The organism is Leucobacter sp. CX87 (assembly GCF_018682295.1).
Taxonomy (GTDB): domain Bacteria; phylum Actinomycetota; class Actinomycetes; order Actinomycetales; family Microbacteriaceae; genus Cx-87.
Window position 1 is genome coordinate 171134 of record NZ_JAFIRI010000006.1, and the last position, 57671, is coordinate 228804.

General features: G+C 66.9%; 42 protein-coding genes, 1 tRNA gene and 1 pseudogene (2 of these 44 running past the window's edge). 21 read left to right on the plus strand and 23 right to left on the minus strand.

Translation table 11 applies throughout. The features are described 5' to 3' along the window. The 10 genes and pseudogenes from KOE53_RS10050 to deoC all read right to left on the minus strand — a co-directional run. Positions 1-5346, minus strand: partial view of a DEAD/DEAH box helicase family protein gene (locus KOE53_RS10050; RefSeq protein WP_188058368.1) — the 5' portion only. 204 nt of this gene lie to the left of the window's left edge; the window shows 5346 of its 5550 coding nt (coding positions 1-5346); it begins with the start codon at positions 5344-5346; its stop codon lies off the left edge, out of view. After that, positions 5343-6209: a hypothetical protein gene (locus KOE53_RS10055; protein ID WP_188058369.1), complete on the minus strand. Its 867-nt coding sequence runs from the start codon at positions 6207-6209 to the stop codon at positions 5343-5345. Before KOE53_RS10055 ends, KOE53_RS10050 begins: the two co-directional genes overlap by 4 nt. 221 nt (positions 6210-6430) lie before the next feature. Next, entirely contained in the window at positions 6431-9283 is a 2853-nt protein-coding gene (locus KOE53_RS10060) for a hypothetical protein (RefSeq protein ID WP_188058370.1), read from the minus strand. A 640-nt stretch (positions 9284-9923) separates the two neighbouring features. Then, positions 9924-10886 (minus strand): annotated as a pseudogene (locus KOE53_RS13925) (IS30 family transposase). Between the two features lie 410 nt (positions 10887-11296). Then, positions 11297-12535 carry a hypothetical protein gene (locus KOE53_RS13735; RefSeq protein WP_188058372.1) on the minus strand — a complete coding sequence of 413 codons (1239 nt, stop codon included), beginning with the start codon at positions 12533-12535 and terminating at the stop codon, positions 11297-11299. A 177-nt stretch (positions 12536-12712) separates the two neighbouring features. Beyond that, positions 12713-14419 carry an Ig-like domain repeat protein gene (locus KOE53_RS10075; RefSeq protein ID WP_188058373.1) on the minus strand — a complete coding sequence of 569 codons (1707 nt, stop codon included), beginning with the start codon at positions 14417-14419 and terminating at the stop codon, positions 12713-12715. A gap of 208 nt (positions 14420-14627) precedes the next feature. Continuing rightward, positions 14628-14699, minus strand: a tRNA-Gln gene (locus KOE53_RS10080). Between the two features lie 108 nt (positions 14700-14807). Then, on the minus strand, positions 14808-15227 hold the full coding sequence (locus KOE53_RS10085) for a phage holin family protein (RefSeq protein ID WP_188058374.1): 420 nt from the start codon (positions 15225-15227) through the stop codon (positions 14808-14810). After that, the gene (locus KOE53_RS10090; RefSeq protein ID WP_188058375.1) at positions 15224-16204 is read right to left on the minus strand and encodes a Ppx/GppA phosphatase family protein; all 981 of its coding nucleotides are present in this window, start codon (positions 16202-16204) and stop codon (positions 15224-15226) included. The genes KOE53_RS10085 and KOE53_RS10090 overlap by 4 nt, the downstream gene beginning before the upstream one ends. A gap of 4 nt (positions 16205-16208) precedes the next feature. Beyond that, positions 16209-16997 carry a deoxyribose-phosphate aldolase gene (gene deoC, locus KOE53_RS10095; RefSeq protein WP_188058376.1) on the minus strand — a complete coding sequence of 263 codons (789 nt, stop codon included), beginning with the start codon at positions 16995-16997 and terminating at the stop codon, positions 16209-16211. 268 nt (positions 16998-17265) lie between these two features. Here deoC and KOE53_RS10100 point away from each other — a divergent pair, with 268 nt between their 5' ends. Together KOE53_RS10100 and KOE53_RS10105 are read left to right on the plus strand one after the other, a co-directional pair. Continuing rightward, entirely contained in the window at positions 17266-18855 is a 1590-nt protein-coding gene (locus KOE53_RS10100; protein ID WP_188058377.1) for an HNH endonuclease signature motif containing protein, read from the plus strand. A 106-nt stretch (positions 18856-18961) separates the two neighbouring features. Then, positions 18962-19831: a GNAT family N-acetyltransferase gene (locus tag KOE53_RS10105; RefSeq protein WP_188058378.1), complete on the plus strand. Its 870-nt coding sequence runs from the start codon at positions 18962-18964 to the stop codon at positions 19829-19831. Between the two features lie 262 nt (positions 19832-20093). Here the strand turns inward: KOE53_RS10105 and KOE53_RS10110 are convergent, their stop codons facing one another. The 3 genes from KOE53_RS10110 to KOE53_RS10120 are packed head-to-tail and all read right to left on the minus strand — an operon-like array spanning position 20094 to position 27008. Then, positions 20094-22673: a DEAD/DEAH box helicase gene (locus KOE53_RS10110; RefSeq protein ID WP_188058379.1), complete on the minus strand. Its 2580-nt coding sequence runs from the start codon at positions 22671-22673 to the stop codon at positions 20094-20096. Next, entirely contained in the window at positions 22670-25798 is a 3129-nt protein-coding gene (locus tag KOE53_RS10115) for an AAA family ATPase (RefSeq protein WP_188058380.1), read from the minus strand. The genes KOE53_RS10110 and KOE53_RS10115 overlap by 4 nt, the downstream gene beginning before the upstream one ends. A gap of 1 nt (position 25799) precedes the next feature. Then, positions 25800-27008: an exonuclease SbcCD subunit D gene (locus KOE53_RS10120; protein ID WP_188058381.1), complete on the minus strand. Its 1209-nt coding sequence runs from the start codon at positions 27006-27008 to the stop codon at positions 25800-25802. A 133-nt stretch (positions 27009-27141) separates the two neighbouring features. On the opposite strand from KOE53_RS10120, the gene KOE53_RS10125 reads away from it, so the two are divergent. The 4 genes from KOE53_RS10125 to rraA all read left to right on the plus strand — a co-directional run bounded on the left by KOE53_RS10125 (position 27142) and on the right by rraA (position 31822). Further along, a complete protein-coding gene (locus KOE53_RS10125; RefSeq protein ID WP_188044565.1) occupies positions 27142-28230 on the plus strand; it encodes an NADH:flavin oxidoreductase/NADH oxidase in 1089 nt (362 codons plus the stop codon). Then, on the plus strand, positions 28230-29447 hold the full coding sequence (locus tag KOE53_RS10130; protein WP_188058382.1) for a winged helix DNA-binding domain-containing protein: 1218 nt from the start codon (positions 28230-28232) through the stop codon (positions 29445-29447). The genes KOE53_RS10125 and KOE53_RS10130 overlap by 1 nt, the downstream gene beginning before the upstream one ends. Before the next feature lie 30 nt (positions 29448-29477). Further along, positions 29478-31241 carry a cation:proton antiporter gene (locus KOE53_RS10135; RefSeq protein ID WP_188058383.1) on the plus strand — a complete coding sequence of 588 codons (1764 nt, stop codon included), beginning with the start codon at positions 29478-29480 and terminating at the stop codon, positions 31239-31241. A 104-nt stretch (positions 31242-31345) separates the two neighbouring features. Beyond that, entirely contained in the window at positions 31346-31822 is a 477-nt protein-coding gene (gene rraA, locus KOE53_RS10140) for a ribonuclease E activity regulator RraA (RefSeq protein WP_188058384.1), read from the plus strand. Here rraA and KOE53_RS10145 read toward each other — a convergent pair. Beyond that, the gene (locus KOE53_RS10145; protein WP_188058385.1) at positions 31819-32367 is read right to left on the minus strand and encodes a nuclear transport factor 2 family protein; all 549 of its coding nucleotides are present in this window, start codon (positions 32365-32367) and stop codon (positions 31819-31821) included. The genes rraA and KOE53_RS10145 overlap by 4 nt on opposite strands. Before the next feature lie 43 nt (positions 32368-32410). After that, positions 32411-33034, minus strand: coding sequence for a TetR/AcrR family transcriptional regulator (locus tag KOE53_RS10150; RefSeq protein WP_188044569.1), 624 nt, complete (start codon positions 33032-33034; stop codon positions 32411-32413). A 231-nt stretch (positions 33035-33265) separates the two neighbouring features. Between KOE53_RS10150 and KOE53_RS10155 the strand changes: the two genes are divergently transcribed. Genes KOE53_RS10155 through KOE53_RS10170 form a run of 4 tightly spaced genes read left to right on the plus strand, consistent with a single transcriptional unit; the run spans position 33266 to position 37299 of the window. Next, positions 33266-34417: an ABC transporter ATP-binding protein gene (locus tag KOE53_RS10155; RefSeq protein ID WP_188058386.1), complete on the plus strand. Its 1152-nt coding sequence runs from the start codon at positions 33266-33268 to the stop codon at positions 34415-34417. Continuing rightward, on the plus strand, positions 34414-35340 hold the full coding sequence (locus tag KOE53_RS10160; RefSeq protein WP_188044571.1) for an ABC transporter permease: 927 nt from the start codon (positions 34414-34416) through the stop codon (positions 35338-35340). The genes KOE53_RS10155 and KOE53_RS10160 overlap by 4 nt, the downstream gene beginning before the upstream one ends. Next, positions 35337-36194 carry an ABC transporter permease gene (locus KOE53_RS10165; protein WP_188058387.1) on the plus strand — a complete coding sequence of 286 codons (858 nt, stop codon included), beginning with the start codon at positions 35337-35339 and terminating at the stop codon, positions 36192-36194. Before KOE53_RS10160 ends, KOE53_RS10165 begins: the two co-directional genes overlap by 4 nt. Continuing rightward, complete coding sequence (locus KOE53_RS10170; RefSeq protein ID WP_188058388.1) at positions 36184-37299, plus strand: extracellular solute-binding protein; 1116 nt, start codon at positions 36184-36186, stop codon at positions 37297-37299. Before KOE53_RS10165 ends, KOE53_RS10170 begins: the two co-directional genes overlap by 11 nt. 98 nt (positions 37300-37397) lie before the next feature. On the opposite strand, the gene KOE53_RS10175 is transcribed toward KOE53_RS10170, so the two are convergent. Beyond that, complete coding sequence (locus KOE53_RS10175) at positions 37398-37970, minus strand: nicotinamidase (RefSeq protein ID WP_188058389.1); 573 nt, start codon at positions 37968-37970, stop codon at positions 37398-37400. 10 nt (positions 37971-37980) lie between these two features. Then, positions 37981-38469 (minus strand): Lrp/AsnC family transcriptional regulator, encoded by a 489-nt coding sequence (locus tag KOE53_RS10180; RefSeq protein WP_188044575.1) that lies wholly within the window; start codon positions 38467-38469, stop codon positions 37981-37983. Between the two features lie 169 nt (positions 38470-38638). Between KOE53_RS10180 and ald the strand changes: the two genes are divergently transcribed. Together ald and KOE53_RS10190 are read left to right on the plus strand one after the other, a co-directional pair. Continuing rightward, positions 38639-39766: an alanine dehydrogenase gene (gene ald, locus KOE53_RS10185; protein ID WP_188044576.1), complete on the plus strand. Its 1128-nt coding sequence runs from the start codon at positions 38639-38641 to the stop codon at positions 39764-39766. Between the two features lie 115 nt (positions 39767-39881). Further along, on the plus strand, positions 39882-40361 hold the full coding sequence (locus tag KOE53_RS10190) for a hypothetical protein (RefSeq protein WP_188044577.1): 480 nt from the start codon (positions 39882-39884) through the stop codon (positions 40359-40361). Between the two features lie 13 nt (positions 40362-40374). Here KOE53_RS10190 and KOE53_RS10195 read toward each other — a convergent pair whose 3' ends face one another. After that, positions 40375-40662, minus strand: a complete 288-nt coding sequence (locus KOE53_RS10195) for a metal-sensitive transcriptional regulator (RefSeq protein ID WP_188044578.1) — start codon at positions 40660-40662, stop codon at positions 40375-40377. Positions 40663-40773: 111 nt separating this feature from the next. On the opposite strand from KOE53_RS10195, the gene KOE53_RS13615 reads away from it, so the two are divergent. The 4 genes from KOE53_RS13615 to KOE53_RS10205 all read left to right on the plus strand — a co-directional run bounded on the left by KOE53_RS13615 (position 40774) and on the right by KOE53_RS10205 (position 43506). Further along, positions 40774-40959 carry a DUF8730 family Cys-rich protein gene (locus KOE53_RS13615; RefSeq protein ID WP_241095552.1) on the plus strand — a complete coding sequence of 62 codons (186 nt, stop codon included), beginning with the start codon at positions 40774-40776 and terminating at the stop codon, positions 40957-40959. A gap of 11 nt (positions 40960-40970) precedes the next feature. Then, a complete protein-coding gene (gene trxA / locus KOE53_RS10200) occupies positions 40971-41342 on the plus strand; it encodes a thioredoxin (protein WP_188044579.1) in 372 nt (123 codons plus the stop codon). Positions 41343-41387: 45 nt separating this feature from the next. Next, complete coding sequence (locus KOE53_RS13930) at positions 41388-41501, plus strand: DUF8730 family Cys-rich protein (RefSeq protein ID WP_502825453.1); 114 nt, start codon at positions 41388-41390, stop codon at positions 41499-41501. A 244-nt stretch (positions 41502-41745) separates the two neighbouring features. Then, positions 41746-43506 carry a VCBS repeat-containing protein gene (locus KOE53_RS10205; protein WP_188058390.1) on the plus strand — a complete coding sequence of 587 codons (1761 nt, stop codon included), beginning with the start codon at positions 41746-41748 and terminating at the stop codon, positions 43504-43506. Between the two features lie 104 nt (positions 43507-43610). Here KOE53_RS10205 and KOE53_RS10210 read toward each other — a convergent pair whose 3' ends face one another. The 4 genes from KOE53_RS10210 to KOE53_RS10225 are packed head-to-tail and all read right to left on the minus strand — an operon-like array spanning position 43611 to position 47241. Beyond that, positions 43611-44867 (minus strand): pyridoxal phosphate-dependent aminotransferase, encoded by a 1257-nt coding sequence (locus KOE53_RS10210; RefSeq protein WP_188058391.1) that lies wholly within the window; start codon positions 44865-44867, stop codon positions 43611-43613. A 40-nt stretch (positions 44868-44907) separates the two neighbouring features. Then, positions 44908-45888 (minus strand): SRPBCC family protein, encoded by a 981-nt coding sequence (locus KOE53_RS10215; protein ID WP_188058392.1) that lies wholly within the window; start codon positions 45886-45888, stop codon positions 44908-44910. A 1-nt stretch (position 45889) separates the two neighbouring features. Continuing rightward, positions 45890-46255 (minus strand): ArsR/SmtB family transcription factor, encoded by a 366-nt coding sequence (locus KOE53_RS10220; protein ID WP_188058393.1) that lies wholly within the window; start codon positions 46253-46255, stop codon positions 45890-45892. 56 nt (positions 46256-46311) lie between these two features. Further along, positions 46312-47241: a pseudouridine synthase gene (locus KOE53_RS10225; RefSeq protein WP_215401694.1), complete on the minus strand. Its 930-nt coding sequence runs from the start codon at positions 47239-47241 to the stop codon at positions 46312-46314. 67 nt (positions 47242-47308) lie between these two features. On the opposite strand from KOE53_RS10225, the gene KOE53_RS10230 reads away from it, so the two are divergent. From KOE53_RS10230 to KOE53_RS10245, 4 genes are all read left to right on the plus strand, one after another. Continuing rightward, a complete protein-coding gene (locus tag KOE53_RS10230) occupies positions 47309-48922 on the plus strand; it encodes a helix-turn-helix domain-containing protein (RefSeq protein WP_188058394.1) in 1614 nt (537 codons plus the stop codon). A 181-nt stretch (positions 48923-49103) separates the two neighbouring features. Beyond that, positions 49104-50567 carry an APC family permease gene (locus KOE53_RS10235; RefSeq protein ID WP_188058395.1) on the plus strand — a complete coding sequence of 488 codons (1464 nt, stop codon included), beginning with the start codon at positions 49104-49106 and terminating at the stop codon, positions 50565-50567. Further along, positions 50564-51160, plus strand: coding sequence for a DUF3156 family protein (locus tag KOE53_RS10240; protein ID WP_188058396.1), 597 nt, complete (start codon positions 50564-50566; stop codon positions 51158-51160). Before KOE53_RS10235 ends, KOE53_RS10240 begins: the two co-directional genes overlap by 4 nt. A 34-nt stretch (positions 51161-51194) precedes the next feature. Beyond that, positions 51195-52307, plus strand: coding sequence for a Zn-dependent alcohol dehydrogenase (locus KOE53_RS10245; RefSeq protein ID WP_188044587.1), 1113 nt, complete (start codon positions 51195-51197; stop codon positions 52305-52307). A 73-nt stretch (positions 52308-52380) separates the two neighbouring features. Here KOE53_RS10245 and KOE53_RS10250 read toward each other — a convergent pair whose 3' ends face one another. Next, positions 52381-56061 (minus strand): TM0106 family RecB-like putative nuclease, encoded by a 3681-nt coding sequence (locus KOE53_RS10250; RefSeq protein ID WP_188058397.1) that lies wholly within the window; start codon positions 56059-56061, stop codon positions 52381-52383. A 319-nt stretch (positions 56062-56380) separates the two neighbouring features. Between KOE53_RS10250 and KOE53_RS10255 the strand changes: the two genes are divergently transcribed. After that, on the plus strand, positions 56381-57671 hold the 5' portion of the coding sequence (locus KOE53_RS10255) for a DEAD/DEAH box helicase (protein WP_188058497.1). 305 nt of this gene lie beyond the right edge of the window; the window shows 1291 of its 1596 coding nt (coding positions 1-1291); the start codon lies at positions 56381-56383; the stop codon falls past the right edge of the window.

A 57671-nucleotide genomic window follows, 5' to 3' on the forward strand; every position in this document is an offset into this window, starting at 1 on the left:
GGGGCCGAGCCCCGGGACCTCTACGATTTCGTTTCGTTGGAACAGGGTGCCCGGAATATCTCGGCTCCTCAAATCCGCGAAGAGCTTGTCCGCTGACGATTCCAGTCTTATTTGGTCGAGGATTGGCACTTCGCCAAACAAGAGATATCGCAGCAGGCTTGCTCCTACCTTCCTGTCCATCAAGCCATGCTCGAATCGGTTCCGAAAGCTGCGCAGGCACTGGTAACAAGATTCATCACAGCCGGCAGGACAGTGTTCCAGCCGCTTAAGCGCGTCCTCGAAAATTTCCATCCCAAACTCCTGCACACGTCGAGTGAAGCCGGCCCCTCCCGCGAGCGTGTCATATAGGTATATCTCTGCCTCTTCGCCTTTATGCCCAAGCGGAGTCAACGCTGGCCGGTACTCGGCTTGTATTTCAGATGCCTCAATGCCCAGTTTCTGTGTCGCTGCGATCGTGAGCGCCTCAGCGATCGTACGCAAGGCGACGTGAGTTGATAGCCATTCCGGGCGAAGCCGAACCGGAGCATCGACTCGTAACCGAACGAGCAGCACGTCCGATTTAAAGTCAGTGCCTAGCACCAGCCCACGAGAGGAACGGGACCCGGGGCAGTCTTGGTTCTTATCGTCTGGGAACGGCTTCTTATGCGAACCGAAGACTTCGCCGCTGGCGTTCTTGACAGGCTCAATGAGGCCGCACATGGTGCAATAGTTATAGCCCTCATTGCCCGGCCCAGTGTTGGTGACAAGTAGCGTGGAGCGCTGATACACCTGCGACACTCGCTTACCTACATCCTGCCATTTACTCTCTTCGCCGGGGCCTTCAGCGACGAGCTTTGCCCTCGTGGCAAAGCTCACAGCGGGCGCGTCATCCGGGCTTGTGCCGGGATCGTTCGTCGATCGATGCGCGAATCCCGGTGGCCGCATCCAGTTCATCGCTTTTCCAAACGACTCTGGGGTTCCACACGCTGGGCATTCGCGTTCTTCGCCACGCTCTGCTTCAGTTGGCTCCACATGCATGGCATAGTGACAGACCGAGCATTCGAAGTAGAGCCAACGTTCTTGCCAGGCCTTGAAACGATCAGCCTGCATCGGCGAATAGATCGCGCCTGATGTCCATTCTTTGTTGTCGATCCAGACAACCTTGCCGGGGGCGTACTGACTCAACGCGACGTTCAGGCCCTGGCTCGGAGTGTACTGATAAGCCACATTGAATCGCTCAGACTTGTTGACGTCGAAGACATGGAAAGAGACGACATCGGTCGGGAATGCGTATCGTGGAAGGACGCCTTCGTAGAGCAGCCGATCGAGCAAGTTTGTCTGGCGTCGCTCCTGCCCAGGCAATTCGGCTCCGTCCTCCGCTGGTCCAATTACTTCGGCTCCTTTTTCCAGCCGGGCAAGGTCCTCCGATTCGGAGCCAAGCGCGTCACCGTCTGCGCCGATCTTTAGCGCTCGGTCGAGTTCCATAAGGGTAGTTGCAACAAAAGTATCGAGGATATCGTCTCGGACGGCAAGGAGTTCAGACGGGAGCCAGCCATCGATCTCTGATTGAAGCGCGGTCTCGTTTTTTCTCAGCCATTCCTCGAAATCAGTTCGGTTGAGGGCCGAGCTCGTTCCCACAAAGCCACGAACGCTGCCGAGAACCTCGAACAATTGTTTCTGATCTTCAGGATCAATGTTGGGGAGACGATCTTGGTGGTACCGCTGCAACAGATACGCCGTGACGTGCCTGCGAGCAATCTCGTCATTATCCAGCGTCAAGCGAGGATCCTCGACCCTGCCGCGGATCATTGCGGCCGGATTGCGGAAGTACTGGTCGTCGTGTGTATCAGCGCTTCCGAACGCGACGACAGTCGCAACGGCATTGCCACGCCGTCCCGCACGGCCAGCCCGCTGCTGGTAGTTTGCGCGCGACGGTGGCATATTGCGAAGGGCGACGCCACTCAGGCTGCCGATATCGATGCCCACCTCCATCGTCGTCGTGCATGAGAGCACATCTACAGCCGGTTGTTGCTCGTCATCCTGTCCCGGCAGAGCGACGTCGATATCCTGGAAGAGAAGCTCATACTGTTCCGCCCGAGAGAAGACTTCGTCCGACTGGGCAGCATTCAACTGGGCGGTGTGCTCTCGCGCGATGATTCCCATCGGTGTCTCAGGCGGTTCCTGTAGTGCGCGGGCGGCACTCGCGCGGTAGTAGCCTTTGCGTGCTTGGAAGGTCGAGTCCGTATTGGGATCCAGGGTCCGAACCCCGTTCTTTCGGCAGTTGACGCACTTCGACGACCCAGGGAACGGACGCTGCGTATAGCGGCAGTGCTCGCAGTATCCCCATTCATCTGAGATGTCGAACGCAATGTTTCCTGCAAGCAGCCGATATTTGCCGCCGATCGGCTCGCAAAAGGTGCTGAGCAAATTCGGAAGCCACCCGTCGTTGAACTGCTTTCTGATCGGCCTTGTGTCGAGCCATTTGGCGAAATTGTCAAACTTTCCGGCGTGTGGGTGAACGCCGCCTTTGGCTTTCCACCATTCTCCTTCCTGCATCGACGGGAACCAGATGCCTTTACTTGACCAGAACCCTAGCCACATTCGGGCAAGTGCAAGCTTCTCGTCGTCCGTTGTGGCTAGGCCATCGATGTCGGGAAGCTTAGCGAGAAGGCCATCGCGCTTGTCGCCCTTCTCACGAAGCGATGCCAATCCAAGCGAAGAGAGCCCGTAGTACTTATCGGTGAGTGTCGTGTACATCGCGCGAAGTAGCGATATTGGGGGCACAGGCTGAAGCATCATTAGCTTCATTAGTTCCGAAGTCTTACCAGTGAGAGCACCAGCGGCGATCTTCGTCGCCACATCTTCCATGGACTTCATTGACTCAGTGGCCCTCAATTCCGGGCGCAATCGAGCTTTCAACCTGATAGCCCCGACCATCGTGGCGAGGAACATATGCTGTAAATTGAGCTCGTCCCGGATCGGCGCCTGCGCATCAAGATCAGCCCATCCGCGAAGGATGAGTGGTCGGATCACATCACGCATCGAGTAGTCCTGCAGGTTAGGCGCGAGCCGGGCCGCTACTTGCCGCGAATCCGAGAACGCGAGAACCTTTCGACCGCGAAGTGGTGCGAACTCACTGTATTCGCGGCTGGGAGGCTGCACCTGGATCTGCCTGGTGACCAGCGCCTGAAACGGCTGGTCGCCTTTCGTCTGATGGTCTTGCACTGAAGAGCGTCCGTATCCTGCTGAACGCTCGCAAACGCCACAGGGCTTGAACTCACCATTAGCGGTTGCTTGCTCGTGCTCGTCATCATCTCCTTCAGTGGTAATTGACTGACCCCCTCGAAGCTCGGGCAGATAGACGGAGCGTACTCGTTCGCCAAGCTTCTTCGGGTTCAGCGCCCCAGTGACGAGATCAAGATCGGCAAGCGTCGACACGATCGCGGGGCGCTCAAGCAAAAGGTCGAGTGCGAATAGCTCGGGGATGGAGCCTGCCGCAGCTTGGAACGCGCCGCCCTGCTCATGCCATAAATACATTGGCTCAATCAGATCGTCGGTATAAGCACGTGCGTAAGAAGAGCCGCAGTGACGACAGGTGAAATATTCAAAGACGCGAGCACCGCATGCGCAAGTGGAACGCGGCTGGTGGTAAAGCTTTCCGATTGGTCCGGTGCCGCGAACGTCGGCCTCCAGAGCGTTGCAGTCTGTGTCCAGACACGCCCATAGTCCAGCTAGCCCGCGAAAGAACCCATGTACACGACATGGCAACAGACCGGGCTCATCGGGCCGTTGCCGGGCGGCGCTGCTAAGTGCCAGCAAGGTTGATACAGCCTTGTCCGCAGTGGGCCCATCGACATCAGGGAATATCTGTATTCCCAACTCGCTGACTGGCTGGGCTTTCTGCATCGTCTCATTGACGAGAAGCGCCAATGGCTCGAAATCGTGCAGCGCGTCATATAGCAGTTCTCCAACGGGCCGGTCGGTTCGTTCCACTTCGCGATATTCAAGCAAGTCGCTTATTGCGAGTGTTTTGTCCGCCTCTGAATCCGCGTCGTAGTAGTCACCGATTGGTAGCGCCGCGAGCAGTGCAGCGTCTGCGTTCGTTCCCTTCCCGGCGGGTTCACGGAGCTTGAGCTCACCTTCAACAGTGCGAAAGTCAGCTATGTCTTTGCCGCTGAGTTGGGCCGCGAACTCGCGCGCGTACTCGGCGCTCGCAAAACTCGCACTTGTTGTAATGATCTGAAGACGATCCGGCTCAATACCAAGGCGTGCACGTAGTCGACGCAGCAGAAGCGCGACTTCGGCACCAGCAGCGCCTCGGTACAGGTGTGCTTCGTCGACAATGAGCATAAAACGCTCACCCGGGTTGTCCGCCAACCACTTGCGAGTCTCGTCGAAGACGGGACGTTCGAGCGGCCGCATGAGCATGTACTCCAACATTGAATAGTTGGTGATGATCACATCTGGCGGCGATGCCAGCACCTCGTGCCGGGTAAGAAGTTCTGGGTCATTGGGCTGCATGACCGCCCGAATGAAGTTGCCGGACGGGTCTTGCCAGCGGCTTTGCTTCTCCCCATACCAACTCTTGATATCGGGCTTGGCAGGCCACTTTCCTCTGGTTTTGAGCTTGTCGATCAGTTCGATGGCCTCCAAATGGAACTTCGCTTTCGGATTTTCGGCGCGGTCTTGGAGCAGCACATAGAAATCTTCGATTGAGCCCAGGCGACGCTGATCACGTTCACGTGTCCGAACCCCGGGATACAGTGTCCGGCTCGTGTATCGTGCGAATCGCGCCGGCCGTCCAGCCCAAGCGTTGAACTGTGTCGTCACTCGAGGGTCCCCGAGTAGACGTCGGAGACGACCCAACTGATCGTTGACGAGCGCGTTCATCGGGTAGAGAATCATCGCCCGGACGGCAGGCGCCGCAAATGATTGGGGGCTGTGAGCTGCCTCAGTGGCAAGTTTCGCCAGCATCGGAAGCAAAAATGACTCCGTCTTGCCGGAACCAGTACCAGTCGTGACTGCCAGGCTCGAGCCATCGCGGCACGCCCACTCAAGGGCATTCGCTTGATGCGTGTAGGGCGGATCGAAGAGAAGTGGATCGAGAGTACCGACCTGTTGTGTAAGTGCCGCAAAGAGTTGTTGCACGCTAGCATCAAGTTGAAGGTCCGCAAACTTTCGTTCGGTTCTATACCGCGGAGTGCTCTCGATGAATGGTTCGCGGAAGATCACGCCTTCCTCTTCGAGGAGTTGGCGACGCTGGTTGATGACCATGGGATGCCCGACGTGGTAAGTCGCCTCGATGTAGTCTCGCAGAGCTTTTTGGATGTGCTCAATCGTCTCGGCAATTGTGAGTGCTTCGGTCATCTCGACGTTCCTTCCAAGGACAGTGTTTCCATCCAGAGCATGTCGGTGAGTAGCTGTTTCAAATCAGGCAGTGCGCCAGCCGGAACCCGGTATGCAAACAGTGCACCCTGCGTTTCAAGCGCTAGCCCCACCAATTGGAGATAGCGCTCGGCGAATCCTGGGACTGGGGAGAAGAATTTCACGATTACCGCATTCCCTGAGCCGATAGTTTCGATAGCGAAGCGCTGGGGTGCGCCTCGCACCGCGTCGATCGCCAGCTGAAGGCGCCAGGCTTCATCCCGACCGGGAACCACCGGATTGTCAACTGGGAATTCGACCAACTTTGTAGGAGACCCTTCTACGAGACGCACGGCGCACCAGAGATCTGCGCCATAGGCCTGCGGGCGACGTGCCACGAAATCTCCTGTATCGCCAGGCTTCGGTGCTCGCCAGCGGCCTCGGTAGTAGCGCACTTTGGTACGCGGATCGAGGACTTGCAGCCCCTCGATATTGCCAGAAGCCGAAGCCGCTCCTATGCGATCTTTGATCCGCGCGAGCAACGATTCAGGACCTTCGGCGCGCGGCTTCGACACCCACCGATCTCTGTCCACTCGACCTAACCCTGCATCCGCCAACCGACCCGGTGCATCTACGTCGTCAAGGTGAATTGTCCGAGTGTGGCGCTCGCGTTCCACAAGCGGCGCCAGATCGAAATCAACCAATGCCACACCGTATGGACGCACTCCAAAGATTAAGTAGGTTCCGGGTTCCTTCTCGATGTAGCTCGGCGGCCCGAGATATAGTAGTCGAAATGACCGGTCCTCTTCGCGGCGTAACTCGATAAGATCTCCAGCACCCACCAGACGGTCGAGTAGGTCGACCAAGTCTTCTCGAGTAATTTTGTCCTCACTGGCAAACGGACGTACAGCTCCCAGAACCGCGCCTACAATTCGGCTGGGGCTGGCTGGGCACAAGAATGACGCAGCGCGTCTCAGCGACGCAGAAAGCCCTTCGTTGCTGGTTAGGCCAACCGACTCCGAGTCGAGACCTAGAATTCGAACGGACAATGCTGACGCTTCTGCAGCGCTCAAACTTGAGATTTCCATCAGAACCCCCTTCCGATCGATTCAGAGTTGTTGAGTGCACGGGTCCCGAGCACCGCGAACCGTGCTGCTCGAAAAAGCACCGGAGAGTCGATGATGCGACCAAGCAGAAGGCTGCGAACTCCCTCCGACCAGGTAACGACCTGACCGGGTCGTCCGGCGAATGTGAGCAGGAAGCGAGCGGCTGAGGGTTTGTCCCTGATCCCGTTCTCAACCAAATTCGGAGCGATTAATTCATCGAACCCTTGAATAAGTGAGAGCGGATCCGACCACCGGTAGAGATTTCGACCGATTTCTGTCGCTAGCAACCTATGCTCAGTTGAGATGCCAAGTGAGTCGCGCATCTCTTCTAGATAGTCCGCGGGCTCGTCTGCGCGGGCAATCTTGCGCTCAAGGGCGGCCCAGTGGGAACCGCCAATCAGACTGGAGTTCGCACGGGCAATTGCCTCTAGAACTTCGAGTTGCTCGTGTGCGGCAAATACGTCTGCCGGTAATTCCGCGCTTGCCCACATGTGATGCGCCTGAACGTATTTCATAACACCAAGCGTTGACTTTTCAACTACAGGTACGAAGGGCCGTGATCCGCCCATCGAGAGAACGGCGCTTGGGTCGGTCGGACCAACGACGCTGAGCTCGAAGTCGCCGGATACTGTGCGCAATAATCCGCCACGAGCTTTGAGTGCCACAGCCTCTGTAGGCGGGCAGTCAATCCCTTGAAGAGGGGCTTCGGCTGGGAAGTAGGTAACACTTGTGTTGCCTCCATCAGTTCTGTCATGAAGTCTTGCAGCCCATGCGTGGTCACGGTCCGGCTTGACGAACTGCCATCGAAGCGCCTGGAATCCTCGTTCAAAGGTCAACGAGGCCAGGCCAACTCCGTCGCGGTGGACTTCGACGAGGCATGACTCTGCGTTGTCATAAGCTCCGCCGAAAGCGCGCTCGGCTCGAATGTCCTTCGCGAGCGTTGCCCATTCGTCAGGCCCGATCGGAAGCACGACCCTTCGGCGAACAACCGCAAGCTCACTGCCTTGGTCGCTTCGGAGCCTTACAACTATCGCTGCCTGAACTCCCGGAGCACATTCGACAGTGATCGTAGCTCGACGATCCCAGAGCTCGGCCAGTGTCGGTCGGGCGGGCGATGCCAACATGCGGATGCCCTCACCGATCGTCGCATTTTCGGGGCGAACTTGCGGATCTCGTATCGTTATTGAAAGGGCACCCTTTGACAGCTCACGATCATCAGCACCAATCACAGTAACGAGAGCCTCGTGCGCTCCAACCGCCAGTCCGTCAAGGGAAAAGATCGCGTCAGAGAGGCCGTCTGGCCAGGCAAGAAATTTCGCGCTTCCGTCGACGTTTACGAGGTAACGTGCTGGAATTTGATCGGATCGAATTCCGATGATTGCTGGTTCTCCTGCGAGCCATTCTGCGGCACCTTCACCGTCCCACGCGCTTGCGACAATGCCGACCGGCCGAACGGTAACTGTAGATAGCGTTGACAAGCCGAGCGGCACGAGGGCAATTGCATCATCCGCGGTTATCTGTTCAGGTACATCGAGTCGATAAGCGCTTGCTCCAAGGACGCGTATCGTTGCGGGCTCACCCCACGTTATCGTGGGCGACAACTTGTCGACGGCACTGACGAGAATGTAGCTATGGCCGGGGCGGATGAATCGCCCCTTAACTTCGATAGCAAGACCCGATTCTTGGATACGATACAGCCACGAGGGCCCGTTCGTCATGATGCTTTGGTCTGTGAGAATAGCGTTAACTGCGCTTGAGCCACCCTCGAGTTGCACAAAAGGTCCCAGAGGGTCCGGCCAAGATTCGAACTGCACTTTCTGCCCGGAGAAGACCAATGCCCCTCTAGGAAGCGGGCCTTTCCCGCCTGACACGATTGGGCGGAGCATCCGGAGTTCGTCATAAACATATGGGAGACGCTCGCTCAGTGATGTCATGTCGGGGAGCTCCGCGTAGGCATTCCATGCGCCATCGAGCTGACGCAAGAAGAACTTGGGGTCAGCGGGTGACGGCTTCCGCGCCGCTAGCTGCGCAACTCTGTTCAACGGCTCATTAGTTGTAAAGCCACTCGCACGAACCCTACTCGCAGCATGCCTCGCTGAAGTGAGCCACTGACGAGATTCGCGTTCTAGTGAGAGCCCTTCAACCAATCGATCGAGCGTCGACTTCACAAGGTACGGCGACTCTTCATCCTCGCCGGAGAGCAGCGCAGCAGCAACTCTGCCTAGAAGTGCGGTGTTCTGGCAGAAGATTCTAAATCGGTCACTATATAGATGGGAGCGGACAGCCAAACGCTCGCCGAACTCGTCGAGATCATCGAGAAGCGCCGAAGTAAGCCCCGCCCGAAATTCATAAAGCAGTTGAGCGAGTTGACGTTGCAGGTAGGTGGGCAATACTGCGTGACTGATGGGCCATGCAATTATTGTGAAGGCTTTCGCAAAGGCACCTTTGGGTACGACTCCACCATATTCTTCCGCAAACTTCGTAAACCACTGTTTTATCCAATGGCGCTGATCAGGCCGCCAGCCCGGCGTGGACCTTTCAAAGCTGGTCCAATATTCGTCGCCGACGTAGTCGTAGCCCGACTCGGCAGCGTAAACGACAAACGGTAACCAGGAAGCCCGATGCTGAGCGGTAAAGCCGCCACTGACTGCCGCAAGTACGCTAGCCTCGAGCAATTCATAGTCCGCCTGATCAAGATCATGTTCAAGGGCGAATACTGGAGACGTTGTCTCTAGGGCTTTGCGGCGCTCACTGAGCTCAGCGAATTGCCTGTGCAGCTTGCCCTGCAGGTAAGCCAAAACTTCGACCAAGCCGCTGGGCTGCGCGACCGACATCAACTAATCACCGTCCTAGCGGGTCGAAGCGGCCGGAAATTGCAATGTATCTCATCATCGAGCAGACCTGCGACATCCTGAAATAATTGCCGCACCCCGGAAACGGGCCAAAGTCTAGCGAGCCCTGACGCGCAGTACACCCTACAGAACTGCTGGCTCCCCAATTGAGGCAAAATCGTGTGAGAAAAATACGGACCAAGTCTGCGACGCACGAGATCGTCCTGATCCGGTTGCACGCCGAGGCGCGCCCCACTCGCGTGCAACCTCGCCCGAAACCTGCTGAGGGCGGTAGAAGCCAGATCGCACGGGCAGCCAACGTAGCGGCGCAGTCTCCTCTGCGCTAGGACCAACCCGTCGGTCAATGACCACTGGTTCAACATATTCCTCCTCGGAGCTGAACCCAAAGCTCAGTGACTGAGCTAACACTTTTCTCCTCTAGGCCACATATGTGACCACGTTTGCAACTCTATCGAAGAGCTATCAAGAAGCATCCGGTTTGGCCCTATCGTTTTGAGACAGAGGATGCCTGTCATATCGAAAAGGGCAGCCACCGATTCACATGCCTTTAAGCCGGCAAGCCATGAAATCGAGGGGAGGCCGCCGCCCATACTGTTGAATTCAGGCGAGCGAGGGGGCAGTGTCAATCTGTGGAAGTAACAAGGAGCCGGTCGAGAGCCGGTCGCGGTGCGAGGAACCTGAGGTTCGCTCTTGGCCAATCGTTCATCTCGTCCGTGATCGCGGTCAAATACGGCTGATGCCCAGCGATTGGTGTTCTCGTTCGTTCCGCACTCCCCCGGGCTTCCAGGATGCGCGAAGTAGACCGGCATACGTGTCGCGAGCGTGAGCGCTGCATGCCCGGCCATGTCGGTTCCCTGGTTCCACTTAATCGATCCACACATCGTCTCGAGCAACCCGACCCCGTGCTCGATCACGGTGTCCGTCACACAAGCATTTCCTTTGCCCTCGGGTAGGGCCAGGAGCATCAGGAATATGGTCGTGCGCTCCACGAGCGTGACCGCGGCGGACTGCCCGCGTGCCCCGAGAAAGAGATCGCCTTCCCAGTTCCCGGGAACCCGTCGGTCATCGACACTAGCCGGCCGGTCATCAATTGACTCCATGCCCACGATCGGCGCGCCCCACTCCCCCGCGGGTTTCCGTGCTTTGCGGTGGGTGCGCTTGGAACGCAACATGATGCCGTGCTGAGCGAGCTCGCCCTCGGGAAGTGAGTAAACGTATTGAAAGATCGCTTCTTTTGACACGGTACGACCTTCACGTCAGGGGAACCGCTCTTAGTGTCCTCCGCGGCCTCGCGCCGCAACCGGCCGGCGATCTGACGCGGAGTATGCGAGCGCGAAAGGTCCGCAAGCACCCGGGTCATGAGCACGGGGTCGGTGGCAAGCTTGCGTGGGTGGGGTCTGCTTCTGCGACGTTCAGCGTTGCAGCCAGCGGTCAGGATCTTGTAGCCGCGCGTCTTCGTTTGGTTCCGGCGGATCTCACGCGACACGACTGATGGTGACCTGCCGATTCCTTCCGCGATCTTCCATACCGTCAGTTTGGCTATCAAGCCCGCACTGATCTCGACACGGTCGTGTTTGGTGAGCATGCGACGTTGCAACGTGATTCTTTAGGAGGTGGGTGTTGCTACGACGCTATGACAGCGCCGGCCCATGAAGTCAAAGCGTTGGCGTCAGCTGCCAAGTCAAGGGAGTAGCCCGGACGATGATCTATGGCCAACAAAACATCGGCCTAGCGAGGCCTCATTCGGAACAACAAGAAACCCAGCCTGCGCAGTGGTTTTTCTGAAGGCAAGGGAATTGGATTCGCGCCAAGAACGACTGACGGGCAACCAAACTGCACAACCGTAAGTGCGCTATGCATAGGCATCGCGATCACTCCGAAGATGAAATCTAAGTGCGCGAGTGCTGCATGTGGTTTCTCAAGGTACCCCCAAAGTGGACACTGAAAACGACGCAAGAATTATCAGGCTGCGCGATAGAATGGACAGCTCAACAATCATCGCCCCGACGAAAGCGCCCAATCGAGAAATTCCTCCGCGGCGAGCACCGGTTTGCCCCACAGGGCGGCCTTCTTGGCCTTCCCAGACTGGGTGCCACGCTGAGCTACCACCAAGACGTCAGTCTTCGTCTTGGTCATGTTCTCCGAGATCGTCAGGCCACGATCCTCAGCGAGTCTGCGCATGTCATCGCAGTCAAAGAAACCGTGCGTCTGAGACACGACCTCGCCGGTGAAACACACTCGCGCGCCCGGCACCAAATGAGCGTCGGCCGCGGCAGGTTCTTCGGGTGTGAAATCCGTGGGCAACATCTGCACCCTGAAGTGGCGCTCGACGCTGCGCAACCGTTCGACCGCCGCCGCGTCACGATCGACCACGCGATGCCACGCCGCGGCGAGGTAGTCGGCCAGCACCTGAGCCGCGTCGTCCTCGGCAGAGAGGTTTCCGCCATTGGTAAATGCGTCGGGTCCGAGGCGCCCGTGTGGACCGGTCGTGCGCTGCAACAGGTAGCCTTGGCCGACCAACTGCACCGGGAACGGGCTGCCCGACCTGGCGTCCATCAGCCCCGACTGCTCAGCCCCCAACCGCTGCGCGTTCGCGTGCATCGCCCGGGCCCGCTCGAGGGCGGTGGTTGCGTTGAGGTCGCGATGATCCTGTGCTGACAAAAGATCATCTGGCAGCTCGGCGCCCAGCGGCATGCGCGTGACGACCTCGCCCCGCTTGAGCTCAGAATCGATCAGGCTCAACGCGATATCGATGCCCACCCCGGTCGGCACGCGGCCCGCGAGCAGCGGCGAGAGCGCAGCCCAGGCTTCCGTAAGCACCGGGGACAGCGCGACATCTCGCGTGGTGAGGCCAAAATCACTCTGCGTGGAGTACAGGTTGACCACCGTCGTGGCATCATCGCCGTCATCGGTGACGACGGTGATCTCGATCGGCCGCGGGCGATACCAGTCGCCCTCGTTGCCGACGTGCAAGATGGCGATGAACGCCCGCCCGAGCTCGGCCGCGCCAGCGGCGCCGCCGTCGAGACAAAGGCGCACCAGAATGTCGGTCTTGAGGTCGCGCGGTAAGACGTCGCGCTTCAACACGAGCCCCTCGAGGCTGGTGCGCCGACTGAGGGCGACGTAGAGCTGGCCATTGGCGAAGGTGCCGCCGGTCAGGTCCACCACGACGCGGTCGAGCGTTTGCCCCTGGCTCTTGTGAATTGTGATGGCCCAGGCCAGCTTCATGGACATCTGGGCAAAGAAGCCGATGACCTAGGGCTCGAACGGATCGTTGTTCAGCATCACGACCTGCACGCCGACACCTATGCCTCAAGTGCGCTAAGCCGGACCACCGGCACAAAAGAACGCGCGCGCTGCATCCTGTTCGGGAGGCAACGCGCGCGTTCGTTGTTCTACGTGCGCTCGCGCCTAGGCGGAGCGGCGGCGCCTCGCGAGTGTCAGCAGCAAGCCTGCGCTCACCATCAGGCCGAGCGCCACGAGGGCGAACGGCTGCACATCGCCGCTACCCGTCGCGGAGAGGGCGGGCTTGCCGCCGTTTCCCGCTGGGGCGACGGCGGCGTCCGCGGTAACGGTAACCGAGACGGTCGCCGAGCTGCTGAACATCCCGTAGGTGCCGGCGGTGAACCGCAGCTCGACCTCGTGCGTGCCGATCGGCAGCCCGGCGATCGGGCCGGTTCCGGCTCCATCTTCCACCAGGATCGGGTCGCCGACCGGCTCGTCGCCGAGGAAGGCCTGCACATAGCCGTCCACCGGTGCGCCGGTGTCGGTCGGCAGAGCCGCGTCGAGGGCCTGAACCGAGGAGCGCGTCACGTTGACGTCGGGGGCCGGCACCTTCGTGACGTCAACCGTAGCGATCGCCGGGTGCTTGGGCGTGCCACGCAGCTCGGCCGCAGCCGGAGTCAGCACGGTGTCGATGCCGTCGACCTGCAGGTCGATCTCGTCACTTTCCGACGCTTCGAAGCCGGGGGCGGGGAGGAAGCGCGCCGTCGCGGTGTGCTCACCGAGAAGGGTGTCCGAGAGCGTGACCTCGAACTGCGTCACACCGTCGCCGGGCGAGGCGTCGCCGTCGTCGGAAGAGACCTCGGTGTAGACCACGTCTCCGTCGACCAGGATCTCAATCCCGCTGCGCGGATCGACGAGGTTCGCACCGCTGGTGTTACGCACTGTCGCCACGAACGTTACCGGGTCGCCCGCACGAGCACGCGACTTGGAGAGGCTGAGGCTCGTCTCGGTCGCGACCTCGTCGATCCTGATTGCCACGGTGGGTGACACCGAGACCTTGTAGTCCCCACCATCGTCACCGAGGTAGGCGACCGAGAGTTCGGGCGTGCCGAACGGTACGATCACGTCCTCGAAGAGCACGGTGCCGTCGGCACCGAGCGCCTGGGTTGCAACAGGGACATTGTCGGCGAGCAGCGAGGCATTTCCGCTCACGCCAGCCGGGCCTCCCGTAACTTTTGCCGCAACGTCAATGGGAGTGAAGGCGGTCGTGGTCGCCGGCGAGCTGGTGATGGTCGTCGTCGTGGTCGCCGCCGCAACGGTGACGGTGATCGGAGCGCTCTCAGATGGCAGCGCGTCGGGAATCCCGGGGATGCCGCTCGAGTACCCCGGGAACTTCGCGACAACCTGGTGCGTCCCCGCGGACAAGAGAGTGGTCGCCGGAACAATCGCCCAGAACTTCCCATCGCCGACGTAGAGGAGAACGCCTTCCCCGAGCTGCACGCCGTCGACCTCGAGCAGGACAGGAGCGCCCATAAAGAACGATGCCCCTGCGGGCGTGACAGTGACCGAGAGCGCCAGCGAGTTCCCATACGTGCTCGGCGTGACCCAGAGGCTCGCCTCAGTCGTCGTGGCGACGCCCGGAACAGCTGCCAGGGCGCGCATGGGCGCGCCGGGCGCCTGCGCGTCTCCGCTGGCGGGTGCGACTGCGGGCGGCGTCGAGTCTGTCTCAGGTGTCGCGTTCGCGGCGCTGACGCCGCCGAGGCCTGCGCCGGTCACGGCCAGGGTGGCCACCAGCAACATGCCGAGTCGATGCGAGAAGGTGGATTCGGCTGAGCCGCTACGAGTGCGGCCCCGCCCGGCACTGGGCATGGCTCGCCAGAATGAATGTTTCATACACTGAATCTAGGTATGAACGCAGTCCTGATTGCCGCGTTGTGCCATCCTCAGCGCAAAATGAATCTGGTTTGCGCGATGTGAAAGCTGGAGCCATATCGGCGTGGCCACACAGACACTTTCATCTTCTCGCCGCTCTGCACCTAAGGCTCCCGACGCCCGCAAAACCAAGAAAACCCCCGCACGCGGCGGGGGTTTTCTCTCAAAGCTGGGGTACCTGGACTCGAACCAAGAACAACTGAACCAGAATCAGCCGTGTTGCCAATTACACCATACCCCAAGGGCTTCAGACCGTTTCGGATCAGTAGCACCGAGATGTAACTCTACCTCATGCCCACGGGAGAACTCAAAACGGGCGCCCGGAACGCAGATTCCGGGCGTGCCGCCCCTACTTCTTCTCGAGCGCGCGGGCGATCCTCTTTTGCTCCGCCTTCGCCGCGAGCTTTTTCTCGATGATCAGCCCCATCAAGATCCAGGTGCCGAGTGCCGTGATCACCCAGACGATGACGGGCGTCGCGATCCAGGCGGATACGCCCGAGATCTGCAGCCCGCCCGGGAAGAGCGTCGCGATCCAGAGCGCGAGGAACGTTGTGACGATGCCGATGCCGCCGAGCACGGCAGAGGCGTACTGGCGCGCCATGTTGAATACGAATGGGCCGAGCAGCGACTGCGCGAGCGCAAACACCCCGACCGCGACGAAGAAGCCGCCAACATGCAGCTGCACCCCGTCGATCAGCCAGCCGGCGATGAGCAGCGCTGCTGCGGCAAGGACAACCTGCACGAGGACGTGCCAGAGAAAACGGATCATGAGATGGTCTCCACTTCGAGTTCAGCATCAGAAACGGGCTCGGCGCCCGGCGAATCAAGGGCGTCGATGTAACGCAGCACAATACCCTCGCGCAGCGCCCACGGCGAAATGGTCAGTGTCGAGACCTCGAACACCTTCATGGCGGTGCGCAGCACGATCGCGCCCGCGAGCACCTGGTACCCGCGCTCAGGCGTGATCCCTGGCAGGTATTGGCGCACCGTCGACGGCATCTCGCGCAGGGTCGGCTCCCAGTCGCGCAGGCCCGCGTAGTGCAGCGGCGCGAGGTCCCCGGTTTCAGGATCCGCCGGACCGCCCACCAGCCGCGCGAGCGAGCGGATCGTCTTCGACGTCCCCACGACGCGCTTGGGCCGCGGGCGGCCGGCGAACATCTCGTCGCGCACCTTCGTGAACTCCTCGCGGGCGTGCGCGCGGAGCGCCGAGACGGCCTCGCGGGTGGGCGGATCCTCCGGCAGGTAGTTGATCGTCGAGCGGCCGGCACCGAGCGGCAGCGAGACCTGCACATCGGGGTACTCGTCGGCCCCCTGCGCGATCTCGAACGAGCCGCCACCGATGTCAAACAGCAGGATCTCCCCCGCCGACCAGCCGAGCCAGCGCCGCACAGCGAGCATCGTGATGCGCGCCTCATCCTCGCCCGACAGCACCCGCAGCGTGACTCCGGTCTCTCGGGCGATGCGCGCGAGCACCTCCTCGCCGTTGGTCGCCTCGCGAATGGCCGAGGTCGCTGTGGGAATGAGATCGTCGACACCGATCTCGTTGACGGTCGTGACCGCCTCCTGGATCGACGAGACGATCAGGCGAATGCCGATCTCACTGATCGCGCCCTCGGCGTCGAGGTAGCGCATGAGCCGCAGCGTCGACCGCTGCGAGTGGTACGGCACGGGGCTCGCACCGGCGTGCGCATCGACGATCAGCAGATGGACAGTGTTCGACCCGACGTCGATGACTCCGAGGCGCATGGCGCTAGTATCCGCCGGTCTCGGCGGCGGTATCAGCGGCACCAGCCCCGCCAGGTTGGTTTGCCCCGGCTGCACCGGCAGGATCCTGCCCACCGCCATCGCCCGCACCGTTCTCGTCAGCCTCGAGCTCGGCAGCGATCGCGGCCGTGCCCGAGAGTCCGAACCGGGTCGCGCCGGCGGCGTAGAGCTCGCGCACTGCGGCGGCCGTGCGCACGCCGCCCGAGGCCTTGACGCCAAGGCGCCCGCCGACGGTGTCGGACATGATGCGGACGGCCGCAACGCTCGCGCCGCCCGCGGGGTGGAAGCCGGTGGAGGTCTTGACGAAGTCCGCTCCCCCGCCCTCGGCGGCGCGGCTCGCCAGGACGATCTCGATGTCCGAGAGCGCCGCGGTCTCGAGAATGACCTTGAGCACGTGCCCCTCGGTCGCGTTGCGCACCGCGCGCACCTCGTCCTGGACCGCGGCGAAGTTGCCGGCGCGCACGAGCCCGAGGTTCACGACCATGTCGATCTCGTCGGCGCCATCCTTCACTGCTCGCGCGGCTTCGAAGGCCTTGACCTCGGCGTGGTGGGCTCCCGAGGGGAAGCCGACGACCGTGACGATCTCGAGCCCGCGCTTGTCGACGGGCAAGAGGGAGGGGCTGATGCAGACGCGCTTGACGCCGAGCTCGCGTGCGGCGTCGAGGAAGGCATCGAGCTGCGCCGGCGTTGTGTCGCTGGCGAGCAGCGTGTGGTCGGCGATGGCCAACAGTTCGTCACGGGTGAGGGCTTCTGCGCCCTGGGTGTGGTCGGTCATCGCTCGATCGCCTCTCGCTTGGTGTTCGCCCAGCTGGTGTCACCTGTGCTGCCGGGGCAGCGCCCGGCGTCGCCCGGCATTTCGCCGAGCAGATGTGCCCAGAATAGAGCAGGTACAGCTGCGGGATCAGGATATCGAGGAAGTTGAGCGGCCTGCCGACTGAGTGGGTTGGTGGCGGCCGTTGAATGCCTTCGCTTTGTCGAAGATATATTCCCTCTTTGTTGCGACTCTCCATCGAAGTTTTCTTCTATTCATGAGAGAATAAGGTATGGCACTCACCGCTTCCGGTGTCGACGACGACACCCCCGAAATCGCCTCGCAGGCGCTGCTCATTCGAGCCGCCGCGGCGCTTTCTGAGGCGGTCGGCGACAGACTGGGGCTCAAGACGGACCGCGAGATCGTTGCGCTCACCCAGCAAGTGGAGGCCTTGGGGCGGCAGGTGGACGCGCTGCGCGTCGAGCTCGCGGGCGAAGTAGACCATCGAGCGCGAAACGACTTCGGCTCGGGCTCCCTCGCGTTCCGGCACGGCTGCCACAACGCGACCGAGCTCCTGCGGCGCCTCGCCCTGGTGTCGGCGGGCACCGCCACGAAGCGGTTCGCGCTCGCCCGTGTGACGCGCGCTCAGCTGGGGCTCTCGGGCAGCACCGTCCCACCGAGGTTTCCCGCGGTCGCGGCAGCGCTTGCCTCGCACACGATTTGCATCGAGAGCGCCGAGATCATCACGCGCGGGCTCGGCGCGCTCCCCGGCCACGTTAATGCCGAGGATGTCTCGCATGCCGAGCAGTGCCTGGTCGCGGCGGCTTGCGGCACGACGCCGCCGGGCGGCCAGGCCGCCGTGTCGGCGGCGCACGCGGACGACATCCGGACGATGTGCCGGCCGTGGGTCGCGGTTCTCGACCAGGACGGCCCCGAACCCCGCTTCGACCAGCAGCAGATGCATCGCTTCATCAGCTTCGGCCACGAGAAGAACGGTCTCGTGCCGATTCGGGGCGCGGTGGCGCCGGAGGTCGCAGCGCTCGTGGGCCGCATGTTCGACGCGATCAATTCGCCGCGCACTCGCGAGGCCGGTGGCCCTACCGCCACTGCCACTGCAACCGCCACCGCCAACGAGGACACCGCTCTCTCCACTCCGCCATCAATTGCCGGCACTCCCGCCCTTGCCGGCGGGAGTTCGGTTCGCTTCGTCCCGGTCGACCCCTCCGACGATTCAGGCGGCGACGCCGAAGACTTCGTACCCGCCGACCGCCGCACACCCGGCCAGCGGCGCCACGACGCGTTCGCCGCGATCGCGCAGGCGGCGAGTCAGCAAGGCAGCATCCCGACGCTGGGCGGGGCCGCAGTCACCGTGCTCATCCAGGTCGAAGAGGAACAGCTCACGGCGAAGCACGGGTTCGGCTGGCTGCACGGGCACGACGGCGAGGTCACCCCGATTTCAATCGACGGCGTTGCCCACGCCAGCTGCACTGGCAGCGTGCACCGGGTCGTGCAGAACAGCGACGGCCGCGTCATCGAGCTCGGCAACTCCCAACGCATCTTCACCGCCCATCAGCGCCGCGTGATCGCGATGCGCGACGGCGGCTGCATCATTCCCGGCTGCAGCGTCCCCGCTTCCTGGTGCGAAGTTCACCACGTGACCGAGCACGCCAAAGGCGGATCTACTCATACCGACAACGGAGCCACCCTGTGTTGGTATCACCACCGATCCCTCGGATCGAACGGGTGGGAAGTACGCATGAGAGACGGGTTGCCCGAGGTGCTTGCCCCGCCGTGGATCGACTCCGGTCGCAGCTGGCGATCCGTGCGACCACCGACGCGGCCGCCGGGGCTCGACGCGCTGCGCCGCCGCCGCACCGGATAGTCGCTGCACCACAGAGGTCTGCCGTCGCGCCGCCATCCCGCTCACCGGCGAGCCCGGGCCCGCGCCACCCGGCCTTCTCCACCGCCTCGGCGATACACTCAATCCCATGCGCGAAGACGATCTCCCCACGAACTCATCAGCCCAGCCCGAGGTCGAACTGAAGATGGGCGGCATCGAGTTGCTGCCCATCGTGCAGCCGCTCTGGGAGGCGCTCTACGACCACCACCACGAGAACGGTGACGCCGGCCTCGCCGTCCGTCCCCGCGAAGAGAGCTGGCCGCTGCGCTTCGCGCACTACGAACAGATCTTCAAGGATCACACCGCCTTCGCCATCGTCGCCCACACGGCCGGCGTGCCCTCGGGCTACGCGCTGGCGTACGAGGACGATCCGATCGACGAGGACGACGAGCGCTCGATCGTCACCATCGAGAGCCTGGTCCTGCTGCCCGAAACGCGCGGACAGGGCATCGGCACCCTGCTGCTCGCCGCGGTCGAAACGGAGGCGTCCGAGCGCTGGGAAGCAGCCGAGTCCGCCCTCGAGGTCATGACCGGCAATGAATCGGCGGATGCCTTCTACGAGCACGCTGGCTTCGTCGAGCGCGGTGAGACCTGGCTGCGCCTCGCACCCGCAGGCGGACCAGCCGTGGGCGAGCGCAAGACCAACGAGGATCGCCTGGGCGAGCTGCTCGACGAGCACCTCGATGACGAAGAAGCGCTGTTCGCCCTCGCGCTCGAGGACGGCCCCGACGACACGTGGCTCACTTCAGACGTCCTGGTCGTCGGCCAGCCGGAATACGACGTCGAGGCCGACGCCGCAGCTCTCGAGGCGGCGCTCGCACCGTTTGCCGCAGCTGGCGCGACCTCGGCGCTCATCGCGCTCGACAGCGAGACCGACGCGGGCTGGCCCGAAGCACTCGAATCGCTCGGCTTCCGCAAGGTCCTGCGCCTGCTGACGCGCCCGATCGCAGCAAACTAGGCGACTCCCCCGCTGTCACCCTAGGCTCGCCCTCGTCGAGCTTGCGCGATCGGTCGCTTCAGATGACTGGAAGCAGCACCTTGCGCAAGCTCGACGGCGAGCAGCACCCTGATCCGAGGGCGCAACCTATCGAGCGAACGCAACCACACGAGCTGAGGGCGAGGTTTCCAGCCCGCAGGGCCGGGAACCGCGGCAGCCGCAGGTCACCGTCAGGGCTAAAGCACGCTCGACGGCGACGAAGCATGGCGGAGCGAAAGCCCCACTAGCTTCCGTGCGGCCCGACCTCCTGCACTATGACGACCGGTTGCCCGGCCTCCTCCGACTCGTCGAGGTCGACGATGCCGCGAATCGACCAGTCGTGGTCACCTTCGGGATCCTGCAGGACCTGACGGAACTTCCAGACGTTCGCGCCCGGCTCGCCGCGCTCGATCTCGAGCAGCTTCGGTGAGCGCGCGGTCGCGTCGATAGCGATCGAGTCGTACTCGTCGAAGTACTTGTCGAGCGCGTCGCGCCAGTCGTCCTCGGTGAAGCCGAAGCCCGAGTCGATCTCGGCGAGCTCGCGGTAGTACTCGTGCGATGCGGCCTGCACCCGGCGGAACAGGGCGTTGCGCAGCATGACGATGAACGCTCGCTCGTTCGCGAGCACGCTGCGTGAGGGCGGCGGCAACTCGTGCGTGGCCTTCTCGTGCGCCTCGGGGTCGGGGTGCGCGAGCGACTCCCACTCGTCGAGCAGGCTCGAGTCGACCTGGCGTACGAGCTCGCCGAGCCACTCGATGAGGTCCTCGAGCTCTTCTGTCTTCTTATCGACGGGCACGGTGCGCTCGATCGCGCGGAACGCGTCCGAGAGGTATCGCAGCACGGTGCCCTCGACGCGGCTGAGCTCGTAGTAGGAGACGAGGTCGCGGAAGTTGAAGGCCCGCTCGACCATGTCGCGCACGACACTCTTGGGGCGCAGTGCGTAGTCGCGCGCCCACGGCACCTCGGCCGTGTACGCCTCGAACGCCTCGCCGAGTAGCTCCTCGAGCGGCTTGGGGTAGGTGATGAGTTCGACCCGCTCCATGCGCTCGTCGTACTCGATGCCCTCGGCCTTCATTGCGCCGATCGCCTCGCCGCGCGCCTTGTGCTCCTGCGCCCGCACGATCGCGCGGGGGTCCTCAAGTGTCGCCTCGATCACCGAGATGACGTCGAGCGCGTAGGTCTCGCTCTCGGGCTCGAGCAGCTCGATCGCCGCGAGCGCGAAGGGCGACAGCGGCTGGTTCAGCGCGAAGTTCGCCTGCAGCTCGACAGTGAGACGCAGCAGGTGCTGCCCGCGCTCCTCGACCAGGTCGACGATGCCGCCGCGGCGCAGCGTCTTGAAGATGTCGATCGCGGTGCGGGCGTGCGCGTACTGGCGCGCGCGCGGCTCGTGATTGTCGAAGATGAGCTCGCGCATCGTCGCGAGCGCCTCCCCCTCGTGCCGCTCGCCACGGGCGATGACCGAGAGCACCATCGAGTGCGTGATCTTCATCCGACTCACGAGCGCCTCGGGCTGCGCTCCGATCAGGCGTTCCATGCTCGACTCGCTCCATGAGACGAAGCCTTGCGGCGCCGACTTCTTCTTGGCCGGCTTGGCCTTCTTCCCGCCCGCCTTGCCGTCGGCCTTCGCGGCCGCCTTCGCCGCGAGCTTCACGTTCTCGATCTCATGCTCGGGCGCGAGCACGACGATGTCGCCCTCGGTGTCGTAGCCGGCGCGACCCGCACGCCCCGCGATCTGGTGGAACTCGCGGGCGGTGAGCTGGCGCATGCGTTCGCCGTCGTATTTCGTGAGCGCCGTGAGCATGACCGTGCGGATCGGCACGTTGATGCCGACGCCGAGGGTGTCGGTGCCGCAGATGACGCGCAGCAGCCCGCGCTGGGCGAGCGTCTCGACGAGGCGTCGGTAGCGGGGCAGCATGCCCGCATGGTGCACGCCGATGCCGGCGCGGACGAGGCGCGACAGCGTCTGCCCAAAGCCGGTGGCGAAGCGGAAGGTGCCGATCGCGTCGGCGATCTCGTCGCGCTGCTCGCGCGTGACGACACGGATGCTCGAGAGCGCCTGCGCCCGCTCCACCGCCGCGGCCTGCGCGAAGTGCACGATGTACACCGGCGCCTGGCCGTCCTCGAGCAGCTTCTCGACGGTCTCGTGCGCGGGCGTCACGGCGTAGGTGAACGCGAGCGGGACGGGCCGCTCGACGCCCGAGATGTTCGCGGTCGAGCGCCCGGTACGGCGGCTGATGTCGTCCGCGAGGTCGTCGACGTCGCCGAGCGTCGCCGACATGAGGAGGAACTGCGTGTCCTTCATCATGAGCAGCGGCACCTGCCACGCCCAGCCGCGATCCGGCTCTGCGTAGAAATGGAACTCGTCCATGACGACCTGCGTAATGCCGCCGGTGTCGCGGTCGCGCAACGCGAGGTTCGCGAGAATCTCGGCAGTGCAGCAGATGATGGGGGCGTCGGGGTTGATCGAGCTGTCGCCCGTGATCATGCCGACCTTCTCGGCGCCAAACACGGCGACGAGGTCGAAGAACTTCTCGCTGACCAGGGCCTTAATGGGTGCGGTGTAGACGGTGCGGCGCCCCTCGGCCAGGGCGACGAAGTGCGCGCCGAGGGCGACGAGCGACTTCCCGGTGCCGGTCGGGGTCGCGAGGATGACGTTGCTGCCGAAGGCGATCTCGAGCACCGCCTCTTCCTGCGCGGGGTAGAGGCGCAGCGCCTTCTCTTCCCACGCCCACTCCTCGAACGCCGCGAAGATCGCGTCGGGGTCGCCGAGCGTGCCGCCGAAGTCTTCGTCTGCGTGCTGGTCGAGCAGTTCGCCGAGCGTCATGAGGGGGTGTCCTTCCCGGGGGCCCGATCTGTGCCACCCGTGTCGTCGTACTCGATGCGACTCGCACCAGAACTGTCGACGACCACCTCTATTCTGGCCGGGATTTGCTCTTTCATTTCCGCGACGTGACTAATGAGGGCGACAGTGCGCCCGCCCTCGCGCAAACTGTCCAGGATCGCCATCGCCTGACCGAGCGCGTCGGGGTCGAGCGAGCCGAAGCCCTCGTCGATGAAGATCGTGTCGAGCGTGATGCCGCCTGCCTCGGCCGTCACGACGTCGGCGAGGCCGAGCGCGAGGGCGAGCGAGGCGAGGAAGGTCTCGCCGCCCGAGAGCGACTCGCTGCTGCGCGGGCGCCCCGTGTACTCGTCGAGCACGCGCAGCCCGAGCCCGGACTGGCGCCCGCGCGCCTGCAGGCTGTCGTCGTGTTCGAGCGTGTACCGGCCGCCGACCATCGCGCTCAGGCGCCTGTTCGCGGCCTCGATGATCGCCTCGAGCCTCGCCGCGAGCACGAACACCTCAAGCCGCATGCGCCGCGTGTTCGGGTCTTTCCCCTCGACACTTCCTGCGAGATTCCGGATCAGCGCGAGCGCCTCGGCTCCCGCCGCGCTCTCGGCGAGCTGGGCGTCGACCCGGGCCAGCAACTCGTCGAGCTCGTCGGCCTCGTGCGTGGCGTCGGCGTCGGCCTTCGCGGCCGCGCGGGCGCGCTCCCGGGCGAGCTGCTGTCGGGCTTCGGCCGCGACGATCGGTGCAGGATCCCGCCGGAGGCCTTGCAGCTCGGGCTCGGCGAGCACGCCGTCGATGCGCTGCCGCTCGGCGTCGTATTTCTTGATGGTGTCGGTGAGCTCGGCGAGCTCGGGCTCGGGCAGCTCCGCTTCCTGTGCCTCGGCCGGGGTGGCGAAGCCGTGGGTGCCGAGGGCAGCGGTGGCCTCTTGTTTGGCCTGAGCCACGGTGTCGGCCGCGCGGGTTGCGGCGGCCGTCGTGGCTGCGTGCCGGTCGAGGGCCTGGGCGAGCGCGGCGACTGCGTCGCGGCGGGCGGTGAGGCTGTCGAAGCCGACGCGCGCCTCGTCAAGGGCGGTCGCCTCGGCGTCTCGCTCGGCGCGGGCGGCCTGCGCGCTGGCGCCTGCCGCCGCGAGGGCCTCAGCGGCGAGCCGGATGGACTCGTCGGCCGACTCGCGCTCGGCGCGCAGCCGCGCGGTCTCGGCCTGGCGGGCGGGAAGTTCGTTGGCCGCGGCCTGGGCGGCGGCGTGCGCGGCGTGCGCTTCTCTGACGAGTTGCTCGGCGGCCTCGGCGTCGCGGCCCCCGCTTTCGGTGCGGGCGGCGGCGAGCTCGGTGGCAACGAGCGCCTCGGCCGCGCGGGCCCGATCGAGGGCGTCGCGGGTGGCGTCGGTGGCGGCCTCGGCGTCTGCCAGCGCGGCCTCGGAGAGGTCGGGGGCGTCGGTTATCGCCGGGTCGGCCGCGTCGGGGCTCGCGGGGTCCGGGTGCTCCGTCGAGCCGCACACCGCGCACGGCTCGCCGGGCTTCAGCTCGGCCGCGAGGATGCCCGCGGCGCCCGCCCGGCGCCGCGCAAGAAGATCACGGTAGGCGTCGAGCGCGAGGGCCGCGCGGTCGGCGGCGTCGCTCGTCTCGCCGCGGAGAGTTTCAAGCTTCGCCTCAAGCGCGACCACCCGGGCGGCGGCGGCGCGGGCCACCTCGGCGCGCTCAAGCGCCGCGAAGAGTTCTGCGCGCGGCGCGCTCGCGGTCAGCGCCGCCTGCTCGGCCTGTTCTGCTTCCGCGAGCTGGGTCGGCAGCTGGGCCGCCCGCTCGCGGGTCTCGGCGAGCGAAGCCTCCGCCGCGGTGTGGGCGGCCTCAAGCGCCTCGATCTGGGCGTCGCGCAGCGCGAGCCCGCCCTCACGGGTGACGAGCGCCGAGAGCGCCCCGGTGGCGGCGTGGGCCTGCTCGGCGGTGACGGTAGCAGGCTGTGTCTCCCCCTCGACGAGCCCGTCGAGCGCGTGCTCCCCCGCCGCCTCGCGGGCGGCATCGAGCGCGGTCGCATGTACGGTCAGCTCGTCGTCCGCGGCCGATCGGGCAGCCACCGCGGCGGCCTCCCGCCGGACGGCGTCGCCCACGCGCGCGGCGCGCTCGGCGGCGTCGCGGCGGGCGCGATCTTGGGCGATGGCCTCGGCGGTCTCGTCGAGCTCGCGCTCATCGCGCTGGGCTGTGCGCAGCTTCAGTTGACGGCGGAGCAGGTGGCGGGCAGACTGCAGCTCGGACTCGGCGGCCTCGTCTGCGGCGAGCGCGGCATCCGCCTCGGCCTGGCGGTTCGTCGCCACGGCGCGCAGCCGCGCGGCCGCGACACCCAACGCCTCGCGGCGGGCGGCGGGGCCGGTCGGAAGCGGCGATGCGGCAGCGGGCTCGGTGGCCTCAGCCACATCGGCGCCGGGATCGAGAACGCCGTCACTATCGCCCCAGGCCCCCGCCACCCGCGCCTCAGCCTGCTCGAGCAGCCCCGCGACGAGGCTCTCGGCCGTGCCGTGCGCTTGCTCCGCGGCCTTGCGGCGGGCGGCGAGATCCTGCTCGATCCGGTCGAAGCGCTGGCTCGCGAACAGGGTGCGCAGCAGCGCCTGGCGCTCGGCGTCTTTCGCGTGCAGGAAGCGCTGGAAGCGGTTCTGCGCAAGCAAAATGACCTGCAGGAACTGGTCGTGGTTGAGCGCGAGCACGGGCGCCAGCTCGGCCGCCACGTCGGTGGGCCGCGCGGCGACCCCGTCCCACTCGCCGGCCGCTTCGTCGAAGCGCCAAAGCTCGGCCTCGCCCTTCTGCGTCGTGGTGCCGGCCCCGCGGCGCTTCGGCCGCTCCCAGTCGGGCGTGCGCCGCACGCGGTACCGCTCCCCCGACATCTCGAACTCGAGCACGACCGAGGTCTCGTCGTCGGGACCGCAGTGGTCGCTACGCACCCGCTTCGCGTCGCCGTCGTACCGCGGCACGGCGCCGTACAGCGCGAAGCTGATCGCGTCGAGCACGCTCGACTTGCCCGCCCCGGTGCGCCCCCCGATCAGCAGGATCCCGTCGCTCGCCGCCCGCTCGAAGTCGAGTGTCTGCGTGCGGTGGAACGGCCCGAAGCCGGTGATCTCGAGGCGGAGTACCCGCATGTCAGTTGCCCTTCGCGTCGGTGCCGGCACTTCCGGCCGCCCCGGCGGCGGCGAGCACCTCGGCGAGGAGAGCGCGCTCGTCGGGGCTCGCGCCCTCGCCCGCGCGGACGTGCTGCAGGAACTCGTCGACGACTTCGACATCTGGGCGGCGCTCCACCCGGGCCGCATAGCTGCGCGTCGACTTCGCCGGCGCCCCCTCGGGCGCGAACTCCAGCTGGGCGCAGAACGGGAAGCGCTCGCGCAGGCGGCGCATCGCGTCGATCGGGCGCACGGGGTCGGTGAGCGTCACCTGCACCCAATCCTGCTCGTGTGGCGCGTGGGCCGGGTCGGCGAGCACCCCTTCGAGCGTGCCGCGCAGCCGAGCGAGCGGCCGGGGCACCGGCAGGTCGAGCCAGGTCACCGCGTCGAGGCCTGCGGCATCGAGCTCGACGAGCCACACCCCGCGCGGCTTGCCCGCCTCGGAGAAGGAGAGGTGCAGCGGGGCGCCGCTGTAGCGAATGCCCTCGGCGAGGCGCTGCCGGCCGTGGATGTGCCCGAGTGCGGCGTAGTCGAACCCCGAGAACACCGACGCGGGCACGAGGTCGAGCCCGCCCGAGGTGACGTCGCGCTGCAGCCCCGCGGCCGCCTCGGCGACGGCAGGATCCTGCCCGTTGTCGCCCACTGCCGTCGCCACCGCAAAGCAGTGCGCCATCGCGACCGAACGACCCCCTCGCGCGGCCCGCAGTTCGGCGATCTCGCCCGTCACACGAGCGAGCAGCGTGTGGTGCTCGCGCAGCTCCTCGCCCGGGTAGAGGCCGCGCTGCAGCATCGGCTCGAGGTACGGGATGCCATAGATGTCGACCGTGCCGTGCTCGTCGGTGAGCCGCACGGGCCGCCGGAACGCGTCGGGCGCCGCGAGCACGTGCACACCGCCCAGCGCCGCCCACTCGGCCTGGAACCCGAGCCGGCTCGCGTTGTCGTGGTTGCCGCTCGAGAGCACGACGACGGCACCGGCCTCGCGGATGCCGCGGATCACCTCGGCGAGCACCGCGTAGAGCTCGGCCGCCGGCGCCGCGTGGTCAAAGACGTCGCCCGCGACGAGCACCGCGTCGACCTCGTGCTCGCGCACCAGCTTCGGTAGCTCCGCGAGCACCTCACGCAACTGCGGCACCGTCGGGTGTCCGTGGAAGCTTCTGCCGAGGTGCCAGTCCGAGGTGTGCAGCAGGCGCATATCGGCTCGTTTCCCTAATGATTTCGCGGATCCACTTGGTTCTGGGTGCCCCCGAAGCGATCTGGACGTAATAAGCGTGTCACACGCCACCGACATGCTTCGTCGCGTCGGTGGTGTTCCCTAGACTCGCGCTGTGAGCAAACCGAATCTCTTCAGCCCGATCCGCCTGCGTGACGTCGAAGTCCGTAACCGCGTCTGGGTCTCGCCCATGTGTCAGTACTCCGCCACCGAGGGCGTGCCGAACGATTGGCATGTCGTCCACCTCGGCGCCTTCGGCCGCGGCGGCGCGGGCCTCGTGCTCGCCGAGGCGACGGGAGTCGTGCCCGAGGGCCGCATCAGCCCCGGCTGCCTCGGCCTCTGGAACGACGAGCAGGAGGCGGCGTTCGCTCACGTCGCCAAGGTCGTGCACTCGCACGGCGCGAAGTTCGGCATCCAGCTCGCCCACGCGGGCCGGAAGGCCTCGCTGTACCGCATGCTGCCCGGCCAGCCCGACGGGTCGATCCCGCTGAGCACGCCCGAAGCGCCGACCGAGGGCTGGGAGACCGTGGGCCCGTCGGCCATCGCCTTCCCCGGGCTGCGCGAGCCGCGCGCCCTTGAGACCGCCGAGGTCAAGGACATCGTGCAGGCCTTCATCGCCGCCGCCGCACGAGCAGCCCGCGCGGGCTGCGACGTCGTCGAGCTGCATGGCGCGCACGGCTACATCCTCCACTCCTTCCTTTCGCCCCTGAGCAACGAGCGCACCGACGAGTACGGCGGCTCCCCCGAGAACCGGGCCCGCCTCTTGCGCGAGGTCGTCCGCGGCATCCGCGCCGAGCAGCCCGAGCTGCCGATTCTCGTGCGCATCTCGGCGACCGAGTGGACCGACGGCGGCTTCGGCATCGAGGACTCGAAGCAGCTCGTCGGCTGGCTCATCGAGGACGGCGCCGACTTTATCGACGTGTCCTCGGGCGCCAATATCCCCGCGAAGATCCCGGTCGGGCCGTCGTACCAGACCATGCTCGCGGCGAAGGTGCGCGAGGCCGGCCTCCCCGTCGGCGCCGTTGGCATGATCACCTCGGCCGCGCAGGCCGAGACCATTCTCGTCACGGGCCAGGCCGACGTCGTGTTCGTGGGCCGTGCGATGCTCGCGAACCCGCACCTGGCCCTCGCCTGGGCGTATGAACTGCGCGCCGACAATGCCGACGATTTCCGGCCCGGCCCCTACATGCGGGCCCGCTTCTGATGAGTGCGCCAGCCGCGCCGCGGGCGAGCGCGAGCGACCTGCTCGGCTGGCGCCTGCGCGCGCTCGGGCTGGGGCAGGGCGCGGCTGGCACAGGATCCGGACCCGATCGCATCGCCGCCGTCGCGAGCACCCTGCTCGCCATGCAGGGGCAGGACTGGAATGCCGTGCGCTGGGCCCTCGGCGTCCGCGCCCCCGGCACCACCCTCGCAGACCTGCACGGCGCCTTCGCCGACGGCCGTCTCGTCCGGTCGTGGCCGATGCGCGGCACCATCCACGTGGTGGCGGCCGAGGACATCGGCTGGATGCAGGCGGCCACCAACCACCGCATCCTCCCCGGAGCCCCGAAGCGCCGCGACACGATCGGCCTCGACGACGACTCCCTCGCCCGCATGACGGACGTTGCGATCGCCGAGCTCACGGGCGGGAAGCGTCTCAGCCGCACGGGTCTCGTCGATGCCTGGGAGCGCGTGGGCATCGAGGTGCCCGGCCCCTGGCGCTACCACGTGATCTGGTGGCTCTGCCAGAACCAGATCCTGGTGCAGGGCCCCGTCGACGACGACGAGCCGCTGCTCGTGCTGGCCGAGGAGTGGATCACGTCCCCACGCCAGCTCGAGGGCGACGAGGCACTCGCCGAGCTCGCCGCGCGCTTCACACTCGGCCGCGGCCCCGTGCTCGAAAAGGACCTCGCCTGGTGGACCGGCCTCACCATCCGCGAGAGCCGCCGGGCGATCGCCGCCGCGCACGACGCCGGCCGCCTGGCGCCCGTCGACATCGAGGTGTCTGCGGGAACGGGCACGTCCCCAGGCGCGAGCGCGCCCGGGGGCGGCCCGACCCGGCACTGGGCGGATCCTGCGCTGCTCGATACCCCCGCCGCCGACCCGGCCGCCGATGCGCGTGCGCTGCTGCTGCCCGGGTTCGACGAGTACCTGCTCGGGTATACGGAGCGGGCCGCGATGCTTGACCCCGAACATTTTGAGCGCATCGTGCCCGGGCGCAACGGCGTCTTCCGCGGCACTGTCGTCGAGGCGGGCCGCGTCACGGGCACCTGGCAGCGCAGGCTCCTGAAGAAATCCGCCAGGATCGAGGCGACGCCCTTCCCGGGGCGCGCGTTCGACGCGGCGTCGCTTGCGCCGTCCGCCGCCGCGTGGGGCGCGTTCCACAAGCTGCCGGCCGAGCTGACCTTCGGCGACGCCGACCGCGAAGGCCCCGACAGCTAGGACCGGCGCGGGCCCCGATACCCTGGGGCCATGGAATTCGCCCTGCTCGCGGTCGTCGGCCTCATCCTGATCGTCGGCGTGTCCATGCTGGCCCGCCGCATCGGGGTCGCGGCTCCGCTGATCCTCGTCGTGGTCGGTACGCTCATCAGCTATATCCCGGGGGTGCCCGCGGTCGAGCTTGACCCCGAGATCATCCTGCTCGGGGTGCTGCCACCGCTGCTCTATTCGGCGGCCGTCAACGTGCCGATCATGGACTTCCGGCGAAACGCCGGCCCCATCATGGGCCTCTCGGTGGTCCTCGTGCTGCTGTCGGCCCTCGCCGTCGGCGGGCTGCTGCACCTCGTCGTGCCGTCGATTCCGCTGCCCGCCGCGATCGCTCTCGGCGCCGTGGTCGCGCCGACCGACGCCGTTGCCGCCACCGCGATCGGCAAGCGCCTCGGCATGCCCCCTCGGCTCGTGACCATTTTGGAGGGCGAGAGCCTCGTCAACGACGCCACCTCCCTCGTACTGCTGCGCACCGCGATCGCCGCGACGGCCGGCACCTTCGTGTTCTGGGACGCCGCGAACGAGTTCGTCTACGCGGTCGTCGTCGCGATCCTGATCGGCGCCGTCATCGGCATGGTGACCGTCTGGCTGCGTTCGAAGCTCACGAACCCGATCCACGACACCGCGATCTCGTTCACGGTCCCCTTCATCGCGTTCGTGCCGACCGAGGCGTTGGGAGCCTCGGGCGTGCTCGCGGTCGTCGTCGCCGGCCTCCTCTCCGGCCACTTCGCGACGCGCAAGTTCACCGCCACCGCCCGCATCAACGAGCGCCTGAACTGGCGCACCGTGCAGTTCGTGATCGAGAACGGCGTGTTCCTCGTGATGGGGCTGCAGCTGCACTCGATCGTCGACCAGATCGGCGCGAGCGAGGTGACGCTCGCGCATTCCGCCCTCATCGCTGTCGGCGTCGTCGCCGTGCTGATCCTGTGCCGCATGGGCTTTCTCGTCCCGATGCTGTGGTCGCTGCGCCGCACGCTCGCGAAGTACGAGGCGCGCGCGACCGGCCTGCGCCACTTCGTGGCCCGCGCGCGCGACGCCCGGGTGCCCGAGCCGAAGGCCGAGCGCCACGCCGAGCGCGTGCGCCGCGCCGAGCGGATGGCCCGGCGCACCGAGGCCGACCTCACTCACGCGAAGAGCCAGGGGCTCGACTGGCGCGGGGCGCTCACCCTCGGCTGGAGCGGCATGCGCGGCGTGGTCACCCTCGCCGCGGCGCAGTCGATTCCCGTCTCGGTGCCGTTTCGCCCCCAGATTGTGCTCATCGCCTTTTTCGTCGCGGTGATCACCCTGCTACTGCATGGCCTCACGCTGCCCGGCGTGATTCGCGTGCTGCGCCCCAGCGGTCCCTCCGCCGACGAGCGCGCGGCCGAGGTGACGTCGCTCGCCGACGACCTGTACGCGGAGGGCGTCGCCGCCCTCGAGTACGCCGTCGAGCGCAATGCCGAGCTCGTCGCGGAGAACCCCCAGCACCGGCCGCTTTCGCCGCACGTCGTCGAGCGCGTGCGCGTCAGCACGCACAACGCGATCGCGGCGCTCACCCCGTCGCTCGCCGACGGCGAGGAGGCGAACCGGGACGAAGCGGAGTCCGAGACGCAAGCGTTCCTCCGGCTCTCGCGCGCGGTGCTCGACGCGCAGCGGGCGGCCTTGCACGAGGAGCGGGCGATCGGCGAGTACAGCTCGGAAGCGCTGCGGGCCGCCGAACTCGCCCTCGACGCCCAAGAGTCCCGGCTCGCTCCGCCGGCAGCGCACTAAGCGCGCAGCCCCACGTTGCGCCGAGTTGCGGCGGATCCCGCCCCTCCCGGGCACTTGTCGGCGGCTGTGGTTAGGATCGCTGTGTCCCCAAGCAAAGGATTCCGATGCACAACGTCAGCACCGCCGACCTCATCGACGAACACGGTACCGAGCTGCAGTCTCTGTCACTGCCGCTCGCAAACTTCGGCGCATACACGCAGTTCACCGGCCCCATTCGCACGGTCCGCTGCTACCGCGACAACGCCCTGCTCAAGTCGATCCTGTCAACACCCGGCGAGGGCGCTGTGCTCGTGATTGACGGCGGCGGCGCGCTCGAGTCGGCACTCGTCGGCGACATCATCGCCGGCCTCGCGGTCGACAACGGCTGGACGGGCCTCATCGTGCACGGCGTCATCCGCGACCGCGTCGCCATCAGCACGCTGCCCATCGGCGTGAAGGCGCTCGGGTCGAACCCCATGAAGTCAACCAAGACGGGCGAGGGCGAAGTCGACGTTCCCGTAACGTTCGGCGGCGTCACCTTCCACCCGGGCGCCACGGTGTGGAGCGACGAGGACGGCGTCCTCACCGACGGCGGTCGCTAGCGCGAGCCGCGCACCACCCGCTCCCGGGCGGCATGCAGCGGGTCGCTCGCGTCGCGCGTGCCCCGGGGCCCTAGCCCCTCGGGAGTCATCATGCGGCCGGCGTCCGAGCGGGTCCACTCGCGCACCGCGTGCCGCTCAAGAATGCGCCAGCCGTCGGCCTCGCGCCGAAAGTGATCGACGTAGCGAAAGCCACTCGTGAAGTTCGTACGCGGGTCATCGGGGTCGGCGCCCCAGTGCACCGCCGTGCCGTACGTCTCGGCGAGCGCGTGGTCGCCGTGCAGCTCGACGAGGTGATTGCCGACCAGGTGCATTGTGCCCGCGAATGTCGCGAGCTTCCCTTCGACCCACGCCACATAGTCGTCGGCGCTCCCGTCGAAACCCGTGTGGTGGTCGACGCCGTCGTGCGTGTAGACCGCGCGCACCCCCGGAAAGTCTCCGCGGTCGACCGCCCGGCAGTACTCGAGCACGCGCCGCTCGATCTCGTTCCGGTCGGCAAGTTCGCCGAGCGTCGCGGCAGAAAGCTCAGACTTCGGTGTCTCGTTCACGCGCCGATCCTCCCACAGCCCGACACCGTTTCAGCGCAGGCGCTCAGGCAGGATCCTGCCCACTCGACACCTGCGCCATCGCCAGGTCCCCCTCTTCGAGGAACATCCGAACGAAGCGGCGCAGCACGGTCTCAAACGCCTCGGCAGCGACGTAGCCGCCCTCGGTCTGCTCGCGAATGAAGTCGGCGAAGGTGGGTGCCCCGAAGCTGTCGGCCTTCTCAGCTGCGAACATCTGATCCGAGGCGTTGTGCTCGAATGCGAAGCCGAGGGCCAGGTTCTCGATGCCCGTGAGCAGGTCGATCGCCGGCGTCGCCCGGAACCCGGCGCGCTTGAGCACCCGCAGGAACGTTTCGTACATCGCGAACGTCTCATCGTCCTCGATGGGCGTCATGCTGAGGACCTGAATAGTCTGCGGGTGCTGCGCGAAGGCCCGGTAGTACGCCGCGCCGAACGACATCGCCGCGCTCTCCCACGGCAACTCCGCGATGGACGGGTCGGCGATCTTGCGCACCACCTGCCGACGCACGAGGTGCACGATCTCGTTCTGCCCCGCGATGTGGTGGTAGAGCGAGGGCGCCCGGACGCCGAGGGCGTCGGCGAGGGCCGTCATCGTCAGCCGGCCCCAGCCGTGGGCGTCGATGAGGGCCAGCGCGGTCTCGCCGATCAACTCCTCACTCAGCGCAGGGCTTCTCGGGCGCCCCGGCGGGCGCCTGGACGTTCTGGGTTCGACCATGGTTCCACCATTCGACGTTGAAAGTTTCGGCCGTGTAAACGCCAGATCACGTTTGTGCACATATGGCCAGTACCACTTGCGATTGAAATCTAATGCCATTAGCTTGGGGCATTGTCACCCAGTTTGCAACGATGCCTGGGTGAGTTCGAGAGGACGGCCACCCAGATGACCACCGCAGTTCCGACAATTTCCGGCTCAGACCGGGTCGATCCCGAGCACTCGCCATCGCGCGAGCTCCGCATTGAGGGCGCCCGTAAGACGTTCATCACCCCTGAGAAGCAGGAAGTGAACGCGATCGACGACGTGTCGTTCACGATCAAGGAGGGCGAGTTCTTCGTCATGCTGGGCCCCTCGGGCTGCGGCAAGACGACGCTCCTGCGCTCGATCGCGGGCCTCGAGAGCCTCGACGGCGGCCAGATCACCCTCGGCAACCGCCGGATCGATCAGCTCGCCCCGCACGCGCGCCCGGTCAACACGGTGTTCCAGTCCTACGCGCTGTTCCCCCACCTCACGATCGCGCAGAACATCGCGTTCGGCCTCGAGATGGAGCGCCTCCCCCGCAACGAGATCAACGCGCGCGTCACCGAGATGCTCGCCCTCGTGCAGCTCTCGGACTACGCGAGCCGGAAGCCCGCCCAGCTCTCGGGCGGCCAGCAGCAGCGCGTCGCGCTCGCCCGCGCGCTCGCCAAGCAGCCCGAGGTCCTCCTGCTCGACGAGCCCCTCGCGGCCCTCGACCTAAAGCTGCGCCGCGGCATGCAGGCCGAGCTCAAGCGCCTGCAGCGCACCACCGGCATCACCTTCGTGTTCGTCACGCACGACCAGGAAGAGGCGCTCTCGATGGGCGACCGCATCGCCGTGTTTAAGTCGGGCAAGCCGGTGCAGATCGGCACCCCCGAGGAGATCTACGAGAAGCCGGTGAACCGCTTCGTGGCCGACTTCATCGGCGAGACGACCTTCATCGAGACCGCGGCGGTGCGCGAGGGTGACGGACCCATCACGGTCACCCTGCCCGGCGGCACCCCCGTCGAGCTGCGCAAGCGCGTTCCCACCCCGGACGGTCTCGTCACCCTGGCGCTGCGCCCCGAACGCGTCTCGATTCACGGCACGGGCGACCCGGTCGCGGCCGGCCGCATCACCTCGCTCGTCTACATGGGCACCGACGTGCGCATCACGGTCGAGCTTGCCGAGGGCATGACCGTCGCGCTCCGCGTGCCGCCGCCCTTCGACGAGGCGCTGCTCAAGCTCGGCGCCACGATCCCGCTCTACGCCGACGTCGAGAACCTGCGCCCGATGATGCCCGAAGGGTCGATGGCATGACCGCCACCGTCCAGGCGAAACGGCGGAAGGATCCGGCCCGCGCCGGCAGCCTGCACTGGCTCGCCAGCACGCCCGCCCTGATCATCGGCGCCCTCTTCACGGTCGGCCCGCTCGTCATCATCGTGCTGTTCTCGTTCCTCAGCCGCCCCGACACCGGCGGCGGCGTGATCTACGAGTTCTCCACCGAGGGCTACAAGAACTTCCTGTTCCAGACCGACTTCGTCGGCAATACCGCCTTCGACCCCCGCTACCTCAAGGTGTTTGGCGACTCGCTCTGGCAGGCGGCCGTCACGACGATCGTCTGCATCGCCCTGTCGTTCCCGCTCGCGCTCTGGATGGCGACGCGGAAGCCCAAGCTGCAGAGCCTGCTCGTCATGCTCGTCACCGTGCCGTTTTGGACGAACCTCCTCGTGCGCACCTACGCCTGGATGCTCATCCTCAACGACAACGGCATCATCAACAACACCCGCGGCTTCTTCGGCCTCGAGCCCGCCGAACTGCTCTACACGCCCTTCGCGTCGCAGCTCGGCCTCATCTACACCTTCCTGCCGTTCATGGTGCTGCCGATCTACTCCTCGCTCGCCGGCTTCGACTTCCGGCTCGCCGAGGCGGCCTACGACCTCGGGGCGCGCAAGCTCACCGTGGTGCGCAGGATCCTGTTGCCGGTCGCCATGCCGGGCATCGTCTCGGGCGTGCTGCTCGTGTTCATGCCCGCGTTCGGCTCCTACGTGCAGCCCGTGCTGCTCGGCGGCGGCAAGGTGCTGCTCATCGGTAACCTCATCGCCTCGCAGTTCGGCGACTCCCGGAACTGGCCGTTTGGCGCAGCGCTGTCCGTGATCATCCTGGTCATGCTCGCGATCGCCCTCGCCTTCATCGGGTTCTACTCCAAGAAGTCCGGCAAGAAAGTGGAGATCTCACTGTGACGAACTCGACGATTTCCCCGCCCGCGCCGGCTCCCGCGCCCGCCCGTCGCCGCACCCCGCGCTCGCTCCGCCTGCAGGACTTCCCCGCCGTCGGCCCGATCGCGGTGCTCGGCATCGTGTTCCTGTATATCCCGATCCTCATCACGACGATCTACGCCTTCAACGAGGGCGACTCGGCGCTGATCTGGAAGGGCTTCAGCCTCCGCTGGTTCACCTACGTCTTCGAGAACGAGAACCTGCTGAAGTCCGTCGGCGTCTCGTTGCAGATCGCGATCGTCGCGACGCTCGTCTCGACCATCTTCGCGATCCTGTTCGCGGTATCGGTCGAGCGCCTGCACCGCAACGGCAGCGGCATCGCCGTTGCGATCCTGACCGCCCCACTCGTGATTCCCGAGATCGTGCTCGCCGTGGCGACGCTCGGCTTCATCCGCATCATCGGTCTGCCGCCGGGCATGATGGCGCTGATCCTCGCGCACATCTCGTTCTGCATCCCGTTTGCGCTGATGCCCGTGCGGGCCAGGCTCAAGGGGCTCGGCACGTCCTACTTCGAGGCGGCCACCGACCTCGGCGCGTCGACCTTCCAGATGTTCCGCAGGATCACGCTGCCGCTGCTCGCCCCCGGCATTATCTCGGGCGCGATCCTCGCATTCGTGATCTCGCTCGACGACTTCATCATCTCCAACTTCCTCTCCGCATCCGGCGCGACCCCGCTGCCGGTGTACCTGTTCAGCATGATTCGGCGCGGCGCGAGCCCGGCCGTCAACGTCGTCGCGACGCTCTTGCTCGTACTGGCCATTGTTGTCACCACCATTACCTATCTACAGTCCCAACGAAGGAGCAAAAATGATGCGTAAATCAGGCACCCGCGGCGCCGTGATCGCCGCGGTCGCGGTCGGCACGCTCGCCCTCACCGCGTGCGGCGGCGGCGTCACTGACGGAGCGGGCGAGGGCGAAGGCGCCTCTTCGACCGAGTTCGTCGAGGCAACGAGTGGCGAAGTCAACCTCTACACGTGGAGCGACTACTACCCCGAAGAGCTCGTCACGAAGTTCAAGGAAGACACCGGCATCACGCTGAACGTCGACTACTACGACTCGAACGAGAGCCTCGAAGCGAAACTCCGCGCCTCTGACGGAGCGGGCTACGACGTCGTCGTCCCCTCCGACTACATGGTGCAGATTCTCGCCGAGTCGGGCCTGCTCATGAAGATCGACGCTTCGAAGTTCCCGAACGGCGGCAACATCAAGCCCGAGTTCCTCGACGTCTACTTCGACGAGGGCCGCCAGTACTCGACCCCGTACCTGTACGGCACGACGTCGTTCGCGTACAACTCGGACGTCATCCCTGAGTCCGAGGCTCCGACCTCGTGGGCGGACTACTTCAACCCGCCCGCTTCTGCAGGCAAGGTCGGGATCATGAACGACATGACCGAGGGCGTCAACAACGCGATGCGCGTCACCGGCGGCGAGTTCTGCACCACCGATGGTGCCGAGCTGCAGGCCGTGCAGGATCTGCTCGTTGACTTCAAGCCGAAGGTCGCCACCATCAACAGCGACGGCATTCTCGAGCGCCTGGCCGGCGGCGAGCAGGCCATGGCCATGATCTGGAACGGCGCCGCGTACCGCGCGTCGCTCGACAACCCGGCGATCAAGTACGTCTACCCGACCGAGGGCATCGCCCTCTGGCAGGACAACTTCACCATCCCGAGCGGCGCGAAGAACGTCGATCAGGCGAAGACGTTCATGAACTGGATGATGGACCCCGAGAACATGGCCGTGGCCGTGAACTTCCAGGCGTACGGCTCGGGCCTCACGGGCATCGAGGAACTGATGGATCCGGAGCTCGCAGCAAGCCCCGCCATCACGATCCCCGCCGACTACACGCTCGCAAAGCCGGTCGCCCCGTGCAACAACGAAGAGCTCTCGAACTACTCGAAGATCTGGGAAACCTTCAAGGGCTAACCTCCCCTGAAACACTGGTGGCCCGTCGCTCGACAGAGCGGCGGGCCACTGGCGTCTGTGCGAGCGCTCCGGCAGGATCCTGCCCGAAAGCGGTGGACCTAGACGATCGTGATGCCGGCCGCGGCCATCTCCTTGAGCGCCGCGACCGAACTCTCGGGGGCGACGCCCGCGACGAGGTCGCTGCGCACGCGCACGCTGAGGCCCGCCCGCAGCGCGTCGAGCGCCGAGGCCCGCACGCAGTAGTCGGTCGCGATGCCGACGACGTCGAGCTCGTCCACGCCAGCTTTGGCCAGCACGTCCTGCAGGCGCTCCCCCGAGGTCGTTTCGCCCTCGAACGCCGAGTACGCGGGCTCGCCCATGCCCTTGCGCACATGCACGTCGATGCGGTCGACGTCAATCGCCGGGTGATAGTCGGCGCCGTCGGTGCCGGCGACGCAGTGCCGCGGCCAGGTGCCCGCGAAGTCGGGGGCCTCGCCTTCGGCGGCGAAGTGCCCGCCGTTGTCGCCGTCCGCGTCGTGCCAGTCGCGCGACGCCGCGACGAGGGCGTAACGAGGGTTGCCGCGGAGCAGCTCGGTCACCCCCGCGGCAACGGCATTCCCGCCGTCAACGCCGAGCGCCCCGCCCTCCGTGAAATCATTCTGGACATCGACGATGAGAAGCGCACGGGTCATACGGACCACTCTAGATCGAGCGCACCGGGTTCGCGTGGTGCGCGAAGACAATGCTCGTCCGCGTCGACGAGACGGCGGGGTGCACCGAGAGGTGGTCCATCACGAACTCGCGCACGTGGTCGGCGTCGCGCGCGGCCAGGTGAATGATGAAGTCCTCGACGCCGCCCAGGAAGAACAGCTGGAGTACCTCGGGGAGGCCGCGCAGCTCGTCGCTGAGCTCTTGGATGCGCTGGCGCGCGCCCGAGCGGATAGTGACGCTCACGAGCACCTGCAGGTTCATGCCCATCGCGACCGGGTCCACCTGGGCCGCGAAGCCCGTGATGACACCCCGCGAAACCAGGCTGCGCACGCGTGCAACACAGGTCGAGGCGGCGACCCCGACGCGCTCGGCAAGCTCCGCGTTCGTCATGCGCCCGTTCGACTGCAGCAGGGCCACAATTTCGCTGTCGACGTCGTCCAACACCTCGGCGCCTCGCAGATTCTTCGACCGATCACCCATGCAACCACCCCTTCACGCGGTTTCAACAACCGTCTTCAACGATATCCGAAGCTAATTCTACGTTTCTCCGCGCATCTCGAATAGGCTGCACAATGAGATTCGGCTTGGGGCACCACTGTGGCGCCCAGATTTCCGGGTCTGAACCCAACTCATCTAGATGGAGCACATCATGCGCGTCGGTATTCCCACCGAGATCAAGAACAACGAGAACCGCGTCGCGATCACGGAAGCGGGCGTCTTCGAGCTCGCGCGCCGCGGTCACGAGGTCCTCGTACAGGCCGGCGCCGGCCTCGGCTCAGCAATCACCGATGCGGCGTACATCGCCGCCGGTGCGAAGATCGTCGACACGGCCGACCAGGTCTGGGCCGACTCGGACATGATCCTGAAGGTCAAGGAGCCCATCGCTTCGGAGTACTCGAAGCTGCGCAAGGGTCAGATCCTCTTCACCTACCTGCACCTCGCCGCGGACCAGACGCTGACCGAGGCCGTACTGGCATCGGGCACCACGGCCATCGCGTACGAGACCGTGCAGCTCGCGAACCGCGGCCTGCCGCTGCTCGCCCCCATGTCTGAGGTTGCTGGCCGCCTGTCGGCACAGATCGGCGCCTACCAGCTCATGAAGCCGGCCGGCGGCCGTGGCGTCCTCCTCGGTGGCGTGACCGCGACCCGCAAGGCAAAGACCGTCGTCATCGGCGGCGGCGCTGCCGGCGAGCAGGCCGCACGCGTGGCCTACGGCATGGGCTCGGACGTCACGATCATCGACATCGCGATCCCCCGCCTGAAGCAGCTTGAGGACGAGTTCAACGGCGGCATCCAGACCCGCACGTCGAACGCGCACAACATCTCGGAGGCGCTGAAGGACGCCGATCTCGTGATCGGCTCGGTCCTCATCCCCGGCGAGAAGGCCCCCAAGCTCGTCACCGACGAGATGGTTGCCGCCATGAAGCCGGGCTCCGTGCTCGTCGACATCGCGATCGACCAGGGTGGTTGCTTCGAGAACTCGGTGCCCACCACGCACGACAACCCCACCTTCCCGGTGCACAACTCGATCTACTACTGCGTAGCGAACATGCCCGGCGCTGTCCCCGAGACCGCCACCGCGGCCCTCACCAACGCCACCATGCCCTACGTCGTCGCGATCGCCGACAAGGGCTGGGTCAAGGCACTCAGCGCTGACGAGGCACTCGCAAAGGGCCTCAACGCACACGAGGGCGCCATCACCAACAAGGGCGTCTCGGACGCGTTCCCGCAGCTCGCTGCGTCGAACGTCGCCGACGTACTGGCGGCAAACGCGTAAGCATTCGCTTCTGCCCGCAGCGGGGTCCGGGCACACGCCCGGGCCCCGCTGTCGCGTTTCGCCCAGGCGGGGGCGCATAGGCTTGACCTGCGCCAGACGGCCAGGAGAGGACCCCATGAATCTGAAGTTCACATTCGGCCAGTCGGCGCCGCACGAGCACACGAACGAGCCCGCGGGCGTCGCCCCGGCGGGCCGTGCGCTTCCGTTCTCGGTCGCGCCGGCGTCCAACAGCAGCGAGCTGCGGGTTGAGGTGCGCGAGGCCGCGTCGGCCGATCCCGCAGCCGCGCCCGCGTTCGAGGCGACGGTACTCTCGGGCGACGACGTCAGCTACGGCCGCGGCGTCACCGCGGTGCGCGGCACGGCCCCCGACGCCGCGAGCGTCGCCGCACGCTCGGCAATCTCCCGCGCCCTCGCCGACACCGGCGAGCACCTGCTGACCGCCATCACGCTCGTGCAGCTCGAGGTGCAGAACGCGGCCGTCGTCGCCGCGGGCCTGAACCTCGCAACGGACGCCGCCGGCACCTGGCGCAGCACGGCTGCCCTGCAGCAGCGCACCGGCCTGCCCGAGGGCACCGAGGTGCGCGCCGCCCGCTAGCCGCATCGCCTCCCTAGGCCAGGGAGAGAAACAGCTTTTCGAGCTCGTCCTTCTGCGCGACGTTCTCGCCATCGGGATCGCTCAGGCACTCCTGGAGCGCGTGGGAAATCACCAGGAAACCGGCGCGATCGAGCGCCTTCGACACCGCTGAGAGCTGCTGCACGACCTCGCGGCAGTGCGCCTCGTTCTCGACGGCGGTAATGACGGCTGCAAGTTGCCCGTGTGCGCGACGCAACCGGTTCACCAACTTGCGCTGCGCCTCCTGGTCACGAAGCGACTGACTCGGGGTTACGTCTGTCATGGGAGTCCTCTCATCGAACGAGCTTGACATCCAGGATACCCCCTGGGGTATGATTTCAGAGATACCCCCGGGGGTATCCTTTCAGCCAATGATCCGAATTGAGGACCGCCCATGTGTCGCCCGACCACCTGCCGCACCTGCACGAAGACCACGTGGGCCGGCTGCGGCCAGCATGTCGCTCAGGTAAAAATGAGCGTTCCCGCGTCAAACTGGTGTGGCGGCTCACACACCCAGGCGCAGATTGACGCCGCCCGGGCCGAACGCCCGGGCTTTTTCGCTCGAATCTTCCGCCGATAGGAGAATCCACCATGGCCACCACCGAACTCACGAGCACCAACTTTGCCGAGACGGTCTCGGCAGACGGCATCGTCCTCGTTGACTTCTGGGCCGCCTGGTGCGGCCCCTGCAAGGCGTTCGCGCCGACCTACGAGGCCGCGTCCGAGGCGAACCCCGACATCGTCTTCGGCTCGGTCGACACCGAGGCCGAGCAGGATCTCGCCGCCGGCTTCCGCATCACGTCGATCCCGACGCTGATGGTCTTCCGCGATGGCATCGGCGTGTTCTCGCAGGCCGGCGCGCTGCCGCCCGCGCAGCTCGACGAGCTCATCGCCGGCGCCCGCGCGCTCGACATGGACGACGTGCGTCGTCAGATCGCCGCGCAGCAGGCGACCGCCCAGTAACTTCTGCTTTCCCGTCACCCTCACCCGTACCGAAAAGGATCCATTATGTGCGCACGAATCACCTGCGAGAACTGCTCGAAGCCGACCTGGGCCGGCTGCGGCGAACACATCGAGGACGCCCTCGAGGGCGTCGCGGTTGCCGACCGCTGCGCCTGCTAGGAGCAGTCTCCTCTCGCAGCCTCAGTTCAAAACGTGCCTGTGCGGCCAGTCCGCACGGGCATTTTTTGACCCCAAAAGAAGTGGCGCCCGGCCCGCGCCGGGCAAATGAGGCGGGTGATTCGCGGGGCGAGACGGGCCCCCGATTTAAAGATCAGATGAAGGTTAGGCTAACCTAATTAATTGCGTCTCGTTTCGAGTCACTCGACTGTGAGCGCTCCTCCCATCTGCCCCGAAAGGCTGCACTATGCCCACACCCTCTCCCCTGCGCGCCGCCATCGCGGCGGCTGCCATCGCCGGCGCGATCACCCTGGTTCCGCTGTCAGCGATGGCCGCCGACCCGGTTTCTGACGTCAGCGTCACTGGGCCGGACGGCTCGGCCCTCGGCTCGACCGCCTCGCAGGTTTCGTGCGACATCAACGGAAACGGTGTGCCGGATCTCGCGGTGGGCACCTACGCGACGTTTGACACGACTCCCGGCGCGACGGGCGCCTACGTCGTGCTCGACGCGGGGGCAGCTACCCCCGCGGGCGCGATCACCGATCTGCCCCCGATCAGCATCATCGACACCTCCCGCAACGCGATGGGCGGAGTCGACGTGCGCTGTGCAGGCGACGTGAACGGCGACGGCTTCGACGACCTCGTGGTGGTCGCCCAGGGGGCCGCCGCTTTCATCGTCTTTGGGTCCGCCGACTTCGGCGAGGTGCGACTCGACGCGGTTGGCGATCGGGGCCGCGTCGTGGTCGGATCGATCACCCGCGGAAACGGTATCGGCGATATCGACGGCGACGGACGGGACGAGGTTGCGGTCACCGATACGAGCGGCGTCGTGACGATCCTGCGCCCCGCAGATCTCGCGCCCGAGTCGGCGCTCGCCGACGCCCCGGGACCGCGGGTATCGGGTGCCGGAATCGACCTCGTGTCCGTCAGTCGGGCCGGCGACATGAACGGAGACGAGCGGGACGACCTCGCGGTGGGCGCCTCCTCGTGGAAGGCTCCCGGGGCCACCGGATTCGGCACTGGCGCCGTCTGGGTGATTACCGACCTCAGCGCCGACGTCACCGTCGGCGACGTCGCAATCCCCGGCTTCCGGATCGACGGGCCACCGCGAGGCTACGACCTCCTCGGTACTTCGACCGTCGGACTCGGAGATATCAACGGCGACGGGTTCGGTGACCTATTGATCGGCGGCGAATCGGATGACCCGCTCACCGGAAGCGCCGTGGTGGTAACCGGCGGGCCCGATGGCAAGAACGTCGTCACCAACCCGTTCGCCTCGACCGGATTCGCCGTGCATGGCTCCGGCGACGCGACGCAGCGCGGATGGTGGCTGAACGGCATGGCGCCTGGCGATCACTTCGGCCACGCCGTCGGAGCCGTCCGCATGAACGGCTGGTCCATGTTGCTCGCGGGGGCCATGGATGGCGCCCCCGACCCGTTGCGGCCGGGCTCGGGCTATGTCACCGCGGTGGACTCGCGCGAGCTCGTCGCCGGCACGCTGACGCTCTCCCCCACCGGGGTGCTCGACGTCGCGGCGCTGGCCGACGACGCGAAGGCGAACAGCGCGCTGATACCGGGGAACCTGACGGATCAGCGACTCGGACGGTCATTTGCCGACCTCACCGCCGACCCCGCAGGATCCCGGGTCACGTTCGCCGCTGGCGCCCCGGCGCTCTTCAGCTGGCAGGAACTGCCGTCGGTCCGGATCATCGGGCTCGAGGCGCCCGCGGTGGTGACGCCCGAGCCTGGTGGGGATCCCAATGACGGGCCTGATGACGGCGCGGGAACGGACGGAGGCACCGACGTGGGCGCCGGTCCTGATGCTGGCGCGCAGGCTGGCGGCACCACTTCGGGCACCACCCAGGGCACCGTCACCCGGTCGCTCGCGCGCACCGGAGCTGAGTCGCTCGGTGTCCTGGCAGCCGGGGCGATGGCGCTACTCGCCGCTGGCCTGCTCGGCCTTGGGGCGGCCCGATCGCGCCATCGCAGACGCTCGCGAGTCAGCTAGCGCCGGCCTGTCCCACATCGAGTGTTCACAAACTGCGGGTGTTTTCGTTTCGCACCCGTAGTTTGTGAACACTCGATTTCGTGCGCCCAGCGCGAGGCGGCCGGCTAGCGCCCCTGAAACCGCAGGATCCGCTCGAGCGCCTCCGCCACCGCGGACTCCCCCGCGGCGTAGGAGAGCCGGACGGTGCGCGCACCCCCAACGGGGTCGAAGTCGATTCCCGGCACGAGCGCGACGTCGGCGCCGTCCAGCACCGCCCGGGCGTATGCTGACGAGTCGGCAAAGCGCTCGAGTTGCGGGCCCAGGTCTGAGTAGTAGTAAAACGCGCCGTCCGACGGCGCCGCCGGGCCCCAGTTCAGTTCCGACTCCGCCGACAGGATGAGCGCGCGGGCGCGAGCGAAGCCCGCCACCACGGCGTCACGGTCGGCGTAGGTCTCGGGGCTGAATGCGTCGAGCGCGACCTGCTGGGCCGGCGCCGGCGGCGAGAGGGCGAAATTGCTCGCGAGCGCCTCGAACGGGGCGACGAGCTCATCTGGGAGGAGCGCCCAGCCGAGCCGCCAGCCGGTCATGCCCCAATACTTCGAGAATGAATTCACCACGATCGAGTCGTCGCCGAATTCCCACGCGCTGACCCCACGGGGGTCGGCCGCCCCCGGCGCCGGATAGGTGATGCCGTGGTAGATCTCGTCGCTGACGAGCCGCGTGCCGTGGCCGCGGCACCAGGCGACGATCGCGGCGAGCTCGGACCGATCGAGCATCGTGCCGGTCGGGTTCGCGGGAGAGGCGAGCACGAGGCCGGCGATCGGCCCGTGCTCCGCCTCGGCCGCGTCGAGCAGGGCGGGCGTCGGCTGGTAACGCGTCTCGTGCGTCGCGACCAGGTCGACGACCTGTACGCCGAGGGCCGTCAGGATGTTGCGGTACGCCGGGTACCCGGGAACGGCGAGCGCGACCCGATCGCCCGGGTCGAACGCGGCGAGGAACCCGAGCTGAAACGCGCCGGACGACCCGGTGGTGACGGCCACCCGTCCGGGGTCGACGTCGACGCCGTGCCAGTTCGCATAGTGCCCGGCGATGGCTTCGCGAAGCGGCGCCGTGCCGAGCGGGCTCGTGTAGCCGGCGGGGCGGAGCACGCCGGGGATCGCGCGGGCGCTCGGCTCGCCCGCGCAGAGCGAGACGATATCGCGGCCCGCGGCCCGACGACGCTCTACCTCACCGGTAATCCGCATGACCTCGAACGCCGGGATGTTCGACCGCTTTGACACCCCGCGGGCACCGGTACGCACGGGAGACGACGTGCCGAGGTTCTCGAGTTTCGGCAGCGGCAGCGAGGGCGGGGTCTTCATGGGACCGCGGGGAAGGCTCATGCCTCTACGGTACCTGCTCGGCCCTCGCCGACCGCGACCGCTAAGCCGCGAGCACCGCGCTCTCGAGCCGCGCGTACGAGGCCTCCATGCCGTCAACCATCCCGGTACCCAGGATCATGTCTCGGGTCTCGACATCCGGGTACTCGATCAGCAGCGTGATGAGCGTCGCACCGTCCTCCTCGTACAGGTTCAGGTCGTTGAGGGTCGTGGGGCCCTCGGTGCCCTGCATGCGCTCGGTCGTGACCGCGCGCCTCGGCGCATCGACGAGCAGCGCCTCACCCTCGAACCCGAACGCTTCGCCCGGGGTGTCCCCGACCGGCGCCCAGGAGGTGCGGTAGCTCTCGCCGGCGGCAGAAGCAACAGTGCACTCCGTGATTTCCCACCCGTCGGGGCCGAGCAGCCACTGCCGCATCAGCTCGGGCTCGTGGTGCGCGCGCCAGACGAGCTCGCGCGGGCCCTCCACCAGGCGCGTGATGCGCACGTGGGTGTCGTCCAGCTTCTCGAGGTGAGTCCCCTTGCCCTGCGCGTACTCGCGGAGGTCTGCCAGCACGAGATCGAGCTGGTCCATCGCCATCCGTGTGCCTTCGACGGCCCCCATCCCGACCACCTGTTCGAGCGCCTCAACCGAATCGAAGTAACTCCGGTTCACCATGCGGCTGCCCTCGTCGGTGGACTCGAACGAGAATGTCATGCGCATCGCCGGGAACCCCTCGAGCGGCTGCCCGTCCGCGTCGACGAACGAGTCGAGGACCTCAAAGCCGCGCGGCCCGTCGATGGCGAGGAACTCCCACGAACCCGCCGGGTGCTCGCCCTTGGGGCCGTTCATCCGGTACTGGGCCTTGCCGCCGACGGTGAGGTCGAACTCGGTGAAGGTTGCGGGCCAGCCGGGCGGGCCCCAAAAACGCTCGAGCTGACGCGGGTTGGTAAAGGCCGACCAGAGCCGGTCTGCCGGGGCGGCGAATTCGGCGGTCACGGTCATCGTGAGCGCCTCCGGATCGGTGACGATGTTCGTGACGGGCATGTCAATCTCCTTTGATGAGTGGGTCGTGATCCTGCGGTTCAGCGAGGAACGCGTCGAGCCGGTCGACTCGCGCCCTCCAGAGGTCTTCGTAGCGAGCGAGCAGCGCCCGAGCCCGGGCGATCATCTCCGGATTCGCGCGGACCAGCCGCTCGCGTCCCTCGGCGCGCTTGATGACGAGGCCCGCGGCCTCGAGGACGGCGACGTGCTTCTGCACCGCGGCGAAGGACATGTCATAGTCGCCGGCCAGGGCCGAGACCGACTGCTCCGCGCTGGTGGTGCGGCGCAGAATGTCCCGCCGGGTAGCCGCCGCGAGTGCGTGGAACACACGGTCGGTCTCCGTTTCGCTGAGTTCTATTTGTGCAACCATTTGGTTGTAGATTACGACGTGACGAGAGAGGTGTCAACCCCGAGATCGACAGAAACTTACAGCGGGAGGGAGCGGACGCTTGCGAAGCGGCGAGCGCCACCGTCGACAGGATCCTGGAAGCCAACCTCGCCCGCGAGCAGCTGCAGCGGAGTACCGAAGTCTTCGACCGGCACCCGGAGATCGACTGGGTAGAGCGGATCACCGCAGATCGGAATACCGAGGCTCAGCATGTGCAGGCGCAGCTGGTGGGTGCGCCCCGTGCGGGGCTTCAGGCGATAAATTCCGGTGCGGGATCCGCCCACCCCGGGCTCCAACTCGCGCTCGAGGGCGACCAGCGACTCCGAGTTCGCGGGCTTGCCCGGCACGATCTCGCCCTGCATCGTGCCGCGCTCCTTAATGAGGTGGTTCCGCACGACGACCGGAAGCGCGAGGCCCGGGTCAATGGGCGCCTGCGCGAAGTAGGTCTTGTCGACCAGCCCGTCCTGGAACAGGCTCTGGTACGGGGCCCGCCAGCGCTTCTCGGTCGCGAGCATGAGGAGCCCCGACGTCACCCGATCGAGCCGGTGCAGCGGCGAGAGCTCGGGCATTCCGAGCTCGTCGCGCAGGCGCACGACAACGCTCTGGCGCACGTGGCGGCCGCGCGGGATGCTCGAGAGAAACGGCGGCTTATCGATCACGACGATGCGCTCGTCGCGATACACGACGTGAATTTCGCCGGGGACGGGTTTTTCCTCCGCGAGGTCCCGGTGAAACCAGACAAAGGTGTGCGGGCTATAGGAGTCGTCTCGCCCCGCGGCCCGGCCGTCCTCGTACACGAAGCGCCCGTCGGCAAGGAACCCCTCAACGTCGATGAACTCGTGCAAGCGCGAGTGAATCCACTCCCCCATCGTCGCCCACGGCCGCGCCTGCCCGTGATCGCGATCGGGGGTGCGCATCCACGCGGCGTCGAGGCCGTGACGCTGCGGCAGGGGTGAACGAGGGGGCACCGGTCGATCCTACGTTGCGGCGACTGGGACCCCGCCCGGGCGGGGCGGCACCCATACGATGGGTGGCATGTCGCTCAGTCTCCGTAGACTCCTGCAGAATCCCTCGCTGCACCTCCGCGTCGTCACGGGCGATGGCGACGTCGGCGGCCCCGAGGGGCACCGCCGCGAGCGGGCGACGCGCGACGCGCTTGACCAGGAGTTCGAGTGGCTGCACGTGACCGACCTCGTCGACCCTACGAAGTTCCTCGGCCCCGCCGAGGTGATCCTCACGCTCGGGTGGCAGTTCCCCATCACGCAGCCGGCGAACGACGGCATCCCCGCCGTCAAGGCGAGCCCCGCGCAACTGGACGAGATTTACGAGAGCTATGCCGCGCTCGTCGCCGCGCACGGCGTGATCGGCATCGGCTTCGGCAGCGACGTGATCCACAGGGGCATCCCCCGCCAGCTCGAAGCGGCGTGCCAGCGCCACGGCCTGATCCTGTTCGACGTGCCCTACGAGATCTCGTTCATGGACCTGCTGCAGGAGGCCGCGCGCGTGCTGCAGCGCGACCAGACCGAGCGCTACACGCGGTCGCTGCGCGCCCAGAAAGCCATCGCCCGCGCGGCGACCCGGCGCGACGGGCTCACCGCCACGCTCCGCGAGACCGCCCGGCAGCTGGGCTGCGGCGTCGCCCTGTACGACCCGCTCGGCCGCGCGGTCACCATGATCGAGGCGCCCGACGGCCCGCGTGTCAAGGAGTCCGAGCTCACCCCGATCGTGCAGCAGGCGCTCGAGGCCGAGCAGCGATTCCAGTCGACCCAGGTGACGCCCGAGGTGGAGGCGGTGCTGCAGCTGTTGGGCGAGCCCGGCGAACCGAGCGGCATGCTCGTTTTGACCCTCAGCCGCGGCTTCGACGACGTGTCGCGCAACGTCCTCTCGAGCGTGCTCGCGCTCGTCAGCGTCTCGCTCGAGCAAAACCAGGCGCTCGGCGCCCTCCACGGGACTCTGCGCGAGGCGCTGCTGCAGCTCATCCTTACCGGCAACATCGCCGTCACCCGCCACATCATCGAGAGCGTATGGGGCCAGCTCCCCCAGCCGCCGCTCGTTGCCTTAGTCGCGATCCCCCGTCACTTCGACGCGAGCCGGCACCTCCCCGCGGTCGAGTCGATGCCAGTCGACGGCGACACGGCGATCTTCTTTGCGCAGTACCACGAGAACATCGCGATTGTCGTGCACGAGGCCGACGCGAACCACGTGATTGAGCACCTGCGGCGGCTCGATCTGGTGCTCGGCCAGTCGCGTTGCGACCGCTGGGAGGGGCTTGATATCGCGCTCGAGGAGGCGCGCAAGGCGGCCGAGTTCGGCGAGCGCCGCGGCAACGACGGGGTGACCCTGTTCTCGGAGATCTGGCGCGAAGGTCTCACCGACCTCATCGACTCGTCCGACGCGTCGCACGTGGCCCGCCGGCTCCTCGGGCCAATCCAGGAGCACGACGAGCAACACGATTCAAACCTCCTGCCGACGCTGCGCGTGTGGCTCGGGCACCACGGGCGGGGCCTGCCGGCCGCGCGCGAACTCGGGATCCACCGCCACACGCTCGCGCATCGCCTCGAGCAGGTCTCGGCGATGACAGGCCTCGACCTCGACGACGTGGATTCTCGCGTCGAGTTCTCGCTCGCTCTGCGGTACCTGCACCACTAGCCTCAACACACTGTCGGCGAATTGCGCTTCACCCGACACACTGAACGACCCCTGATGCACTTTCGGCTCGCAAAGTGTCGATTCAGAGCGCGAAAATATCCACTCTGCCCAGTGCACGAACCTTGGCGCCCCGGCAAGATGGGGCTGTCACAGTCGTCAACGGAAGCAAGGGAGCTGACGTTTGGTCAAGTTGAAGAGAAGTTTGGGTTTTGGGGCCGCGTACGCCGCGTCCACCGGGCTCGTGGTCTCGGGCACCGCAATGGTCTCGCTCGGCAACGGATTCGGCGTGGGCGGTCTCGCCTTCGCGATCCCAGCGTTCATCGGGCTCATCATCATCATCATGGTCGCCATCTCGTACGGCGAGCTCGCGTCGATGCTGCCCGGCGGCGGCATGGTCGGCGAATACACACTGCCGGCGCTCGGCCGCCTCCCCGCGATCCTCGCCGTGCTCGGTGGGTACCTGGTGCTCGTCTCGGCCGACGGTGGCACGCAGCTGCTCGTCGCGGGCGAATCGTTCGAGGGGCTCACCGGCTTCCCCGCCGCGGCGTTCTCTTTCCTCGTGCTCGCGATCCTGCTGGTACTGAATATCTCGGGCGTCGACATCTTCGCCCGGGTGCAGATTCCGATCGTGTTCGGCATGATGGGCATCCTGGCCGTGCTTGGCCTCGCCGGAGTGTTCGGCGTCACGAACCAGCCGCAGGTCGAAAACCCCGTCCTCAACACCGACTGGGGCACGCTCGCTTCGATGGGCGCCGTCGCGATCTGGCTCTACATCGGCATGGAGTTCGTCGCCCCGCTCGCCGAGGAAGTGCGCAAGCCCTGGAAGACCATCCCGGCCGCCATGATCATCGGCGTCTCCACCATCTTCGTCGTCGACGTACTGTTCGGTTGGGGCGCCACCCGCTACGCGGACCTCGCCGAAATGGCCGCGTCGTCCATCCCCCACGTTGTTGGCGCCACCGCGATCTTCGGCAGTGTCGGCGGGCTCATCATGACGGTCGTCACCATTCTCGCGTCGTTCTCGACCGGCAACTCGTACCTCGCCGCGATCCCGCGCATGCTCTACGGCCTGGCCAACGAGGGCCTGCTGCCGAAGTGGCTCGCGAAGGTCAGCCGTCGCACCCGCGTCCCGTGGGCCGGCATGGTCGTCACGGCGGGCTGCATGGCGTCCGTGCTGCTGTACTCCACGTTCTCGCAGGGCGGCATCGGCCTGATCCTGAACCTCATCAGCATCGCCTGCACCACCTGGCTGTTCAGCTACATCATCGCCCAGGTCGACGTCATCGTGCTGCGCCGCAAGTACCCGAACGCGCGCCGACCGTTCAAGACGCCGCTGTACCCGCTCCCGCAGATCCTCGGCATCGCATCGTGCATCTACCTGATCGTGTTCATCGTGCCTGACATGGAGCAGCGCATCGTTATCTGGTCGAGCGCCGGACTGATCCTGGGTGCGATCGCGCTCTTCGCGGTCATCTGGCTCAAGCGCAACCGCCTGCCGCTGTTCACGCCGACCGAGCTCACGCATACGCAGAACAACATCATCATGCGCTCGGAGAGCCTGGACGACGATGGCGATCTCGAGTCCGAGGTCGACGAGCTGCTGGCCTCCGAGGCCGCGCGCGAGGCGAACGCGGGCGACCGTTGAGCCTCACCACTCGCACACCCCGCTCGCGGGAACGCACGCACGCCCTCGCCGGGCGCGGCCCCATCGTGGACCGCGCCCGGCAGGCCCTGCGGCACGTCGCCACGCAGTTCGGCGAGATCGTGGAGTGCGACGACACCACCGTCCGCGCGCGCAGTGCCGACGGGATCGAGGTCGTGCTCAGCTACGCGCCCGGGAACTACGTGTTCTCGCGCGTGTACAACCTCACCATCGAGGCCGAGCTGCCGAGTGCCGGCTACCCGGCCGGGGTGACGATCACGCACAAGCACCGCAGCGGCCCGAGGTTCACGCAGGGCAAAGACTTCCGCTCGGGGCAGCTGTCGCTCGCCCAGCTGAACGCGGCGTGCGCGGCGCAGCTCGACGCGATCGACGTGCTCCAGGCCGGCATCACCGGCGCGGGCACGACCCGCACCCTGCGCATCACCCCGATGGGCGGCTCATACGTGTGGGTGCTGATTCCGCCCGTCTTCAAAGCGACGAGCTTCCCCCCGGGCGAACCCGACAGGATCCTGCAGCTCGTCCGCAGCGTCCGCGGGCTCGCTGCGGCCACCGTTTCACCCACCCACACCACGTAGTTCGCAGTACGCATTACCGAGAGGATCCCACCAGATGATCACCATGAAGGCCGCCGTATTCGTCGGGCCAGAACAGCCGCTCGAGATTCGGGATCTGCAGATTTCCAGCACCCCCGGCCCGAACGAGGTGCTCGTGAAGCTCGCCGCCTCGGGCGTCTGCCACAGTGACCTGCACGCGCTCGACGGCGACTGGGACACCCCGGCGCCGCTCGTGCTCGGCCACGAGGGCGCCGGCGTCGTCATCGCCGTGGGCTCCGAGGTGACGGAACTCGAGCTCGAGGACCACGTGATCCTCTCGTGGACCCCTTCATGCCAGAAGTGCGAGTTCTGCGTCTCGGGCCGGCCGGTGCTCTGCCAGCTCGCCAACGAGACGGCGTACCAGCACGTCTTCTTCGACGGCAAGCCGCGCCTCACGGACGGCGAGCAGGACGTGAAAAGCTTCCTCGCGGTGGGCTCGTTCGGCGAGTACGCCATGGTGCCGGCGTCGGCCGCGATCCGGATCCGGAAGGACGCGCCGCTCGCCCAGGCCGCCCTCGTCGGCTGCGCGGTGACCACCGGCATCGGCGCCGTCGTGAACACGGCCGGCGTCGAACCGGGAAGCACCGTGCTGGTCGTCGGCTGCGGCGGGGTTGGCCTCAACGTCGTGCAGGGTGCGCGCCTCGCTGGTGCCAAGCAGATCATTGTCGCCGACGTGAGCGACGAGAAGCTCGAGCTCGGGCGCAGCTTCGGCGCCACGCACGTCGTGAACAGCCGCGAGGTCGATCTACTCGAAACCGTGCGCTCGCTCACCGACGGACGCGGGGTCGACTACGCGTTCGAGGCGATCGGCCTGCCGTTCACGATCGAGGCCTGCTACGACGCGGTGCGCCGCGGCGGCACCGCGGTCGTCGTTGGCCAGGTCGCCGACGGCGTGAAGATCTCGATCGACCCGTTCGTGATGAGCGACCAGGAGAAGCGCCTGATCGGCTCGAACTACGGCTCGAGCCGGCAGTCGATCGACTTCCCGCGCATCATCGACCTCTACATGGAGGGCAAGGTCGACCTCGACTCGATGGTCACCGACCGCATCACGCTCGACCAGGTCAACGAGGCGTTCGGCGAGATGCGCCAGGGCCGCGGCATTCGTTCGGTGATCGAATACGTCTAGCGGTTTCGATGCAGGATCCGGGCCGGGGCGCATGTGCGTCTCGGCCCGTTTTGCGTGGATGGGGTCGTGCCGCTCACTCGCCAGTGACACCACCCCGCTCGGTGAGCCGCAGGTAGCCCGAGAGCGCCGCGACGCCCTCAGCGCTGCTCGGCAGGCTGCCGCCCAGGCGCTCGGACGAGACGAGGTGCGCGGCCCACTGCGCGCGGCTGATTGCCACGTTCAGCCGGTTGCGCAGCAGCAGGAACTCGAGGCCGCGCGGGATCTCGTCAGCGTCCGATGCCGCGAGCGTCACGATCGCGACCGCCGCCTCCTGCCCCTGGAAGCGGTCCACGGTGCCGACGCGCACGTCGCCGAGGCCTGCCGCCGCCAGGTGCTCGGCCACGAGCTCGACCTGGGCGTTGTAGGCGGCGACGACGATGAGGTCGGCTTCTCCCAGCAACCGCGAGCCGTGGTGGTCGGTGATCGTCGCACCGAGGGCCGCTCGAGCGATCCGCACGACCTCGTCCGCTTCCTCGGCGGAGTGCGTCGAATTGCCGACGTGCCGCACGGGGTGCCAGTGCAGCCCCGGCTCCCCCGCCCCGATGACGACCCGCTCGGACGCCGACGGGTGGGCGCGCAGGCGCCCCTCGTACGCGAGCTCGGACACCGGGTCACAGAGCTCGGGCCGCATGCGACGACTTTCGGCCAGGAAGTAGCCGAGGTCTTCGGGAATCGTCTCGTGCCCGTCGAGCACCCAACCGAGGGCCGAGGTGTCGACCGGCTCGGGGTGGCTGCCCTGCGAGACCTGCGGGAGCTGCTGCGGGTCGCCGACGAGCAGCAGCCGCTCGGCGGCGACCGAGGCGGCGATGGTCGGCGCGAGCGAGAACTGTCCGGCCTCGTCCACCACGAGCAGGTCGAGCCCGCCGCGCTCGAAGCGGTCGGCGTTGCTGAAGTCCCAGGCCGTCCCGCCGGTGACGCTGCCGCGGCCCGCGCTGCGGTGCTCGCGCACGAAGCCGAGGTGGCCGTTGCCGCGCAGCGCCGTATACGGTGACTCGGCGATGGCGGCGGGGTCAGCCCCGCGCTGGGGCACCTTGCCGATCTGGGCGGGGTCGAGCCCCGCCTTCGCGACGGCGGCGAGCAGGTTCTCGACGACCTGGTGCGACTGGGCGACGACGCCGATGTGCCAGCCGTCCCGCTCGACCAGCTGCTTGATGACGCGCGCCGCGAGCGTCGTCTTGCCGGTGCCGGGCGGGCCCTGGACGGCCAGCACCGAGTGCTCGAGCTGGCGCAGGCTCGCGATGACCGCCCCCGCGGAGCGGAAGCCCTCGTCTCCGCCGACTGCGGCGAGCGCCGCGGCCGAGTCGGGGGCGACAAGCCCCTCCTCGCGCAGCCGCGGCGGCGTGCGCCTCAGCACGTCGACGACGGGATCCTGCGGGAAGTCGCCGTTCTTGAGTGCCGCGACCAGCCCACGCCCCCACTCCTCGATCGCGTCCTTCTGCCGGCCGGCGGGCGGCGGCGGGCCGGGCGCGAGCGCCTCGGGCAGCACGGTGTACTCGGCGACGCCCCGCGGCAGCGTCTCCTCGATCGTGACGCCGTCGTCGTGCACTTCGATGATCTTGACGAGCTTGTCGGCGCGCGCGCCGGGCGCTGCCCCGAGTTTCGCGAAAGGGCCCGGGTAGGCGTACAACGCGTTTGCCTCGCGGTCCGCCTTGGGCGTGCTGCCCGGCGCGTACTCCCCGCGCAGGCGGACGTGGCGGCGGGCGACGCGGGCGCGCGGCGGCAGATGCCAGTCCTCGACGACGCGGCTAGCGGCCGGGTCGACGACGAGGACGTCGCGAGTGTCGGCCCAATCGTCGATCGACTCGACGAGCCGACTGAAATGGGCCCACCAGAACGCCTTCTGCTCGCGCTGGTGGTAGTCGATCGCGCTCGCGGCGAGCGCGATGGCTGAGCGGTCTGCGCGGGCAGCGGCACGGTCGGCCTCGGGCACGTCCGGATCGGCCGCCCGCGCGGCCGCCGCCTCGGCAAAGCCCGCGAGCGAGGCGGCAAGCGGGCTGAGCGTCAGGGGTTCGCCCGTGCCGTCGAGTACCTCGGATGCGGGGAACGGCACCACCCCGTGGGCGTCGGCGATGCCGAGCAGCCAGTCGCGCAGGCGCCGGGTCGAGACGCAGTCGTAGCGGTTGTAGTCGCCGATCGCGTCGAGCCGGCGCTGCCCCTCGGCGCGCTCGGACGCGTCGTCGGAGGAGAGCTGGGCGGTCGCCTCGGCGTACTCGCTCACCGACTGGGCGCCGCTCGTGACGCCGTCCTCGTCGCGCAGGTCGTCGCCCATGTAGAGCGGCTCGAGCTTCTTGATCGAGTACGAGCGCGAGCCGACGCGCAGCGCCCGGCGCACGACCGGGTACAGGTCGACGAGTACATGCTCGCGCAGCAGCTGATCCACCTCGGCTTCGCCCACCCCGTGCCGGGCGGCGATGCTCGTGAGGTGTGTGCGTTCGTACGCCGCGTAGTGGTAGATCTTCATGGTGGGAAACCGTCGTCGCCGCTCGGCTACGAGGGCGAGGAAGTCGATGAGCGCCTGCCGCTCGGCCGGGAGGTCGTGCGCCCAGAGCGGCGTGAAGTGGTCTTCGCTGTCGACCATGCCGAACAGGTAGTCGATGCCCCAGCGGGCGTGCTCGTCGTCGCCGGGCTCGCGGTAGAGCGGGTCGCCCTCGAAGTCGAAGAAGAGGTCGCCCGGGTTTGGTTCGGGAATGCTCGCGAGCGACGCCGCGTCCACGACCTGGACCGGCGGCTTGCCATCCACCGCGGGCTGCACCTGCAGCGACGCCTGCCAGGCGAGGCGCTCGAGCACCGCGGGGGCGATTCCGGGAATGGAAAGCCCGCCCGCGGCGACCTCGGGCAGCGCCCGCGCGACGTCGTCGATCGTGTGGAGCCCGGCATCGACCAGCCGCTGGCGCTGGGCGGCGCGCAGGCCGGCGATGAGCAGCGGGTCACGGGTGGCCTCGATCTCGGGGGCGCACACCTCGCACCGCCCGCATGCCGTCACCCCGGGCGCACCCCAGGCGACCGCGTCGGCGCTCGCACGCTCGCCGTCGACCCCCACCGCGCGCGCCCGTTCGAGCAGGATCTCGTGCAGCCGTCGTCGGCGCTCACGAAACACCGGCGCGACGTCGGCGATGCGGTGCCGGCTGCGGGCGCCGTCCCCGAGGATGAGCACGCCCTCGTCGGCAACCGGGACGCCGAGCCGCTCAAGCTGTTCGGCGTACGCGGCCAGTTGCAGCAGCGCGGTCACCTTCGCCTTGCGCGCCAGCTTCGTGTCTTGGACCTCGATCGCACCGTCCGCGGTGCGTGCCAAGAAGTCGGCGAAGCCAAGAAACGCGATAGTCGGGTCCCCGGGAAGCTCGGCCGCGCGCTGTTCCGCTTCGAAGAAGGTGGCCTGGAAGACGATGTCCGCACTCCCCTGCAGCGCTACGAGGGTCTCTTCGGCCCGCTCTGCAAGCCCCGCCGCGTCCATCGTGGCCGGGCGCGCGATCTCGACAACCCCGCCCGCCTCGCCATCGGTCGCCGGGCCAAACTGCGCGCGATACCGCTCGAGCATCCGCTCCTCGTGGGCGTCGCCGAGGCGGCCGGCGCGGGCCATCATCGGGTCATCATCGGCGGGCACTGTGATCTCACGACCCAGCCGTGCGTCCACTCGGCGCAGCCAGGCGAACTCGCAATAGCTCGCCGCGGTCAGATCGCTGGCGCTCGTCACCAGCAGGTCTCCTCGAACGAACATGCGATCCCTTCCTCGATGGAGCAATGGGCGGTGGCCCTGCCTCAGCTCGAGGCTATCGGCAGCCACCGACACGGCGCAGACATCGCGCGACCGCCTACCAGCCGCGCCCGGAATTGAGAGAAAGCGGCCCATTCTCAGCCTGCGCCGCTATGCTGGACTCACGGGTCCGCTTTTGGCTGGCCCACGTCGCTGACACCGCACACTGCACGCCACCGCTCTCGGGCGTGACTGCAGCCGGTCGGCCCGATCCGCGGCGAACGTTTGCGCGATCCTGCGCTCTCGCCCCATCGGTACCGCCCCTCGCAACGATTGCGCTGTGATGCGCGGTGCCACCACACGAAAGGTCTACGTGACCAACCCGACTTTCGCCGCTCTTGGCGTTCCTGTCCCCCTCGTTGAAGCTCTTGCCGCCGAAGGCAAGATCGAAGCTTTCCCCATCCAGCGCGACACCCTCGGTGACACGCTCGCCGGCCGTGACGTGCTAGGCCGCGGCCGGACCGGCTCGGGCAAGACCATCGCATTCGCGATCCCCCTCGTCGCCCGCCTTGCCGGTGACGCCAGCGCGAAGCGCCGCCCGGGTCGCCCCCGCGGCCTCGTGCTCGCCCCGACCCGCGAGCTCGTCACGCAGATCGCGAACGTCATCGAGATGCTCGGCGAGCCCGTCGGCATCCGCACGACCACCATCTTCGGCGGCGTCTCGCAGAAGCGCCAGGAAGACGCCCTCGCACGCGGCGTCGATATCGTCGTGGCCGCCCCCGGCCGCCTCGACGACCTCATGAAGCAGGGCATCGTCGATCTCGGCTCGGTCGAGATCACCGTGCTCGACGAGGCCGACCACATGGCCGACCTGGGCTTTCTCCCCGTCGTCACCCGCATCATGGACAAGACGCCGCAGCGCGGCCAGCGCCTGCTCTTCAGCGCGACGCTCGATAACGGCGTCGACCGCTTGGTCAAGAAGTACCTGACCAACCCGATCATGCACTCGGTCGACTCGGCCGAGTCCCCCGTCGCCCAGATGACGCACCACGTCTTCTCGGTCTCGGGCAAGGACGACAAGAACGAGGTCATCGAGGCGCTCGCCTCTGGTGCCGGCCGTCGCATCCTCTTCACTCGCACGAAGCACCAGGCGAAGAAGCTCGCGAAGCACCTCACGGCGCGCGGCATCCCCGCCGTCGACCTGCACGGCAACCTCTCGCAGAACGCGCGCGATCGCAACCTCGCCGCGTTCTCGGACGGTTCCTCGAAGGTCCTCGTCGCCACCGACGTCGCCGCCCGTGGCGTGCACGTCGACGGCATCGAGCTCGTCGTCCACGTTGATCCGCCCGCAGAGCACAAGGCGTACCTGCACCGCTCGGGCCGCACCGCCCGTGCCGGCGCCGAGGGTGACGTCGTCACCATCTGCCTGCCCGAGCAGCGCGGCGAACTCAAGCAGCTCCTCCGCGCCGCGAAGATCAATGTCACCCCCGAGTCGGTGAACGCCGGATCGGCGTCGGTCACGAGCCTCGTCGGAGAGGTCGCCGACAAGGTTGACCCCGCCGTCACCGAGCGCCTGCGTGACGAGGCATTCGCCGCGGCAAACGGTGGCCGTTCCGCTGGCCAGGGCCAGTCGA

Bases quoted from the DNA above. Each gene is read 5' to 3' on its own strand.
- KOE53_RS13930 (WP_502825453.1), top strand. From the start codon at position 41,388: ATGTGCGCACGAATCACCTGCGAGAACTGCTCGAAGCCGACCTGGGCC.
- KOE53_RS10160 (WP_188044571.1), top strand. From the start codon at position 34,414: ATGACCGCCACCGTCCAGGCGAAACGGCGGAAGGATCCGGCCCGCGCC.
- KOE53_RS10210 (WP_188058391.1), bottom strand. From the start codon at position 44,867: ATGAGCCTTCCCCGCGGTCCCATGAAGACCCCGCCCTCGCTGCCGCTG.
- KOE53_RS10090 (WP_188058375.1), bottom strand. From the start codon at position 16,204: ATGCGCCTCGGAGTCATCGACGTCGGGTCGAACACTGTCCATCTGCTG.
- KOE53_RS10155 (WP_188058386.1), top strand. From the start codon at position 33,266: ATGACCACCGCAGTTCCGACAATTTCCGGCTCAGACCGGGTCGATCCC.
- KOE53_RS13615 (WP_241095552.1), top strand. From the start codon at position 40,774: ATGTGTCGCCCGACCACCTGCCGCACCTGCACGAAGACCACGTGGGCC.
- KOE53_RS10100 (WP_188058377.1), top strand. From the start codon at position 17,266: ATGGCACTCACCGCTTCCGGTGTCGACGACGACACCCCCGAAATCGCC.
- KOE53_RS10180 (WP_188044575.1), bottom strand. From the start codon at position 38,469: ATGGGTGATCGGTCGAAGAATCTGCGAGGCGCCGAGGTGTTGGACGAC.
- KOE53_RS13735 (WP_188058372.1), bottom strand. From the start codon at position 12,535: ATGTCCATGAAGCTGGCCTGGGCCATCACAATTCACAAGAGCCAGGGG.
- KOE53_RS10205 (WP_188058390.1), top strand. From the start codon at position 41,746: ATGCCCACACCCTCTCCCCTGCGCGCCGCCATCGCGGCGGCTGCCATC.
- KOE53_RS10105 (WP_188058378.1), top strand. From the start codon at position 18,962: ATGCGCGAAGACGATCTCCCCACGAACTCATCAGCCCAGCCCGAGGTC.
- KOE53_RS10230 (WP_188058394.1), top strand. From the start codon at position 47,309: ATGTCGCTCAGTCTCCGTAGACTCCTGCAGAATCCCTCGCTGCACCTC.
- KOE53_RS10115 (WP_188058380.1), bottom strand. From the start codon at position 25,798: ATGCGGGTACTCCGCCTCGAGATCACCGGCTTCGGGCCGTTCCACCGC.
- KOE53_RS10130 (WP_188058382.1), top strand. From the start codon at position 28,230: ATGAGTGCGCCAGCCGCGCCGCGGGCGAGCGCGAGCGACCTGCTCGGC.
- KOE53_RS10190 (WP_188044577.1), top strand. From the start codon at position 39,882: ATGAATCTGAAGTTCACATTCGGCCAGTCGGCGCCGCACGAGCACACG.
- KOE53_RS10110 (WP_188058379.1), bottom strand. From the start codon at position 22,673: ATGACGCTCGGCGAACTGCTCGACCAGCACGCAGACGAAGACTTCGGC.
- ald (WP_188044576.1), top strand. From the start codon at position 38,639: ATGCGCGTCGGTATTCCCACCGAGATCAAGAACAACGAGAACCGCGTC.
- KOE53_RS10220 (WP_188058393.1), bottom strand. From the start codon at position 46,255: ATGGTTGCACAAATAGAACTCAGCGAAACGGAGACCGACCGTGTGTTC.
- KOE53_RS10215 (WP_188058392.1), bottom strand. From the start codon at position 45,888: ATGCCCGTCACGAACATCGTCACCGATCCGGAGGCGCTCACGATGACC.
- rraA (WP_188058384.1), top strand. From the start codon at position 31,346: ATGCACAACGTCAGCACCGCCGACCTCATCGACGAACACGGTACCGAG.
- KOE53_RS10250 (WP_188058397.1), bottom strand. From the start codon at position 56,061: ATGTTCGTTCGAGGAGACCTGCTGGTGACGAGCGCCAGCGATCTGACC.
- KOE53_RS10175 (WP_188058389.1), bottom strand. From the start codon at position 37,970: ATGACCCGTGCGCTTCTCATCGTCGATGTCCAGAATGATTTCACGGAG.
- KOE53_RS10135 (WP_188058383.1), top strand. From the start codon at position 29,478: ATGGAATTCGCCCTGCTCGCGGTCGTCGGCCTCATCCTGATCGTCGGC.
- trxA (WP_188044579.1), top strand. From the start codon at position 40,971: ATGGCCACCACCGAACTCACGAGCACCAACTTTGCCGAGACGGTCTCG.
- KOE53_RS10060 (WP_188058370.1), bottom strand. From the start codon at position 9,283: ATGTCGGTCGCGCAGCCCAGCGGCTTGGTCGAAGTTTTGGCTTACCTG.
- KOE53_RS10075 (WP_188058373.1), bottom strand. From the start codon at position 14,419: ATGAAACATTCATTCTGGCGAGCCATGCCCAGTGCCGGGCGGGGCCGC.
- KOE53_RS10245 (WP_188044587.1), top strand. From the start codon at position 51,195: ATGATCACCATGAAGGCCGCCGTATTCGTCGGGCCAGAACAGCCGCTC.
- KOE53_RS10120 (WP_188058381.1), bottom strand. From the start codon at position 27,008: ATGCGCCTGCTGCACACCTCGGACTGGCACCTCGGCAGAAGCTTCCAC.
- deoC (WP_188058376.1), bottom strand. From the start codon at position 16,997: ATGACCGACCACACCCAGGGCGCAGAAGCCCTCACCCGTGACGAACTG.
- KOE53_RS10170 (WP_188058388.1), top strand. From the start codon at position 36,184: ATGATGCGTAAATCAGGCACCCGCGGCGCCGTGATCGCCGCGGTCGCG.
- KOE53_RS10195 (WP_188044578.1), bottom strand. From the start codon at position 40,662: ATGACAGACGTAACCCCGAGTCAGTCGCTTCGTGACCAGGAGGCGCAG.
- KOE53_RS10085 (WP_188058374.1), bottom strand. From the start codon at position 15,227: ATGATCCGTTTTCTCTGGCACGTCCTCGTGCAGGTTGTCCTTGCCGCA.